Below are 43,980 nucleotides of genomic sequence, written 5' to 3' on the forward strand. Positions count from 1 at the left end.
ACATGATGAGCAGAATAGCTCTTTTTTTGCTGACTTGATGTTTTGCGGCACAAGTGCCGACTTAATTGTGTGCATCCATAAGGATGCCCTGCACGTTTGGTTCGTTCATTCTTTGTTCAGTTTTCAAAGGTCAATCCGTTATCACGTCCAGCGTGTAACACACTCTGTGACAACTTCTTAATAATAACATCTCTGCTCCCTTATGTCAACAACTTTTTAAGAAGTTTTTTAAGAAAGTTTTTTTGAAATGGTGTCTCGTGTTTCGAGAACTTTTATATAATACCATCTGTAGAAACTTCCGTCAATCATTTTCCTTCAAAAAAGTAAAATAATCTGTATTTCTTTCTCTGGTGCATTTCCTATTATCGCACAAATTAGAAAAAATGCAATAGGTAGCGCTTACTTTCATAATATTTATTATATATTATTAAAAAAATCCCTTCCCCTACCATTCACTCTGTAGAAGAAAGGATTCCATTCGTTTATTTTGTTTCGTATTTATCTTCAATACGGCTGAACCAAAAAGAAAAAATGGTTCCCAGGATAAACATTCCTATCGAGAAAGCAATTGCTGTTCCGAAACTTAATCCGGATTCTGCTAATCCTTCTGTGGTTAATGATGGGAATACCGTAGTAGGGAAAATTGCTAGAGAAGATCCTATTACCATTCCAAGAATGAAATGGTACATTTTTGAATAAAAATGGTCAAAGAGCCAGTTCGCAGCTTTCGCAAAGAGAAGCACACAAATAATGAGGCCAATCGCTAAAGGAATAATCACTCCGAAATCAAATGCAGAAATTCCTGCTGCCATTTTGTCGTACAAACCAAAGTAAATCAAAAAGTTACTTGGGCTCATTCCCGGTACGATTAAGCCTAATCCGATTAGCGCTCCAGAGAACACCCATGCTACGAAGCTAGGCGTTACTTGTGTCAGGCTGGCACTTCCCATCAACATGACGAAGAAAATTCCCAATGCTGCCACTGCAAGAATGATCCAGTCTGCGCTGTTACGCCCTTCTTTTCCAGCAGTCTTAAATAAGGAGGGGAAAGTCCCGGCTACAAAACCGATAAATAAGCAGGTAAATTGTGCCGCATACTGTCCAAAGGCTTTTTCTACAAATAAGGAGAAAATAACAATTCCAATCCCCACTCCAATCCCCACAGGAATAAAGTAGCGCACGTTCGCCATAAAGTTTTTACGGATATTACCTAAGAAGCGTAAAAGGGGATCATAGATATTGAAAATAACGGCTAAAACTCCCCCGGACAATCCTGGTAAAATAGCTCCTACTCCTACAGCGATCCCTTTTAACATCCGAATCAACCATTTCGTTGGATTATCTTCTTCTAGTACTTCATTATGTTGTTCCATTCCTCTGTTCACCTTCGTTTCTTCTTTACTATTTTTCATACACTTTTCTATTATAGCGAAACATCCGAGCAATGAAACTAAGATTCCCTAAAATTTTCTTCTTTTCTAAAATGGGAAACCGGTTTTTCTGCGTATCTTATAGAAGAAAGGAAGTGAAAAAATGTATGTTTTGTATGGTGGTTTTATCTTTATGGTAGGAGGGTGTCTGGCTTCGTTCTTCTATCTATTGGCTGACCGTCTCCCTAGGAAGGAAAGAATCGGCTGGTCACGTTCGCATTGTGACACGTGCCATCACGTCTTGTCTCCCCTTACTCTCATTCCGGTTCTTTCATTTCTCTGCTTAGGAGGGAAATGTCGTTATTGTCATACGAAGTTCTCTCCTCTTTATCTATTTTATGAGGCAGTAGGAGGAACTTTAGTGATTTACCTTACTTGGCACTATCCTGATGCATATGGGAATTGGTTTTTGTATCTCCTCCTCTTCCTCATCGCAGTCGTTGATCAGCAGCATTTTATTATTCCAGACCTCTTCCAAATTGGGTTGTTCCTATTAATCTTGGCATCCCATCACTCTAACGGGCAACTAGGCAATCCTGCTTATTTACTAGGTGCCTTTGCCATGTTACTGGTGAGCGGTATTTCTGCCTTATTGGTACGTGATGGGCTTGGCGGAGGAGATATCAAGTTACTGGGTCTATTTGGGTGGGCGTTAGGCTTCCATGGTGCAACGCTTGTCCTATTTCTCGCCTCTTTAATGGGGCTCTCCTCTATTTTTATGAGACATCACTCTAACAAGGAACAGCTCCATGCACCCATTCCCTTCGGACCCTTCTTAGTACTGGCCTTCTTCTTCGTACGGGAAATAGCATAAAAAAAGGCAGAGGCGCTTATCGCAGCCTCTGCCTTTCATTTCATTATCGATTATTCTTCGGTTCCTGCAGCAGGTGTTGATTTGATGCTGTATGCACTTTTGGTACCTACATTGACTGCTTGAGGTTCCATCTTGCGGTAACGAGCCATACCCGTACCAGCAGGGATGGTTTTCCCGATAATAACATTTTCTTTCAGACCAAGTAATTCGTCTGTCTTGCCGCGTAGTGCAGCATCTGTCAATACACGAGTTGTTTCTTGGAAGGAAGCAGCAGATAGGAAGCTGTTTGTTTCCAAAGAAGCTTTTGTGATACCAAGAAGGACGGGACGAGCCGTTGCTGGAATTTCTCCTGCACGGATACTTGCCGCGTTACGGTCAGTAAAGTCCGCGATATCCATCAATGTACCTGGTAGGATATCTGTTGAGCCTGGATCCATGATGCGTACTTTACGCAACATTTGACGAACCATAACCTCAACGTGCTTGTCGCCGATTTCTACCCCTTGCATACGATATACTTTTTGTACTTCGCGTAGTAAGTAGGTTTCAACGGACAATACGTCACGGACACGTAGCAACTCTTTCGGATCGATTGATCCTTCTGTTAGAGGAGCTCCACGGTGAACGTAGTCGCCTTCTGATACTTTCATACGAGATGTAAATGGTACAGAGTATGTACGAGTATCGGTCATTCCTTTTACAGTTACTTCCTTCGAACGTTCTGCTGCATTTTCATCGATGGAGATTACTTCACCGGTTACTTCTGTAATAACAGCTTGTCCTTTTGGATGACGTGCTTCAAAAATTTCTTGAATACGAGGAAGACCTTGTGTGATGTCGTCTCCGGCAACCCCACCTGTATGGAATGTACGCATGGTCAATTGAGTACCTGGTTCACCGATGGATTGTGCAGCAATGGTTCCGACTGCTTCCCCAACTTCAACTTCATTACCTGTTGCCAAGTTCATACCGTAGCAATGCTTACATACGCCGTGACGTGTGTTACATGTAAATACGGAACGAATGGTAACTTGTTCGATACCAGCTTCAATCACTTCTTTTGCTAAATCTTCAGTAATTAATCCGTTATGCGGAACGATTACTTCGCCTGTTGCTGGATGAACAATGGATTTTTGCGCATAGCGCCCAATCAAACGTTCTTCCAAAGCTTCAATAATTTCGTTACCGTCACGAATTGCTTGAATATTCAAACCTTCATCTGTTCCACAATCGTCATCACGAACGATCACATCTTGTGCTACGTCAACCAAACGACGAGTTAGGTAACCCGAGTCAGCGGTCTTCAAGGCGGTATCGGTCATCCCTTTACGCGCACCGTGAGTGGAGGAGAACATTTCTAGAACGGTCAACCCTTCACGGAAGTTGGAGATAACAGGTAATTCCATGATCTTCCCACTTGGAGAAGCCATCAAACCACGCATCCCTGCAAGTTGCGTAAAGTTGGAGATGTTACCACGAGCTCCAGAGTCACTCATCATGAAGATTGGGTTTTCTTGTTTCAAGGATTCCATTAGATCGATTTGGATTGCATCTTTCGCTTGGTTCCAAGTATTAATGATGTTGTTGTAACGCTCATCGTCAGAAATCAAACCACGACGGAATTGTTTGTTTACCGCTTCTACCCGTTTGTGGGCCGTGTCGATAATCGCTTGTTTGCTTTCCAATACTAAGATGTCAGCAATCCCAACGGTAATTCCAGAACGAGTGGAGATATGGTAACCCAAGTCTTTCAAGTTATCCAACATCTTCGAAGTTTCGGTTACTTGGTATTTCTTGAAGACTGCTGCGATGATATTTCCTAGATTTTTCTTCTTGAATGGTCCAATAATTGGTTGGTTTTCGATGAATTCCTTCACGTTTGTTCCCAATTCAACAAAGTACTTATCTGGTGTTGCTTCTTCTAGGTTTTCTTGTGTTGGTTCGTTCAAGTATGGGAATTCATCTGGCATGATCTCGTTGAACATGACTTTCCCTACTGTCGTTACCAATAGTTTGTTCTTTTGGCTATCTTTCCAAGGTTTAGCCGGCAAGGATTTGGTGTAGATCGCAATCCGCGTATGTAAATGAACGTAACCATTTTCGTAGGCCATGACTACTTCATTTGGATTCGCGAAGATCATTCCTTCTCCATTTTTTCCTTTTTCTTCCATGGTTAAGTAGTAGTTCCCTAAAACCATGTCTTGAGAAGGAGTTACAACTGGTTTACCGTCTTTTGGATTCAAGATATTTTGGGCAGCAAGCATCAATAAACGTGCTTCTGCTTGTGCTTCTTCACTCAGTGGAACGTGAACCGCCATTTGGTCTCCATCAAAGTCAGCATTGTATGCTTCACAGACAAGTGGATGCAAACGAATTGCTTTCCCTTCAACCAATACAGGTTCAAAGGCTTGGATTCCTAATCTATGCAAGGTTGGTGCGCGGTTCAACAGAACCGGATGCTCACGGATTACATCTTCTAATACATCCCACACATCTTCGTCCATACGGTCGATTTTGCGTTTTGCATTTTTGATGTTTCCAGCTAGATCACGTGCAACTAATTCTTTCATCAAGAATGGTTTGAATAATTCCAAAGCCATTTCTTTTGGTAGTCCACATTGGTACATTTTTAGGAATGGACCAACAACGATAACGGAACGGCCGGAGTAGTCAACCCGTTTACCCAGCAAGTTTTGACGGAAACGACCTTGTTTCCCTTTCAACATGTGGGAGAGTGATTTCAATGGACGGTTTCCTGGTCCTGTTACAGGACGGCCACGACGACCATTATCAATCAACGCATCAACTGCTTCTTGCAGCATCCGTTTTTCGTTTTGAACAATGATGTTTGGTGCATTCAAATCCAACAAGCGTTTCAAACGGTTGTTACGGTTAATGACACGACGGTATAAGTCATTCAGGTCACTCGTTGCAAAACGGCCACCTTCTAATTGAACCATTGGACGCAAGTCTGGTGGGATGACAGGAATAACATCCATAACCATCCATTCTGGTTTGTTGCCAGAACTACGGAAAGCATCCAAAATATCCAAACGACGAATCGCACGCGTCCGTTTTTGACCGGTCGCTGTTTTAAGGATTTCTTTTAATTCTTCACATTCTGTGTTTAGGTCAACGCGTTGCAGTAATTGTTTTACTGCTTCCGCACCCATAGCAGCATGGAAGCTGTTGCCGTATTGAGACCGTTTGTCACGGTACTCACGTTCAGTCAACAATTGTTTTGATTCAAGTGTTGTGTCACCTGGTTCGATAACTACATAGCTTGCAAAGTAAATGATTTCTTCAAGGGCACGCGGGCTCATATCTAATACAAGACCCATCCGGCTTGGAATTCCTTTGAAATACCAAACATGCGTTACAGGTGCTGCTAATTCAATGTGTGCCATGCGTTCCCGACGTACTTTCGAGCGGGTTACTTCTACGCCACAGCGATCACAAACAATCCCTTTGTAACGGATTCCGTTGTACTTGCCGCAAGAACATTTCCAGTCTTTTTGTGGTCCAAAAATTCGTTCACAAAAGAGTCCATCTTTTTCTGGTTTTAATGTCCGGTAGTTGATGGTCTCTGGTTTTTTAACTTCCCCGTAAGACCATGTGCGGATTTTATCAGGTGAAGCCAGAGAAATTTGCATTGTTTCAAAATTATTAACATCTATCAAGGGGCTTCCCTCCCTTTTCTGTGAGCCGCCCATATGCTCATCCTGCTTATCACATGCAATGAATCTTGGAAAAGGTAGGTCAGGAATAAAAAGGAAAGCCAAAGCGGGTTTCCTTCTTATTTACCTGTCCGAACCATATTTCCTATTCTGTTTCTCTTCTTTCCGTTTGCTTGTTCAAACGTTCGAAGTTTACCACGTCATCTTCTTCATCCATGTCACGCAATTCGATTTCTTCTTGATTTTCGTCAAGAACTTTCATATCTAAACCAAGTGCTTGTAATTCTTTTACTAATACGCGGAAGGATTCTGGTACGCCTGGCTTCGGAATGGTTTCGCCTTTTACGATTGCTTCGTAGGTCTTCACACGTCCAACAACGTCATCTGACTTGTAGGTCAAGATTTCTTGTAACGTATAAGCAGCACCATAAGATTCCAGTGCCCATACTTCCATTTCCCCAAAACGTTGTCCACCAAATTGTGCTTTACCACCCAATGGTTGTTGTGTAACAAGGGAGTAAGGTCCAGTAGAACGAGCATGCAACTTGTCATCAACCATGTGGGAGAGTTTCAAGTAGTACATAACCCCAACAGAGACACGGTGGTCAAATGGCTCACCGGTTCTTCCATCGTAAAGAATCGTTTTTGCATCTCTAGCCATTCCGGCTTCTGCAACAGTTCCCCATACGTCTTCTTCGTTCGCACCGTCAAATACTGGTGTTGCTACATAAATGCCAAGCTGACGTGCAGCCATACCTAAATGTAGTTCCAATACTTGTCCGATGTTCATCCGTGAAGGAACCCCTAGTGGATTCAGCATGATGTCAACTGGTGTACCGTCTGGCAAGTAAGGCATGTCTTCTTCCGGTAAAATACGGGATACAACCCCTTTGTTACCGTGACGTCCAGCCATCTTGTCCCCTTCGTTGATCTTCCGTTTTTGGACAATGTACACACGTACGAGTAAGTTTACGCCTGGAGCCAGCTCATCGCCTGCTTCACGGGTAAATACTTTCACGTCATGCACAATTCCGCCGCCGCCGTGAGGCACACGTAGGGAAGTATCACGCACTTCACGCGCTTTTTCACCAAAGATTGCGTGCAATAGACGTTCTTCAGCAGAAAGTTCAGTTACACCCTTAGGAGTTACCTTCCCTACTAAGATATCGCCATCACGTACTTCAGCTCCGATGCGGATGATTCCACGTTCGTCGAGGTCTTTCAACGTGTCTTCCCCTACGTTCGGGATTTCACGCGTAATTTCTTCTGGTCCAAGTTTCGTGTCACGTGCTTCTGATTCATATTCTTCAATATGGATGGAAGTGTAGACGTCGTCTTTTACCAGACGTTCGTTCATGATAACAGCATCCTCATAGTTGTACCCTTCCCAAGTCATGAAGGCTACTAGGATATTTTGGCCAAGAGCCATTTCTCCCTTATCCATGGATGGACCGTCTGCCAATGTATCGCCAGCTTCTACTTGGTCGCCAACGGATACAATCGGACGTTGGTTGTAACAAGTTCCAGAGTTTGAACGTTGGAACTTAATTACATTGTATTTATCCAATGATCCGTCTGGACGACGTACACGGATTTCTTTTGCGTCTACAAATTCCACGACACCATCGTTCGCACATAGTAATGCAGCTCCGGAGTCATGAGCAGATTTGTATTCCATACCTGTTCCAACAAGCGGTGCTTGTGGGTTAATCAACGGTACAGCTTGACGTTGCATGTTAGCACCCATTAAGGCACGGTTGGAGTCATCGTTTTCCAAGAACGGGATACATGCGGTCGCAACTGCGACTACTTGTTTCGGTGAAACGTCCATGTAGTCTACACGTTCAATCGGCACTTCCAAGTTATCGTGGATGTAACGTGCCATGACGATGTTGTTAACAAAGCTGCCGTCCTCATTCAATAAGGAGTTCGCTTGCGCGACTACAAATTTATCTTCTTCGTCAGCGGTCAAGTAATCAATTTTATCGGTTACTTTGTGTGTATTCCAGTCAACACGACGGTATGGTGTTTCGATAAAACCATATTCGTTAATCTTCGCATAGGAAGACAAACTGTTAATCAAACCGATATTCGGTCCTTCAGGTGTCTCAATCGGACACATCCGGCCATAGTGAGAATAGTGAACGTCACGTACTTCGTATCCAGCACGGTCCCGTGTCAAACCACCGGGTCCTAAGGCAGATAGACGACGTTTGTGTGTCAACTCACTCAATGGATTGGTTTGGTCCATGAATTGTGATAATTGAGAAGAACCAAAGAATTCCTTGATGGATGCTACAACTGGACGAATATTAATCAATTGTTGTGGGGTAATGGTAGAAACGTCTTGAATCGACATTCTTTCACGTACCACACGTTCCATCCGGGACAATCCAATTCTGAATTGGTTTTGCAATAGTTCACCAACTGAACGAATACGACGGTTCCCTAAGTGGTCGATGTCGTCCGTGTTTCCTAGACCTTCGTAAAGGTTTAAGAAGTAGTTGATGGAAGCAAAAATGTCAGCCGTTGTCAGGTTCTTGATGCTTTCTTCTACTTCACCGTTACCGATGATGTTTACTTCTTTTTCTGGATCTACTTTAGAGTAGACTTTTACTATTTGAACACGAACAGGCTCTGTTACAACTCCGTCATCAGTAGGATGAAGGATCACTTCATTCAAGCCGTTGTCAAAGTGGCTGCTCAAACGATCCATTACTTCACGGTTTACTTCTGTTCCTTTTTCAGCCAAAATTTCGCCTGTTTCAGGATCCACAAGGGTTTCCGCTAAGATTTGGTTATATAGTCTCGTCTTGATGTTTAATTTCTTGTTTAATTTATAGCGTCCAACTGGCGCTAAATCGTATCTTCTTGGGTCGAAGAAGCGTGCATATAAGAGGTTACGGGAGCTGTCCGCTGTCTTTGGTTCGCCTGGGCGGAGTCGCTCATAGATGTCTTTCAATCCTTCTTCTGCTCTTGAATCAGAAGAAACTTTATGGACATCTTTTTCCATTGTTAACTTCAAAGTGTCGCTATTTCCGAAAATTTCTAAAATTTGGTCATCGGAACCAAATCCAAGTGCACGAATCAAAACAGTCAAAGGAATCTTACGCGTACGGTCAATCCGTACATAAGAGATGTCTTTTGCATCTGTTTCAAATTCCATCCATGCGCCACGGTTTGGAATCATCGTGTTTCCAAATGTTTCTTTCCCGTTCTTATCGATCTTGTTATGGTAGTAAACCCCTGGTGAACGTACCAATTGAGAAACGATAACCCGTTCTGCACCGTTGATAATAAAGGTACCCATTTCGGTCATTAGTGGGAAATCTCCAAAGAAAACTTCTTGATCTTTGATTTCACCCGTCTCTTTATTGATAAGACGTAGTTTTACATAAATCGGTGCAGAATAGTTTGCATCGTGTTGACGCGCTTCTACTACCGAATACTTAGGCTCTTGTAGCTTGTAATCCAAAAAATCTAAGGCCAAGTTGCCTGTATGATCTTCAATCGGCGAAATATCATCAAACATTTCGCGCAATCCTTTATCCAAGAACCACTTGTAGGAATTCGTTTGAAGTTCAATCAGGTTTGGAAGTTCTAATACTTCATTGATACGTGAGTAACTTCTGCGGGTACGTTGTTTCCCGTACTTAACATTGTGTCCTAACAACTTCTTCACCCCTCATAAATATTGACAAAAAGAAACAAAACAAATTATTACATTTACGTTACAAAGATTACACTTTGCTAACAAACGCCTGTGTCGACCTGATTTTTGACAAAAAAAAACCAAAAGAACGATGCAATTTCAGGGAAAATTACTCTGTCTTTTGTTTTTTGTCGTGTGAAATGCTGGTTGGACAATATTTCAACCGCACCTCTGAACTATTTGTATTGTGTCCACAGTATATAATATTATACTTTTTTCATAGACATTTGTCAATACTTTATTCTTTAATACTTTGAATAATCCAATATCCTTTGTCGCGGGCGATGACTTCTGCATTGCCAAACACTTCTTCCATTTTCTTCTGCGCACTCGGAGCCCCTTGCTTCTTCTGAATAACGGCAGTCAAGGTTCCTTTTTCTGTTAAGTAATCGTACGCTTCAGCTAGGATTTGGTGGACCGTTTGTTTCCCGGCACGAATGGGCGGATTCGTTACAATGGCAGCAAATGTTCCATCAACTGAATCATAAATGGAAGACTCATGAATGGATACGTTTGTGATCTGATTTGCTTTTGCATTTCGTTTCGCTAGCGCCAATGCACGTTCATTCACATCTACCATTTCAACGGTTCGGTCTGGATAGGCATGCGCCAAGGAAAGACCAATCGGACCATATCCGCAGCCTACATCCAAGATATTCCCTGGAGCATCTGGTGCTTCGAAGGATTCAATCAGCAAACGCGACCCAAAGTCGACAGCGTTTTTTGAAAACACACCTGTATCAGTAGTAAAATGGAAATCTTTGTTGCGCAAACGGAAGCTCCATGTTTCCTCTTCGCTTTTTGCTGATGGGTTCGTTGAATAATAGTGGTCTGACATTCCTATTCTCCCCTTCCTTTTACGATAGAAAAAGAGGCTGAAGAATTCTTCAGCCTCTTCGCCTCTAATAGAATTATTTCAATTCTACAGATGCGCCTACTTCTTCTAATTGAGCTTTCAAAGCTTCTGCGTCTTCTTTAGACAAGCCTTCTTTAACAACGCCAGGTGCTCCGTCAACTACTGCTTTAGCTTCTTTCAAGCCTAGGCCAGTTGCTTCACGAACAACTTTGATAACTTTGATCTTGCTGTCTCCAGCAGAAACCAATTCTACGTTAAATTCAGTTTGTTCTTCTGCTACTGCTTCTCCAGCGCCACCAGCTGCTGCTACAGGAGCTGCTGCAGTTACACCAAATTCTTCTTCGATTGCTTTTACTAGGTCGTTTAATTCAAGAACTGTTGCTTCTTTGATATCAGCAATAATTTGTTCTACGTTCAATGCCATGATATGTTTCCTCCATTAATTTATATTTTTTTGGTTTTTGGTTGGTTTCTTAACAGAAACCGAGTCGTACATAACGATGCTTATGCAGCTTCGTTGTCTTTCTCAGAAACAGCTTTAACAGCCAATGCAAAGTTGCGCATAGGTGCTTGTAGTACTGAAAGCAACATAGACAACATTCCTTCGCGGTTTGGCAATTTAGCAAGAGCTTCGATCTCTTCTTTTGTAGCAACTTTTCCTTCGATAACGCCGCCTTTAATTTCTAGCTTGTCAGCGGTTTTTGCAAAGTCAGCCATAATTTTAGCTGGTGCTACAACGTCTTCTGTACTAAATGCAACAGCAGTAGGTCCTTTGAAAATATCTTCCATACCTTCTAGTCCTGCAGCTTGTGCAGCACGAGAAATAACAGAGTTTTTCAATACTTTCATTTCAACGCCTGCGTCACGCAATTGTTTACGTAGGTCTGTCACTTCAGCAACAGTAAGTCCTAGGTAATCAACCACTACAACAGATGCAGATTCTTGCAGTTTAGCAGTAGCTTCGTTTACTAATTCTTGTTTCTTAGCAATAGCAGCTTCACTCATCTTATCGTTCACCTCCTGGGATTTGAATAGAATTTTTTGTAAAAACAAAAAACTCTATGCCACCTAGACATAGAGGATCCGTTGTTTATGAACTGGATTCTTCCTCGGTAGGATGATTAAGGCTGAGCCTCCTACTGTCTTCGGTAAGACATATAATTTAACCTAGATGATTGTACCAAAGACAACCATCTAGGTCAAGCTATATTTTTATTTGATTATAATGAACTTGGGTCTACTTTAACGCCAGGGCCAAAAGTAGAAGCAACGCTCAAGTTTTTGATGTATTGACCTTTTGCTGCTGATGGTTTTGCACGAACAACAACATCATGAATTACTTGGAAGTTTTCCAACAATTTTTGGTCGTCGAAAGAAACTTTTCCGATTGGTACATGGATGTTACCTTGTTTGTCAGCACGGTATGTTACTTTACCAGCTTTGATTTCTTCAACAGCTCTTGTTACGTCCATTGTAACGGTACCTGTTTTAGGGTTTGGCATCAAGCCTTTAGGTCCCAATACGCGACCCAAACGACCTACTTGGCCCATCATGTCAGGAGTTGCTACAACAACGTCAAAGTCAAACCATCCGCCTTGGATTTTTTCAGCCAATTCGTTTTCGCCTACGTAGTCTGCTCCAGCTGCTTCAGCTTCTTTCGCTTTGTCACCTTTTGCAAATACTAATACGCGTTGTGTTTTACCTGTTCCGTGTGGCAATACAACTGCTCCACGGATTTGTTGATCATTTTTACGAGTGTCGATTCCTAAACGGTAAGCAACTTCAATAGATGCGTCGAAGTTTGCATAATCGATTTCTTTTACCAATGCCAATGCTTCTTCAGCAGAATAAGCATTTGTTCTTTCTACTTTTTCAAGCGCAGCACGGAATTTTTTACTTTTGTTAGCCATGATTTTTTCCTCCTTGATTGTGGTTTTAACGGTTTTACCTCCCACTGGCAACCTTTGCTTTCATGAGAGCAAGAGGTTCCATGAGAAGCTGCTTGATTGATTAGTCTTTAATAGTAATACCCATTGAGCGAGCAGTACCTTCGACCATACGCATAGCAGCTTCTACGTCTGCTGCATTCAAGTCTTGCATTTTTGTTTCAGCGATTTCTTTAACTTGGTCACGAGTAACAGAACCAACTTTGTTTTTGTTTGGTTCACCAGAAGCTTTGTCCAATCCAGCAGCTTTCTTCAACAATACTGGAGCTGGAGGAGTTTTTGTGATGAATGTGAATGAACGGTCTTCAAACACGGTGATCACAACTGGGATAATCAAACCAGCTTGGTCTTGTGTACGAGCATTGAATTCTTTACAGAATCCCATGATGTTTACACCTGCTTGACCTAATGCTGGACCTACTGGGGGAGCAGGAGATGCTTTCCCTGCAGGAATTTGTAATTTAACTAATTTCATAACTTTTTTAGCCACGATACATACCTCCTTGATTGTTCGTGATGTGGTTGAATGGGGTTTGAGATTTCCCCTCCCACACAAATCATGCGTCTAAACGCACTGCAATATGATACCAATAATTTTGTTCCCTGTCAACAAATTTATTTCATTTTATCTACTTGTTCATATTCCAGTTCAGCAATGGTTTCCCGACCGAACATTTCGATCAATACTTTCAATCTGCCTTTCTCTGGATCAATCTCATCTACGATACCAGACAGGCCATTGAAGGCTCCTTCGGTAATCGTAACGCTCTCGCCTTTTTCGAATTGAATGTCACGTGTACGTGTGCTCAATCCCATCCGTTTCAAGATCCAATCCACTTCTTCTTTCAATAGAGGTGCAGGCTTGCTTCCTGCGCCGTGTGAGCCGACAAACCCTGTTACACCTGGTGTATTTCGAACGACGAACCAAGACTCATCCGACATAATCATTTCCACCAATACATATCCTGGGAAAGTCTTATGCATTTTGGTTTTCTTTTCGCCATCTTTGTCTTCGATAACTTCTTCTTCTTCCGGTACAATGACGCGGAAGATGTTATCTTCCATATTCATGCTCTGTGCGCGGGATTCAATATTCATTTTGACTTTGTTTTCGTAGCCGGAATAAGTGTGCAGTACGTACCAATTTTTTTCATTTTCGATCGTTTCCATTGTTCCACTTCTTTCTTTAGGGGGAATTTTTGTTAAATAAAAAAACCTTTCACTACTCGAAAGGTTTTTCTTCGCAACTACATTATAGCAAAACACGTGTCATTTTACCATCCATCGCTGGATTGGTCTAGCTTAAAATCAATTCGATTGCTTCTACAATTCCAAAGTCAACGACTGCAAAAAAGGCAGCAAACAATAAAACGGTGCCAACGACTGTAGTTGTATCTTTGGAAAGTGCTTTTCCGGTTGGCCAAGTAACGAGTTTCATTTCTTCCTTAACGCTCTTCAAAAATTTCATGGGACACCTCAGATCTATTTGGTTTCTTTATGATTCGTGTGCTTTCCACAATATTTACAGAATTTCTTCACTTCTAAGCGAGTTGTACGACTTTTCTCAGTAGGTGTAATGGTATAATTTCGCGAACCACATTCAACGCACGCAAGCGCTGCTTTTCTTTGTACCAATGCCACTCACCTCTCTTTTCCTAATTTCCATTCCTATTAATAGTAGAATGACGAATCGTTCTTGTCAATAAAGAATTCCAATCACGAGCAAAATGATTTGACACGTATGGAACAGCACCAAACTCTTAATCGCCAGATTAAACGTGGTTGCTTTGTCAGGATTCGCCACAAAACGGTTGATATTTTTCTGGAAAACCGGGAACAAAAGAAACACGCCTAACATCCACGGAGTAGTTACGCCAACAAGCACTGCCACTAAAATCGCAAGAAACGCGCCGTAGTAGAGAAATGCATATAGTTTCAACGCAGCCGGCTTCCCGATGTAATAGGTCAAGGTATAACGATGGTTACTGATGTCTGTTTCATAATCACAAATGTTATTGGAGAGCATGATATTAGCAATCGTAAAGACGAGCGGCAAGGAATGCAGAAACACCGCTAATAAGGTCAGCGCATTCCCTTCCATAGAAAAAGTCGGCCAGTCGAGGGTCAGCGCTGCGAGCTCATGGCTTGGCACATTGATATAGACGGCAATAAAGAAAATCCCAAACCCCATTGTCAGCCCAGATAATACCTCGCCTAGCGGCATCCGCGAGATGGGAAACGGTCCGAACGTATAGAGAATCCCGACCAAAAAGCAAGCCGCCCCGAGAACCAATAACAGAGGGTTCGTCCGGTAGGTTAACAACAAACCTAGTAACGCTGCCACTCCTACCATCGAGAGAATCATGTAGGTGGCTTGGCGGACCGATAGCCCCGCTCTTCCTAAAATATTTTCCTCATCCCGGTAGGTTAGATTCTTTGCTTTCACATAATCCATCGTGTTGTTGATCGCAGTTGTGGCCATATCAAAAATCAGCATGGCTACAAAAAATAACAAGGTATTCCAGCCATTGAACGACGAGAAATAGTAGATGCTATATAAAGTTCCTAATACAAACGGGAAAAAACTGGCTAATTTTGTTTTAATTTCTACTAATTCTAAAAATACAGCTACATTCATCCTTTATTCCCCTATTCCGCTACAAGTGTATATGTTTCGTTGGTCAGCTCGAAGTTGTCTTCTAACCCATCTGACAAGTAGATTTCATTCTCTTGGGTAATGAAAATCGCTTCTACATCTTCACGTCCGTTGACATATTCTAGTCCCTCTTCGAGCCCTAGTCCGAAAACAAGTGTAGATAAGGCATCCCCGTCTACTGAATTTTCAGAAATGATGGAAACACCGATAATTTCATTATCAAATGGGTATCCCGTTTCCGGGTTCATTAAGTGATGATAGATTTTCCCATCCACTTCTAAGTACCGCTCATAAATTCCTGAAGTTACAATGGAACGGTCGGACTGGATGGTAGAACCAATACTTTCTCCGCGTGATCCTTGTGGGTCTTGAATTCCTACATTCCAAACTTCACCGTCTCTGCTTGGGGAACCGCCCATCACAAACACATTTCCTCCTAGATCGATAATGGCACTCGTAACCCCTTGGCTGGCAAACAAATCACGAATGCGATCCGTCATGTACCCTTTCGCAATAGCCCCCAAATCCAGTTCCATTCCTTCCTCCATTAAGAAGACAGACTGCTCTTCATCATGAAAGACAACCTTCGTGAAGTCGACATGTTGGAGTGCCTCATCAATTTCGGCTTGCCCTGGCTTTCTGGCATCATCAAATCCAATCCGCCAAAGATTGGTGATTGAGCCAAGTACATAGTTGAATTGACCGTTTAAGGTCTTACTATAATCAGCCGCAATCTTCAATACTTCATAAACATCGTCGGACACTTCAACCGGATGGCTACCTGCCGCTGCGTTAATTTTGGAAATCTCTGATTCTTGGGTTTCACCTGTAATCTTGTCGGCTAAATCGCGCACCAATTCGAACCCTTCTGCCAACACCGCTTCTTTTCCTTCATTATATATCCGCAAGGTCACATACGTGCCCATTAAAAATTCTGTATCTTCATACGCTTGATCGCGTAGCTTCTCTTCTTCGTTCTCATTCCCACAGGCTGCTAAAAAGAAAACGGCCAAAAAGAAAAATGCGATGAAACGAGCTATTTTCTTCATCATTCTGATGTACTCCTCTTCCCTGATCATCTAAATAGCGAAAAAGGCAGGAACGACGTACATGTTCCTACCTTTATCTATTCTTTATGAAGATGATTAGTTGTCGATTTCGATTGTTTCAGTGTTGCCTTCTTTAGCAGCATCGATCAATTGTTGTGCATATTCTTTGAAGGAGTCAGAAGAGTGTGTTGCTCCTGTAACAACTTCAACTTCAGCTGCATCTTGTTTTTCAACTAGTTGTTCGTTCAATTCTGGGATGTATTGTTGAGGACCAACGCCATCTGTCTTTTCAGCCATTGCTGTTTGGTATCCTTCATCTTCTAGTTTGCTTTCGCCAGCTTCATTCAAGTTATCATAGTTCGATTCGGTGATAACGCCGTCTTCAACTGTGATGCTGAAATCAACTTTCCAACCGTTGTCGTCTAAGTTCTTTTCTACAAGTTTGTATGTTCCATCTTGTAGTTCGCCAGCAGCCACTTCTGAAGTTGCTGTTGATTCTGTGCTTGATGTTGTTTCTGTATCTGTATCTCCGCCACCACAAGCTGCTAATAGTAGTGTAGAAGCTAGTGTCAAACTGAAAGTTGTCATTTTTTTGTTAAAAGCCATTCGTATAACCACCCTTTTTTTAATTTGATTGTGAATGTCCGTCCACCTGTCAAATCATTCACAAATTGAATACACCGCTATAGTACCACCAAAGAACCACCATTGCAACGAAAAACAAAAAAGTTTATGAAATATTTCATTATCTATGGCTATTTTTTATCAAATTTTAATATTAATCCACCTAAACACCGCTATATCAGTGTTTTCACTTTAAGATTCTCGTTGGAGAATTTGTTCAGTAATGTTCGAAAGAAGGCTTCGTGGCATTTCGTCGGGTAATTGTTGGATCTGTTTAAGCGCTTTTTGTGTGTATTTGGCTGCCAACCGTTGTGCTTCCTCTATCCCTTTCGCCTCTTTTACAAGTGCTAATACTCGTAAGGCTTCTTCGTCTGTAATTTGGTCTTTTTTTAAGAGGTAAGGCAACAGTTCGTCCCGGTTTGTTTGCAGTGCATAGAGCAATGGAGCGGTATAAATTCCGTTACGCAAATCTTGCAAAACAGGCTTGCCGATTTTTTCACTATTCTCATTATAATCCAGGTTGTCATCGATCAACTGGAAGGCAATACCGATGTTTTGTCCGATTCGGTAAGCTTGTTGAGCAAGCTTCTTATTTTCTGTTGCTTGGTAAGCACCAGAATAACAGCTCAGAGCAAACAACTCCGCTGTTTTCCCTTTTACCTGACGGAAATAATCCCGCATCCGCATGTTGGTCTGATATTTGTTGGTCATTTGATTGAGTTCCCCAAGGAGGATGGTTTCCATCCCGTTCGAGTCCAACTGCAGAATCGAAGCATCTGCAACGTATTCTTGCAACAAGTTAAAGCAAACGGTAAACAAGTAATCGCCCGTATAAATGGCAATCCGATTGTCGTAAGCGGCGTTAAAGGTATCTTGTCCGCGTCTGGTTGCTGCTTCATCCACGACGTCATCATGAACTAATGTTGCAAGATGAAGAACTTCAATGGCTGCCGCAACAGCTTGAGCTTTTTTGGGATCTCGTTCTTTGGCGAACTGAGAAAAAAGGATACTATAAGCCGGTCGCAATAGTTTACCGCCACCAGTCAGTAATTCTTTAATTTTTTGTTGCACATCCGGGTGCCGGATTGTAATTTGTTTCTCAATGAGTTGGATTGTTTCCGCCAATTCGTTCCGCAAGGCGGGATATTCATCCCACATTGGATGTACGTTCATACCTTTCACTCTCCTGTAATCTTCCTTACATTTAGGAAATAACATCCAAGCCGTCTGCTGGCTCTACAGGCTCATCCGATTTCACTTCCACTAATACGCGATGCGGCAAGCAAAGAATCGTTTCCCCCGCTGCATCAACTGCGTTCATGCGCACACACACTTGGTCGCTGCAGTTCGCTTCTTGCATGGTGACTGACAAGCCATTCCGGACAATCACATTTTCATGTCCATCCTCATCATGATAAACAAACGTCTCTGTTTCTCCATCATCCACCAAGTCAAACAGCTTGACGACTTCGCCATCTGCTTCTACCACTACTTGTAAGCGATTCTCATCTGCCTGTGCTTGTCGGTAGGTAAAGACACCGAGCGGAATAAAAGAACCGATCATCAGGAGAAGCACGATGATCACATCTCCACGGCGAACCTTTTTTAGATATTTCATTATATTCATTAGGGACATCCTTTCAAAAAGAATGTTATTTTTTATTAGCATAAAGGAAAAAAGGAGGCTAAGGCAAGTTTCCCCACCTTAACCCCTTTTGGTTTTTTAGTTATTATTTTTCAATTCCTGGCTCGTAGATCGACTTAATGTCTCCATACCACCACTTGCCGAGCTTCTTCTGAAGCCATGGCATCACGTAGTAATCCAACCCTACTGCACGGCCTGAACCGTTCATCAAGGCGATGGCTACTGGAACGAACCACATGTTTACCCAGTAGAACATACCGGACAAGCTGAAGGATACAACTAACGCAACCGTTGCTGCGTTTGCTAACCAAGTGAACAAGCCAAAGATGATTGCTAAACCAATCGCAACTTCAACTAAGGTCATGAACTTTTGGAAGAACAAAGCAACATCTTGGTTTGGAAGCATGAATTTCATAATGCTCTCAAACCAACCTGGCATTTCTTTGAATACCATCATTGGCTCTTCACCATATACATAGTTCAGACCAAAGACTGGTTTTGCCACTTCTTCTACCGCTTCGGTAGCACCCGATGTTGGATCTTGTAACCAGCTGAACGGTAAGGTAACTTCATTGCCGAACCAAGAAGTTGTGCCGAACAAACCAAACAGTTTCTTCAACCCTTCAATCAGCCACATCGAACCATAGTAGAGACGCAGCGGCAAGGCCCATAGCACGTTGCCGTAACGAGACAAGTGTTTGCGGAAGATATTGCGTCCGTCACGAATATGGAAGAATTCATGATGGATATATTGTACGAAGTAATAAACGGAACCGATTGATAGGAAGTAGAATAGATTGATTAGGTGTTTTACTGCCATTGCAATAAAACCGCTCAAGTGAATCTTATCCATCAAGTACGCTACACCGTAACGGGAACCAATGGAAATCATAAATCCTTGGTAATTACTCTTATGTGGGACTTTTTCTTTCCCTTCATATGCTGCAATAATGTTTGCTGCTGCAGTATGACCGGTTTGTTCAGCGTTTTGCACGATTTGTGGCGTTGGACGGTTATCTTTGTCAGGCTCTTCGTAGTACACGATATCCCCTGCCAAATAGACGTCTTTTGCACCTTGTGCTTCCATGTATTGGTTGGCTACCAAACGGCCAGCGCGTCCTTTTTCGATTCCATAATCTTCTGTATCTGTGTTGGCTTTTACACCAGCAGTCCAGATCAAAGTATGTGTTGGAATTATGGTTCCGTCGCTTAGCTCAATGGAGTCTTCCTCAACCTTGGCAACACCATTGCCTTTGATGATTTTCACGCCGTTTTTGTTCAAGTAGCGTTCTGCTTTAGAAGACTCTTTCTCTGTTACAACACCTAGAATAATTGGTGCAGCTTCTACTAGATAGAATGAGAACTCATTTGGATCCAGTTTGTTGTCTTTTGCCAAACGGTCTTTCCATTCCATCAGGTCACCGATCATCTCCACACCAGTGAACCCAGCTCCGGAAACAACCATTGTCAGCATTGCTTTGCGTTTTTCTACATCATGTTCGATTGCGGCTGCTTCAACGGTATCTTTGATGTGACGACGAAGTGTATTTGCATCTTCCCAGCTCCACAAGGTGAAGCCATTTTCGTCTACGCCAGGTACGTTAAAGGTATTTGGTTCGCCACCCATCGCTACGATGAGATAGTCATAATGGAAAACGGTATTAACCGTTGTAACTTCTTTTGATTCATGGTTCACATGTTTTACTTCATCGGTTACGATATCTACGTTTTTGTTCCGGTTGAACAGGCGTTGTAGATCGTATTGAATTGCATCAGGCTCTACACGTCCTGCTGCAACTTCGTGAAGTTCCGTCATATAGGTTTGATAAGAATGACGGTCAATCAGAGTAATCAAGACATCATTATTTTTTTTGAAATGTTTTGCTAATTTCTTCGTTGCTGCAACACCAGCAAAACCAGCACCAATCACGACAATATTAGTCTTTGCCATTTTTCTGCTCCTTTTTAATTCTTATTAGAATCGAATAATTTCTGTATGTAAAATCCTTAACAAAGAATAGGTCACTTACTATTAATCAACTTACCTAATAATTATAGGACATTTGTGAAAAATTGTCCATGGCAAATTCAATGAAAGAGCCATTATTAGCTATTTCTCATATCGGAAAGGGTTACATGAAAAATAAAGGAGGAGGGAAAAGCAAAAAGAGGCAGGAACCTGTTACTCATGGTCCAACCTCTTATTCCAAATCTTGATATTCCGTCGTATAGTTTGCTTCGTACCATGCCTTGGTTAATGAATCTGTTTTTGCCTCATCGCGTTGGAAGTTGCGGATCGTCACAACGTGTTCCATCAGGTAGTTTGCCGCAATCCCGACCGCAATTCCGGAGAAGATACCGGTAAATGCCAATACAGGTAGATAGAGCATCACTCCAAATGATTGTGCAATCGTGCTGGCAACGATTAGCTGCCCCACATTGTGTAAAATCCCACCAGTTGCGCTGACTCCGATTAAACTAACTCGCTTCGGACCGAGCTTGCGCACAGCCACCATCCCAAAGAAGCTTAAGAAAGCACCCGCAAAACTATAGAGAAACGTAGATAATGTTCCGCCTAAGAAGGTAGAAATAATGAGCCGCATCCAGACCACCTTGAAACTGTCCTTAAACGGCAACGTGAAGAGCGCCAGTATGGTGACCATATTGGCCAGCCCCAGCTTCGCACCGGGAGCAAAGGCAAATGGAAACGGAATGGAGCGCTCCAGCAAGGTGATGACGACTCCTTGTGCTGCTAATAATGATATATATAGTAATTTTGTATTTTTTTTCATCGCAGATACCTTTACTGCTTGCTGCTTCGAGCAAGACCATTTTCTGTTTCTTAGTGTAGCATATTTCTGCTTCTTACAGTATTGTTCCAGCATTAAAAATAAAAGATTTGGGTAGTTCAGAGGCAGCGCCACCTCTGAGCTACCCAATTTTTGATTAGAATGGGTAGCTCAGAAACTTTTTTGCGCTGGTCTACCCACTTTCTCAAAAAAATGGGTAGTTCAGCAGAATTTTTTTGGTGATCTACCCATTTGATGCTTGTCCAACCAAAAAACGCAAGAATGGTCTCTATCCCATCCTTGCGTTCCTAAAATTTAGAGTAAACTTCTTTTTAGTTTTTGTCGACACCGATCATAGGCATTTTGGACTTGATCCAATGTACTATTGATACGAACGGCAATTTCTTTTTTATCCAACCCTTCGAGGTAGAAACGAAAAACTTCCTGTTCAAAGTCAGAAAGTTGATCAAAGTAATCCATCGTTGCTTCTTTTACCTCAAGAATACTTTCTGGTGAGGATGCATCGACTTTTTTATAGAAATGTAAATTGTTTTCCGTATTGTTCTTGTCGTGAAGAAAATCATAAGAAATGGCTTCGTAATCGATTCTTCGCTTCATTGCTGTATCTTTGCGAAGCAAATTATAAATGTGGTGCTGTAGTAACAGTTTGTAATAGGCTGCAAACTTTAGTCCCTTGTCACGATCATATAACTGGACCGCTTCTAATAAAACAATACGTGATTCTTGATATAAATCTTCTCGTTCCATCGTGCGAACCCGGTACATCGTGCAAAACTTGTTAACCAATGGATGAAAACGAAGAAATAAAGGATCGAAGTAGCTCATATCTCCTTTTTTTAAGAAAGCTACCATCTCCTCCATTGTGTAAACGTTTTCATTATCAGGACAATTGGACACATAAATCTCCCCCAGCTTTTGTGATGTTATTATCATACCTTAACTTAAATGATCACGCAAGCGCTTTAGTGTATTTAATTGTTCCTCCGACCACGTTCCACGTTTTCTTTTCGAAATGTTTTGGAATTGATTGGTCTCTTGCTGCAAAGCCCGCAAGGAACGTTTGATTTCCTTATACAATTCATTGGCAGACATCCGGCTCGCACCTTTAGCGAAAACGAGTTGTTGTTCAGCAAGGTCACTAGTCGCAACTGTTACATCCGTCAGAACATTCTTCAGGTTGTCGACAACGCCCTCAATATACGTATCGGCCGTCTCCCCCTGTGCAGTGAAGACGACCTTTACTTTATATTTGGTATATTCTTTGGTAATACCAGGAACAAATTGGGCGTCAAAAACAACAATGACGTCCTTGTTCTCAAACGTGCAGTAGTTCGAAAGGGTTTGTAAGAGGCGATCGCGCGCTTCTTCGATGAAATCATTGTCCTTCAATTTTACTAGTTCTGGCCACGCACCGATCATGTTGTAGCCATCCACTACTAAGACTTCTTTTTTCATTGATTTCATCGTTTTCATCCCCTTTCGTTTTTAGAATCCGCGTTTGCGGTACACTTCGTACATAATAAGACCTGCCGCCACACTTGCATTCAAGCTTTGGACATGGCCTCTCATTGGAATATGAATGGTTCCGTCGGCTGATTCTTTCACCAAACGGGACACACCTTTTCCTTCATTTCCGATTACAACCGCAAGTGGCAAGGAAGCATCCCATTGGTGGTAGCCTTGCCCCTCCATATCGGTCGCAAAAATCCAGACGCCTTTTTCCTTCAATTCGGCAATCGTACGGCTGATATTCGTTACGCGAACAACCGGTACATGCTCGATCGCGCCGGTTGAAGTCTTCGCAACTGTTCCGGTCAGGCCGACTGCACGGCGCTTGGGAATGATGACCCCATGCACGCCGCTCGCATCCGCTGTACGCAAGATGGATCCTAGGTTATGCGGGTCTTCAATTCCATCCAGAATAAGGAAGAAAGGATCTTCTCCCTTGGCAGCTGCCACTTCAAACAAGTCATCAATCGTTGCGTACTGAAACGCAGCGGTCGCAAGCATTACCCCTTGGTGATTACCGTTATCCGACAACAAATCCAATTTGCTCTTCGGTACAATCTGAATCTGAATTTGACGTTCTTTGGCTAGTTCCAAAATTTCGCCAATCTTGCCGCCACCGATTCCTTCTTGCAAGAACAACTTATTAATGTCACGGTCTGACTGCAATGTTTCAAACACCGCATGCTTTCCGATTACAAAGTCATCGTTCTCTTCTACTTTTACCTTTTGTTCTCGTTCTTGCCGAGGTTTGTTTGGTCGTTCTTTCCGTTGTCCCCGGTCTTTCTTTTTTGATTGATCACGCATTCGTTTCATCCTCCACTTGCTCGATACACCAATGCACCAGTTCAGCCAATCGTTCTTCCTGTTTGGTTAAATGCAAGTATCCCATCATCGCCTCAAAACCGGTAGAAATCCGGTACGTAGTGACATCCGCATTCTTCGCGGTCGTATGACTCTTCGCGTTCCGCCCTCTCTTATAAAAGGAAAGTTCCTCTTCCGTCAAAAAGCTCTCATCTAGTAACATTTTCTGCATCAAATCGGCTTGGGCAGTCGCCGACACAAACTTAGTCGCTCGGCGATGCAAGTCATTCGGCTTCGTCCATCCTTTTACCAAGAGATGCTCCCGAATAAATACTTCATAAGCAGCATCCCCAATGTAAGCAAGAGCCAATCCATTCAATAAATTCCAATCTTTTTCCATTATCCGCGTCTCCATCTCGTTCCTTGAGGCGTATCATCCAAGATGATGCCCTGTTCTTTTAAGTAGTCGCGGATTTCATCACTGCGGCTAAAGTTCTTGTCTTTTCGTGCCTGGGTACGTTCTTCAATCAACGCTTGCACTTCTTCATCTAACATCATCTCTTCATCTAGCTGGATACCAAATACCATCAGCATTTGTGCTAACAAACCGGTTACTTCTTCCAGGACAAAACGGGATACCGTTTCTCGTTCGTTATAGAGATTGACCTCTTTAACAAATTGGTAAATGACGGACATGGCGTTATCCGCTTGGAAGTCATCATCCATTTCCCGTTTGAATTGATCTTCCAACTCTTGGAAAACAATCAAGTCGGTACTATCGATTTCAAGAGCTGCTTCCGCATCCGTTTCTCGGTAAACTGCATTTTGATAGGCATTTTTTACCTTTTCCAAATTGATTGCTGCTTCTTGAATGGCCTTCTCCCCGAACTTGATGGGACGGCGATAGTGGGCAGAAGAAAGTAAGAAGCGCAGAACTTGTGGGTCTACTTCTTTAATTAAATCATGGACCATCACAAAATTTCCCAGCGACTTGCTCATCTTCTCCCCATCGTCTCCCATTGTGACAAAGCCGTTGTGCATCCAATAATTGGCAAAGGTTTGACCTGTTTTCGCTTCGGATTGGGCAATTTCATTCTCATGGTGCGGGAAGGTTAGGTCATGACCGCCCCCATGAATATCAATTGTGTCTCCTAGATACTTCGTTGCCATGACCGAGCACTCAATGTGCCAACCGGGACGTCCAGAACCAAATGGGGACTCCCAAGCAATTTCATCTGCCTTCGCTTCTTTCCAGAGAGCGAAATCAAGCGGATTTTCTTTCTTTTTGCTTTCTTCCGCATCTAAACGTTCGCTCGCTCCGACACGCAAGTCCTTGATCGATTGGTCACTTAATTGACCATACTTCTCAAATTTTTCTGTTCGGTAGTAAACATCTCCGCCAGATTGATACGCATAGCCTTTTTCGATTAATGCTTCAATAAAGGAAATGATATCCGGAATATTTTCCATGACGCGTGGATGCAAGGTGGCTGGCTTCACGCCGAGCGCTTCCGTATCTGCTGCAAAAGCCGCAATGAACTTATCCGCCACTTCTAACGGACTCAATGTCATTTCTTTAGCGGTTCGGATGATTTTATCATCGACATCGGTAAAGTTGGAAACATAGTGCACATCATAACCACGATATTCAAAATAACGCCGGATGGTATCGAATGCCACGGTGCTGCGGGAGTTGCCGACATGGATATAGTTGTATACAGTCGGTCCGCAGACATACATCTTCACCTTTCCTGGTTCTAATGGTTCAAATGTTTCTTTTTGACGTGTCAATGTATTATAGATTTTAATCATCCGTTCTCGCTCCTTTCCTGATAGGAAGAAGAATGCGGACCCTTTCAGCTAGAAAACCTCACTGAAACGAGTTCGCATACCTTCCATCGCTTTTTAGTTAGTTAGTTGTGCCAACACTTGATCCAAGTGGCTCAAGCATTTTTCTTTTCCAAGCAAGGCGATTGTTTTGCCGATTTCTGGACCGTGCATTTCACCACTGATCGCTACACGAATTGGCATAAACAAGTTTTTCCCTTTAATCTTTGTTTCCTTTTGTACTTCTTTGATTGCTGCCATGATGTTAGTTTCTTCAAACGGTTCGATCGTTGGCAATTTTTCTTTGAATGCTTCTAAGACAACTGGTACGGTTTCCCCAGCCAACACTTCTTTTTCAGCTTCATCAAACTTCAATTCTTCCGTAAAGAATAATTCTGATAACGAAACAATTTCTGCTGCATAACTCATTTGTTCATGATACAAGGAAACGAGTTTCTCAATCCATTCCATTGTTTCAGGAGTTGGGTCTGCTGGAACGCGTCCTGCTGCTACTAAGTGTTGCGTAGCAGTCGGCAAGATATCCGCTACCGTTGTTTCCTTCATGTAATGGTTGTTGATCCATTCTAGTTTCTTCGCATCGAATGCGGCAGGAGATTTGCTCAGTCTTGAAGGATCGAACATTTCAATCAATTCTTTTTGACTGAAAATTTCTTCTTCCCCTACTGGAGACCAACCTAGCAACGTAATGAAGTTAAACATTGCTTCTGGGATGTATCCTAGTTCACGGTATTGACCGATAAATTGCAGAATCGTCTCATCACGCTTGCTTAATTTTTTGCCTGTTTCTGAATTAATAATCAAGGTCATGTGACCAAATTCTGGTGCTTTCCATTCAAATGCTTCATAAATCATCATTTGTTTTGGAGTGTTGGCAATGTGGTCGTCCCCACGCAACACATGCGTAATCTTCATCAAGTGGTCATCTACCACTACAGCAAAGTTGTACGTTGGGAATCCATCACGCTTACGGATAATGAAGTCTCCACCTACACTACTTGCTTCAAAGGAGATTGCTCCTTTTACAATGTCTTCAAACGCATACGTGTTATCTTTCGGTACACGGAAGCGAATGGTTGGAACAATGCCTTGTGCTTCTTTTTCTGCCCGTTCACGGGTTGTTAAGTGTGCACAATGCCCGCTGTAATGTGGCATTTCACCACGAGCACGTTGTTGTTCTCTTTCTGCTTCTAACTCTTCTTCTGTACAGTAACATGGGTATGCACGGTTCGCCATCAACAATTGGTCGATGCAGCTGTCATAAATGTCTTTCCGTTCTGATTGACGGTACGGACCATATTCGCCTGGCTTGTCTGGACCTTCATCCCACTCGATGCCTAACCATTCTAAATTCTCTAATTGGCTTTCTTCTCCACGTTCTATGTTCCGTTTTTGGTCGGTGTCCTCAATCCGAATGATGAAGTCTCCTCCATGGTGACGTGCGAACAAGTAGTTAAACAACGCGGTTCGCGCATTCCCAATATGTAAATGCCCCGTTGGACTTGGAGCATACCGAACTCGAACTTTTTTAGCCATTTTTTAAACTCTCCTTTAAATTACGAACTAAATTTATTTTGCTTTTAATCCTTTTTGTGAATGGACCGGTTTTGCAAAAATCATCCGTCCAGCTGCCGTTTGCAAGGCACTGGTCACGACGACTTCAATTGCTTTATTGATATAGTATTGACCGTCTTCTACAACAATCATCGTGCCATCATCCAAGTACCCGACGCCTTGATTGCGTTCTGTACCGGCTTTAATGATGGTAACATTCATCGTCTCCCCTGGGATCACGACTGGTTTCACTGCATTTGCCAATTCATTGATATTCAGTACGGGCACATTTTGGAACTCGCTGACCTTATTCAAGTTAAAGTCATTCGTAACCAAGACGCCGTCAATCAACTTCGCTAAACGAATCAGTTTGCTGTCTACTTCAGGAATATCTTCGAATTCCCCTTCATAGCTCTCCACTGTCATTACTTCTTCTTTCTGCAAGCTGTTCAAGATATCCAGCCCTCTGCGACCTCGCACACGCTTAATGCTGTCCGATGAATCAGCGATATATTGCAACTCACGAAGGACAAAGTTTGGAATCACCAAAACGCCTTCTAAGAAGCCTGTTTTAGCAATCTCATAAATTCGTCCATCAATAATCACACTTGTATCCAAAATTTTGTATTTGCGGAAGGTAGAATCTGCCTTGCGCTCGAGCAACTGCCCTTCATCAGGACGCTTGGCGCGAGTCGTAAACAACTTGCGGAATTCTTCCATACGAGTCGTTCCGATTGAGTAACCTAAGTACGCAAACATTAATGCCAACAGTGATGGGACGATATTACTTAGAACCGGAATGTTCCAAGCTGCTAATGGAATTCCGATCAGCCACGCAAGCACTAAACCAATGATAATCCCCAAAGCACCAAATAACAAGAAACTCGTAGATTGTTTACTGAAGTAGGTTTCTACTTTCTTGAAAATTTCAAGAATAAAATTCACTAATACTAAGGATAATAAAAAGAAAATAAGTGCGCCGATACCAAAATTGACAAACACATTATTGAAAGAAGAACGGGTTAGATTTGCTAGATCCCATAAATAAGGCATCACTGAAATTCCGACACTTCCTCCAACAATCAAAAAAATCATTGAAATAATCTTTTTTCTCATCATTTTCCCTCCTTTCGATTAATTCCGTTCCGGAAACACCTTTTTCAATGTCTCGAAAACAGTGGAAACACCCACTAATTCTATCCCATCCGGGGAAGTCAAACCAGCCAAATTGTTCTTCGGCAAGAAAATACGCTTGAATCCAAGTTTCTCTGCTTCATAAACCCGCTGTTCAACGCGGCTCACTCTTCTTACTTCACCGGTCAAACCAATTTCACCGATAAAACAATCGGTTGCTGCGGTTTCTTTATCCCAGTAACTAGAAGCCACACTGACTGCTACTGCCAGATCAATCGCAGGTTCATCCAAACGTACGCCACCCGTTGACTTGAAGTAAGCATCTTGGTTTTGGAGCAATAGTCCTGCCCGTTTCTCCAATACCGCCATAATCAAGGTAACACGGTTATAATCCAATCCACTTGCCGTCCGTCTCGCGTTTCCAAATGCAGTAGGGGTAATCAGGCACTGAATTTCAGCTAAGATGGGGCGTGTTCCTTCCATGGAAGCTACTACTGCAGAACCGGAAGCACCTGGCATCCGTTCTTCTAAGAACATTTCTGATGGATTGGCAACTTCACGCAATCCGCCAGCCGCCATTTCGAAGACACCAATTTCGTTGGTCGAACCAAACCGATTTTTCACTGCCCGCAAAATCCGGAACGTATGATGACGGTCTCCTTCGAAGTACAACACGGTATCTACCATATGCTCCAACATCCGTGGTCCGGCGATATTCCCTTCCTTCGTCACATGACCGACGATAAAGATTGAAATGTTGTTACTCTTGGCAATACGCATTAGTTCTTGAGTCGTTTCACGCACTTGGGAAACACTGCCGGCACTACTCTCGTTATCCGGTTTGATCATGGTTTGGATGGAGTCGATGATGACAAGCTTCGGTTTTACTCGTTCGATGGTTTGAGCAATGGCATCCAGATTCGTTTCAGGATAGATGTAAAAATCTGCCCCTTTTACGCCTAAACGCTCTGCACGGAGTTTAATCTGTGTTGCACTTTCCTCCCCGGAAACATATAGAACGGAAATATTCTTGTTATTAATCTGCGCTGATACTTGGAGTAGCAAGGTCGATTTCCCAATTCCTGGGTCTCCTCCAATCAACATCAATGATCCTGGCACGATCCCGCCACCTAGAACATGATTGACTTCTTCCATATCTGTTGGAATACGAGGCACATCTTCAATCTTGATATCTTGAATGGATACTGCTTCAGGAACTTGACCTGTGAAATTCGCACGTGGTTGGTGGGCTTTTGAAACAGCCACTTCTGTTTCTTCTTCCAGCTGATTCCATCCGCCACAATTAGGGCATCGTCCAAGCCATTTAGGCGATTCATACCCACAGGCCTGGCAAACGTATTTAATTGATTTCTTTTTCGCCATTCTGTGATCTCCTTCTTTTATGCCAAATAAGGCTTATGGTTATTTTAGCATATAACCCGCCAAACTACTTGTATGGACCTATAATAATTTCAGGAATTTTCATGGTTTTCGTCTGAAGAACCAAATCCGCCGACACGGCTTTTTAATCCGCCTCGGTCCCCGTCCGCTTTCAGAAAAGAAAGAAAAATACCTTGTCCAATTCGTTCTCCCTTTTTGATTACCTTATCTTGTAAACCAAAGTTAAGTAATTGGAAGAAGATTTCTCCTTCGTTTGCTTCATTGTTGTAATAATCTGCATCCACAATCCCTACTCCATTCGGCAAAACAAGAAAATGTTTTAACGGGTTACTGGAACGATTTGTCAGCTGCAAGTACTCATCCTCTTGCATATAGGCCTTGATTCCCGTTGGTACTAATACAGGTGTAATTCCTTTGGGGGATGCGGTTCGGTCGTGCTTAAAGAGGGTCCGCCAAATAGAAGGCAATACGGTGTCCTCAGCCGCCTGGAAATCATATCCAGCTGCATGGATAGTGGCACGTTCGGGAAGAGAAATCCCTTGTCCTTCATAATGCGACACAATCTCAAAACCTCTTTTTTTCATCGAATCTTCCTTTCCTACTCAATTGAAATAATTATAACAAGAATCAGGTTAAAAAGGTTTGAAGATTTTGCGAAGAAAGATTGTATCCGCTTTTATGCAATGTGCACAAGAATCTGTGTTGTTTTTTATTCAGAATGACTTAGCAATGTTATCCGCTTTCATTTATGATAAGGATGTTAAATAAATCCACGAAAAAAAGGACGGTAAATAAAATGGTAGAAATTCAATTGAACCATATACATAAAATGTACGACAATGCGGAAAGCTATTCCGTTACAGACTTTAACTTACACATCCAAGACCGTGAATTCATCGTCTTCGTAGGACCATCTGGTTGTGGAAAATCCACTACCCTACGTATGATTGCTGGTTTGGAAGATATTAGTGAAGGCGAACTAAAAATCGGCGACACAGTAATGAACGACGTAGCTCCTAAAGACCGCGACATCGCAATGGTGTTCCAAAACTATGCATTGTATCCACATATGACTGTATACGATAACATGGCATTCGGTTTGAAACTACGTAAATACAAAAAAGAAGAAATCAAAGAGCGCGTAGAAAACGCAGCTGACATCTTAGGCTTGCGTGAATATTTAGACCGTAAACCAGCTGCACTTTCTGGTGGACAACGTCAACGGGTTGCTCTTGGACGTGCGATCGTTCGTGATGCAAAAGTATTCTTGATGGATGAACCTCTTTCAAACTTAGATGCAAAACTACGGGTAGCAATGCGTGCAGAAATCGCAAAATTACACCGTCGTTTGAACACAACTACAATCTACGTAACGCATGACCAAACAGAAGCAATGACCATGGCTGACCGGATCGTTATCATGAAAGACGGTTTCATCCAACAAATTGGTTCTCCAAAAGATGTATATGACAACCCTGTTAACTTATTCGTTGCTGGATTCATCGGTTCTCCTGCAATGAACTTCTTCAATGTAACATTGAACGATGGCGTTATTTCTGACGGTAAAGGCCTAGAGCTACGTATCCCAGAAGGAAAACGCAAAGTATTGGAAGAAAAAGGCTACAACAACAAAGAATTGATCTTCGGAATTCGTCCAGAAGACATTCAAAGTGAGCAAGTAGTAATCGAAGCAAACCCAGAATCAACCGTACGCGCAGAAGTGCAAGTATCTGAGTTGTTGGGTGCAGAAACAATGCTTTACAGCCGTGTTGGTAACACTGAATTTATCTCCCGTGTCGATGCTCGTGACTACCATGAACCAGGTAGCACAGTAGAATTAGCGTTCAACATGAACAAAATTCATTTCTTCGACAAACAATCGGAAGTAGTTATTACCATCCCTTAATCTGTTATCTCTATTTTCTTACTCTATACCATCCTCCACCTGAAAAAAGTGCAGAGACTCTTGTCTCTGCACTTTTTTCTTATGCTTCTTCCAAAGGATGAAACGCTTCTTCCGGCGTCACTCCATCTTTGACCCATACTGATACGGTTCCACCCTTAACTAAGAACTCCCCGCATCCTTCTTCATCAATCACAATTTTTTCTTCACGGTTGCCGCTGTAATCCGCAAATGTTTCACCAGCATACTGCTCCCCAACATACATTTTTTTCTTGTTGTCATCACCGTTTGACATAATAACGGCTAAGCCATACGGATGTTCCTCGTTCCCCATCCGGGTCCAGCCAATGCAATTCGGATCATCGAAGTAATCATGTTGGTCACCATACGCATGGTTCGCACGTAAGTAGAGAATTTTATCCAACCGGCTCGCCATTCCCTCAATCGGATTTTCACCGCTGATTCCATAATAATCACCGTAGAATAAACAAGGGAATCCTTCTAGCCTTAGTAAAATAAAGGAGTACGCAAGTGGCTTGAACCAGCGCTCCACATACGATTCAAGCGATTGACCTGGCTGCGAATCATGATTATCAACAAAAGTAACCGCATGGGTTGGGATTTTTGCAATGAGGGTATCCTCGCAAATTTTGCGTAAGTCATAATCGCTGCCTGCTACAGAAGCTTCATGGAAATGATAATGGAGCGACACATCGAATAAATCGAACGTATAGTCAGTCGCTTCTAGATATTGCTGCAGCGAATCATAATCATGGCGCCAATATTCCCCTACTGCAAAGAATTCAGGTCGGCCTTTCTCACGAATGTCGGTTACTAATTCTTTGATGAAATGATAGTTGATGTGCTTCACAGCATCCAACCGGAACCCGTCCAGCTTCGCTTCATCTACATACCAATTCGCCCAACGTTTTATTTCTTCCACAACTTCCGGATTCTCATAATCGATATCCGCAAACATCAAATAATCAAAGTTCCCAAACTCATTGTCAACCGTCTCGTCATCGCTCCAGCCCTTGTTGACTCCTTTAATCATATAAATAGCTTTTTTCTCATCCTCTACGTTAAAGTCTGTCCCGGTAAAATGAGTCCAATTCCATTGAAAGTCCGAGTGTTTCCCTTTTCTTCCCGGAAAAGTAAATTTAGTCCATGCTTCAATCTCATACGGCTCACTTAACTTTTCTTGTCGGTTTTCTGGATTCACTTCATATGCCATAAAACGTTCCGTTTCGTCTGCGCCTGCCTTATGGTTAAGGACCACATCCGCGTATGCGCCAATGCCGTGTTCATGAAGGGCATCAATGGCCGCAATGTATTCTTCTTTCGTTCCGTACTTTGTCCGCACGGTACCTTTTTGATCAAATTCACCTAAATCATATAAGTCATAAATTGCGTAACCCACATCATCTTGCGAGATCGCTTTGTAAGCAGGTGGTAACCAAACAGAGGTAACTCCAATTTGCTTTAGATGAGGGGCATCGGCTTTTATTTTATTCCATAATTGCCCATCATTCGGTAGTTCCCATTCGAAGTACTGCATGATTAGTCCATTTTCACTCATTGATTCCACTCTCCTTCAATCAAAAATATCCAATATAAAATACATAGCTCACGCTTCTTATTATAGCTTACTTTTTTATTTTCACCTTGTATGAAGCTCTTCGGTTTGCTTCACTTGACATTAGTTCGAATTCGAGATATTATAATTGTGTCCATAACCGCAAGAGTTTGAAAGGAGATTTATGATGAATCAATTAACCGGAATTCACCACATAACAGCTATTACTAGTAGCGCTGAGAAAATTTATGACTTTTTTACCACTGTATTAGGGATGAGGCTTGTTAAGAAAACTGTCAACCAAGATGATATCCAAACATACCACCTCTTTTTCGCTGATGACCGCGGAACTGCCGGAACTGACATCACCTTTTTTGACTTCCCTGGCATTCAAAAAGGCAGACATGGTACGAATGAGATTTTCCGCTCCGGCCTTCGTGTGCCAAATGATCGTGCCCTTGCCTACTGGCTGAAACGTTTTGACCATTACGGTGTAACGCATACGGATATTCAAGAACAATTCGGGCGAAAAGTGATTAACTTCCAAGACTTTGATGAGCAATTGTACCAGTTAGTCTCCGACGAAAACGACCAAGGAGTGGCCACAGGAACCCCTTGGCAAAATGGTCCCGTGCCGACGGAGTTTGGTATTACGGGATTAGGCCCAGTCCATGTGCGGATTGCTGATTTTACTTTTTACAAACAAATGTTAGAAATGGTTCTTGGCTTCAGGGAAAGTGCGAGCGAAGGAAATGTACATTTGTTTGAAACGGGAGCAGGCGGAAATGGCGGTTCGATGATTGTCGATCATAATACTGTTCTACCTCCTGCTGTTCAAGGCTACGGAACGGTACATCACATGGCCTTTCGAGTAGGACCATGCCGTAAAGAGTTAGACGAATGGATTGAGCACATGAATCATTTCAATCTTCCTACTTCTGGGTACGTCGACCGCTTCTACTTTGAATCCTTGTACGCGCGGATTGCGAATGGTATCTTGTTTGAATTCGCAACCGATGAACCAGGATTTATCGATGACGAGGAGCCATACGAAATTCTTGGCGAGAAGCTAGCTCTTCCACCACGTTTCCGTGACCACCGCGAAGAGATTGAGAAGCTGGTTCGCCACTTTGACACGGTGCGCAGTACCAAACATTTTGAGAAAGAATACTTTGGCTTCGACCAATAAACTTAAACGTGCAAGTGACCCTTTTAAAAAGTGGTCACTTGCACGTTTTCGGCTATTTTGGTATAAGTGAGGTGTTTTTTTAGGGCTCACTTGCACGCTTTTGGGAGTTTTGGTATGAGTGAGCAATTTTTTTGAGCCCACTTGCACGTTTATCATTTTTTTAGTTAGGATTCCTCCTTTCTTTTTGAAAAACCCCTTTCAAAACATCCGTTTATCCGGTAGAATAAATGCAATGATGTGGAAAAGTGAGGAATAGATATTGAAGTGCAAACGTTTATTGACACTGGTTCTTCCCACGGCCGTTATCCTTTCAGCTTGTCAACGCGTACTTGCAACTGATTTTCAACCTTCAAGTACGGTAGCCCTATCCAACGACGTGGAAAATTACCACCAAATTGTCACAGTGAAAGCAGAAACTACCTTAGACCAAAATGAAACAGCCGTTTCGTACACAGCGACAGAAGCAACACTCTTCCTAGACGAAACCATTGGATACGGTTCGCGCATTACGAAAGGAACCGATATCTCCTCCCATAAAGTAAATATGTACAGCAGCCCATCGCGTGCGTACCAACAAACCAATCAAGAAGACTGGCAACCAGTCGCAACAACGAGTCCACTTTTCTCTAGTCTAGAAGTGTACCCTTATGAAACATTTTTAGAAATGGCTGAAATCTTCATCCAAAATGGAACCGTGGCAGAGTCAGAAGAGGAATTCCTCATTACTTATTCGGGGAAAGACGAGGCGTTGAACCGCGAAATTGCGGCTGCGCTAGAAAAGATGCCTGCAGCCAATACATCTTATGAAGTATCTTTGTCGGTTGATAAAGAAAGCCAACATCTTACTTCGTTTTCTTTAATAACCGAAACCGAACAAGCAGACGGAAATCGCATCGTGACTCAGGAATTAACCAGTTCTTTCTCAAAGTATAACCAAAATACACCAAAACCATTTTAACTAAGAAAAAGAGTGCTCCCAAAAATTTGGGGGCACTCTCTTTTTACTGACAAGTCAAACGGTAAATCGCTTCTGCATAAATATCCATCGCAATGTAAATATCTTCCAGGGCCATGCGTTCGTTTGGTCCATGCAAAGTTGCTTCTGCTTCTGGTAGTTGAGCTCCAAAGGCTACGCAGTTATCCATGGTTCGTGCGTAGGTTGCACCACCAGATACAATCGCTTCACTTGCATCACCTGTTTTTTCTTGATACGTAGCCATCAACGTTTTCACCAATTCAGTGTCTAACGGTACGTATAGTGGTGCGATGAAATCATATTCTTCAAATTCTAAATTATATTTTGCAGCTGCTGCTTGTAACTTTTCAACAATCAAAGATTTTTCAAAAGTAACCGGGTAGCGAACGTCGATGCCCAGAATAGAACCGTCTTCGTTGATGCTCAAAGTCGCTGCATTACAAGTCAATTTGCCCGATGCCTCGTCTTCTACTTCGCCAAAGATTGCTAAACCGCGGCCATCTTCCTGAACCATTTCCGTTAAGAAACGTAAGATGTCAGCAGACTCTAAGCGGTCTAAGCGGTCTAATCCTTTTGCCAGACGAACAATCGCATTAATTCCTTCTGGTGCACTCTTACTGTGAACGGATTTCCCTTTAACCGTAACTTGATCACCGTCTTGAACAAAGTGAAGATCCATACTTTCTAACTCAGCCGCGAGACGATTTGCCAGCTCCCCTTGGTACATCGCATCTTCTGGCACCACATTCATCGCTTCACCAGCTTTTAGCTGATAAGAGGTGGATTCTTTGCTGTGTAATTTCACTTGCAACAGGCCTTTTTCGGCATATGTTACTGGGAAAGTCGAGTCTGGCGCAAAGCCCATGGTTGCCTTCTCTTCTTTTTCGTTGTATTTTGCTAGGCATCTCCATAAGTTTTCTTCATCCACACCGAAAATGAAACGAATGCGTTGGTTGAATACCTCTCCAGCATCCATCAGTGCTTTCACTGCATACAAAGCCGCAATCGTTGGCCCCTTGTCATCTTGAGCGCCACGAGCAACGATGAAGCCGTCTTTAATGACTGGTTCAAAAGGTTTGCTCTCCCATAGATCGAGATTTCCCGGTGGCACAACGTCTAAGTGGCACAGTACCGCGAATAATTCTTTCCCTTCGCCCACTTCCGCGTATCCATAGTATCCTTCTGGATCTAGATACGTTCTAAACCCTAACCCCTCTGTCAATTCCAAAGTTTTTTTCTAATACTGCTTGGATATCACTTCCAAAAGGTGTCTTTCCCGTCGGATCTTCTTGTAGGTAAGAAGGATAAGACAGAATCGTTTTCAAAGCTTCAATCGCTTCGGTTTGATGTTTCTCCTGAATAAAATTTTGCATGCAACTTCCTCCATTCTCATTTCATCTATCTTCTATTCTACCACTCTATGAAATAGTAAAAAAGCAGAGGCTTCTTTTTGAGCACGCAAAAAAGATCGGAATAGATCCGATCTCCTATACCCTATCCGATGTAGGTGTCTGTCATTCATTTTTTTCCAAAAATTCTATGTAGCTATCGATGTTTTCCAATGCTACAAACATGCGGGCACACTCGCGATAAACTTGAGCCAGTACTAAAAAGCGCTCCTGAGAGTAGTCTTCGGGATAGGAATCGGTTTTCCAAGTAAAACGCAGCGACGTGTTCAAATTACTCGCCGTTTTCGCCATGTTCCGTAAAAGTTCCACTTGATCTTCCTTGATATATTCCTGATTGTCGAAGCCCTCTAAGTCTTTTATCGTAGCCTGAAAGAATAAAATTGCCTCATAGATACGACACCGGAAGGTAATGCTGACTCGATTGTAGTAGCCACACTTAATCAGTTCTCGAAGATGTGCATTCACTTCTTCTATTGTATGATCTAGATCCAATTTTATTGCTTCGATGTTTTCGATTACCTGACTAAAAGATGTAATTTCTTCCATGCTGATATCAGTATATTCGGCACTCATCATAACCCCTCCTTCTATCCTTGATTTAGAGACCAACGAATGATCAGTCATAAACCGATGTATGGTGCCTTTTATTTCTCCTTTGAATCAGTTAAAATAGAAGGCACCAACCATCTAGGTGCTTAAGACTTGCAAAATGTTTTTTGACTTTTTACCAACCACCGATTAACCAGATATCTCCTCCGCCAAGTGCTCGTGCAGCTGGACCATTGCTAGTGAAAGCAGGCAGTGCCACAAACGTCAGAACCGTAGCCAATACAACAAACTTTTTACCCTTACGCAAGAATTTTTTCATGAAATTCCCTCCTAAATGGTTAGTTGTGTTTCTATGTCTTATTATAATACAGAAGTTCCGATTTCTTACCAAATATTCATAAATGAATATTTTACAAAAAGGGAGCTAAAAGCCTTGGAAAATCAACCTTTTAAGCATGTCTCTACTGGAGAGACCATAAAAAAAATCCGAAAAAATAAAAATTATACACAAAAGTTTGTTACGAAAGGAATTTTAAGCCAGTCTACCTATTCAAAAATTGAAGCTGGACGGGTTGACCCTTCCTATATGAAGTTCAGCCAAATTCTGCGCAGACTGGATATGTCTGAAGATGAGTTTCGTTTCTTGATTGATGAAGAGGGGGATGAGCGGGGAGAAGTGATTCAATCTTTCTTTCGGTTGAACTATAACGATAGTAACGCACTGAAGCAAATTAAGCAGCGAATCGGTGGGTACTTAGAGAATAAAGACGACTTCTTGTTACAAGACATTGGCTATATTTGCGATGCCTTAATCCTCATTATTGAGGAACGTAATTACTCAAAGGCAAGTCATTTCGCTACGAAAGTATGGAGCCGCTTAGAGAAGTTCGACCAATGGTACTTAACAGAATTTCGATTGATTAATTCAATCATGTTCATTTTTCCTGTCGAAACGATTTTAGAAATTGCGGAACGGATGAATCAGTATCTCAAAGACTATGTTACTCGTGAAAGTCGCTTGCTGCTCAATAATATGCAGACCAATATTTGTTTAGTGTTGATTCGTAACCACGAATATGAGGTTGCGTTGGAACACTTGAACGAATTGATTGTCCGTCTGCGTGAAGAACATAATTACTACTTACTATCCATCGTCTATATGCGAAAAGGGATCGTACTAACCCGTCTGGAAAATCCAGACGCTGAAACGTACCTTACGAAAGCAATGCGTCTTGTACAGGCCTTCGACCAGCCTGAATTAGAAGAAGCCTTTAAGAATGAAATTGAACACTATACCACCCCTGAAGAAGAAGGAGATTAAGATGAAGAACATAATCAAAGGAGCAATTGTAGGCATCTTCTTGATGATGTTGGCAGGTTGCCGCAATCAAGTAAATCGCGATTTTCTCAATCGGCTCGTTGATTTGCAAGAAAACTCTACAGTCACGGCAGATTTTTCCATTACCGACCTAGGCCTTTTGGACAACTCCGGCGCTGGAATGTTCGGGCCTTATTTGGAAGCTATTTTGGCGGAATTAAGTTATGAAGTGGTCATGGAAAAAGACCAAGAAAATCCCACTACTCTTTCCTTACAAATGGGCGTAGATGCCTTGGGAAGTTTACAACCCATCCTATCTGGAATAATCGACAGCGGCCATTTTCTCCTTGGCGTACCACCCTACTTGCAACTGCAAGCCCTAACGGGAAATGTTTCTCAGCCAGGGATTGCGATTGAACAATTGCGTGCCGATCATGTGGGGAAATGGGTGATGATGGAGAGTGAAACGATTGAAGTAGATGAGAAAGAATTGCTTCAACAGATGGGTGACTTGCGCAAGGAATTTTTAGCCTTGGATCCTGCTCTTTTTACGGAAGATGATTCTACCATGACCGTTACTCTGGGAACAGAAGAGTTGGAAGCTCTGTTTACTCCTTTTCTTCAAGAAGGCTCCCTTATAGAAGAAGATGCGACAGCTGAGGCGAAACTGACACTTAGCAAAGAAACCGATACGCTGTCTATTGCGATCACCATTGACCAGCTCGAATTAGAGGCCCTGACAGCGTTTGGTTTTGAGATAGAGGCAGACTTTACAAATCCTGACGTAACTGTGTCTGTACCTACTGAAGAAGACCGTGTTTCTCAAGGCCAATTGGATGCGCTCTTAGATCCAATCAATCCCTCTTCAACGCCGATTGGGTACACAGAACCTATTTTTGAAGACGTACGCAAGCGGATAGCCGCAACAAGAGAGACCTTAAACCGTGAAACCGGCCAGGAATTGTTAGAGGCTTATGCGTTGTTATTGAACGAAGAGCAGTATAAACAAATACAATCCGTAATTGATATTCCTACCCTTCCTACACGTTATAAACAACCAGAAACAGAGCCTTCTACTACACAACCGCATTCTGATATCGGAATTAGCGAAGAACGTTTCAACTCCCTAATTGACAGCGTCATTACGTACCGGGACAACCATACCAAACAAAGTGGCCAAAACACCTTGGACCAGTATTATGGCTTGTTGACAGAAGAACAATACCAAGAGCTGGAAGCAGCACTTGATATAGAGAGTTTGCCGCAATAATGGCTAGCGTTACGAGATATTAAAAAAGAGGCTGGACACATCGTCCGCCTCTTCTCTAACGCTCCCCTTAACCAAATGACAAGAACAGAATGGCCGCAATAATCAACGCGTACGACAAACGTTCCAAGTTTTTCTTTTTATTCGGCTCAATTTCTTTTCCAGCTCGTTGTTGTTTAATAATCCATAGATTAATCGCTAAACTTACTAAAGAAATAAGAATAGCAGCTACATATTTATTCATGGTTCACACCTTCCTGTTCGCTCAAAATCATATCAATATGTGGGATGTCATCCTCCAAATATATTTCGGAAACGGCTTGAAAGCCAAACGCTCCGTAAAAACGTTCCAAATGAGCTTGTGCAGCTAGATGGATCGGTACGTTGGGGAAATGGGTCTTCCCATAACGCAACGCTTCTCGCAAGAGTTCCTGCCCCTGTTGTTGTTTACGATAATCTGGATGTACAATCACTCGACCCAAACGGATGCCATCTTCTGCAGGAATAATCCGGGCATAGGAAATCAACTTTCCATCTTCTTGCTTGAAGAAATGAATGCTCTCTAAGTCCAGCTCATCTACTTCCTGATACGGACAGTTTTGTTCGACTACAAAAATTGCAATACGAAGCGCATAAATTTGATGCAGTTCATATACGGTTAACTCATTAAAACGCTTGGCTTCCCACATCTACCACACATCCTTTCTAGGTTCAAAATGATTATAACAAAAAATCTCCCACTAAGCCGCAAGACTTAAGGGGAGATTCATTATTTAGATATTTATGATCCAATCTAATTCTGCTACAGGAATCAATGGTATGTGTACCCCTAATTCATTTTTTACTGCTTCATACTCTACCCAATGATACGGGCCTTTTACCGATTCCACATGTCGATCAATAATATAATATTCATTATTTTCTTTGCGTTCTTTCTCTAATACGATAAAATGATCATTCCAATTTAAACTGATAAAGTAACCCGGAATGTTTCCCGTCGGATAGTGATACGAAGCAGGCAGATGGAACAGGTTTGTGCCTGACGCACATTGACGTAAGAATAAGTCCCCTTCTACCGATATCTTATACTTTACTGCTCGTGCCAACTCAGGAAATAAACGTGTACTCCTCTCCATACTTTCACCACCTACAATTAGTTTTTACAACCGCTTACATGTTATATAATAGATAGTATACCCACTTTTAAAAAGAAAGTATAGCCTTTCTTATTAATTTAATATTTTTGTAATATTTATATTCAATGTTCGGTTTTTAGCGAAATATTTCACTCTCTCCTTTCTGATTTTTCTCATTTTTATAGAAAAGAAGAATTATTTTACTTCACTCCCCATTTTCTTTACAATGAATGTATAGAAGAGAACGCTTACGGGCGTTCAAAGAATAAACTTGCAACAGAAAGCCAATTGAAGGAGGAATTAGTATGAAGCAACTGAGTAAATTCCCGAACGAGGAACTTTTGAATGCACAAGGACCTTTTGTAACGATTTATCAAAAGGTGGAAATGAATCCACCCAATACCGAATCTGTACAATTAAAGTTTAAAAATCATGTAAAAAATGCGAAAGAGCAAGTAAAACATGAATGTACAGGTCCGATGTGTGAGAATTTAATTGCTCAATTGGATAGCGTTCCAAATGATAAAGGCTTTTGGACGGTAAGTCGAGGCAGTGTCGCGTTCTTCTTCACTCCTCAAGAAACTTATTATTACCGGGTAAATACCAACCTCAATGATGGAATTTCATTTGGCGACAAACCAAATGTCTTGCCTTTGATCGAGGAATTCCAATACATTGAAAACTATTACCTACTTTGCTTGAACAATCATGAATTTAGCCTATACAGAGGGATTTTAGACCGAATCGAACCAGTGGAGTTACCAGAAGATGCGCCTAATACGATTGAAAAAGCATTAGGAGAAGAATTGGTAGGAAACCAAGAATTGAACTCTGGCGGCGGTGGCGGTTCATCCGTTCATGGTACACAAGAGAAGAGCTTGGAATGGGAAAAAGATCAAGAAAACTACTTCCGTATCATTGATAAGTATGTGTTTGAGAACTATTCTCGTAAAGAAGGCCTACCACTTGTGGTCTTTGCGCTCACAGAAAACCAAGCAGCATTCCGTGCCTTGTCGAAGAACAACTTCTTGCGTGACAACCGGATTGAAGCTTCTCCAGCACAACTAAATGAACAAGAAATTCAAAAAGAAGTAGAAAAATTAATTTCTCGCGTACTAAGAGAGCGTCATAGTGAAATTATTAACCGTTACGAAGAAGTAACGCCACAATATAAACTGGGCGACCAATACCAAGACTTGGCAATGGCAAGTCTTGAAGGCCGAATCGAAAGTTTGTTTATTGAAAAAAATGCAGAAATAAAAGGTTCCATCGACGATACGGGTCAAATGAAGCAGGGTGGCGATGATAATTTCTTGAACCAACTTGCCCTTAATGTCCTAGCGACAAAAGGGAAAGTATATGTTCTAGACCGTGCTCAAATGCCTGGTTTGAAAGACGTCGCAGCAATCCTGCGTTATTAAGAATTTTAGAAAGAGAAGGATTTATTCCTTCTCTTTTTTGTATAAATCTCTAATTCGAGACGTTTTGTTTGAAAAAATTTTTTTGTTGCGTTAAGCTACGAATGTAGTGGAAGACAATTGAAATAGGAGGAATTTAAATGTTAAAAATTGGAATTATTACTGGTAGTACGCGCCCTGGTCGTAACAGTCTACAAGTAGCCCAAAAGCTAAAAGAATGGGCTGACAAACGCGGCGATGCAGAGTATGAAGTAGTGGATATTGCCGATTACAATTTACCGATGTACAATGAACCTATTTCTGCTGCATACAGTCAAGACTACCAAACACCAGAGGCCAAACCTTGGTCCGAAAAGATTGCGTCTCTAGACGGCTATATCTTTGTTACTCCGGAATACAATCACGGCATCACTTCCGCATTGAAGAATGCGATTGACTATTTATATGTGGAATACAACAACAAACCTGCCGGTATCGTAAGCTACGGTTCATCAGGCGGCGTACGAGCAGCAGAAGCGATGCGGATTGTCCTAGCCGAACTACAAGTTGCGACCGTTCGTACTCACGTTGCCATGTCCCTCTTTACCGACTTCAAGAACATGAGCGAATTCGCTCCAGCACCTCTTCATGAAGAAACATTCAATACAGAGCTGGACCAATTGCTTGCTTGGGGAGAAGCTTTGAAGACCTTACGTGAAAAATAAAGATTATTATTAAATACAGAGACCTAATGTGAATTATTTTGTCAGTTAGATACAGGACAATTCACATTAGGCTTATTTTTATTTGGTGAAACGCTAAATATTATAATTAAAATATAACAAAAAAACTATTTTTTTCATGATATTTTAATGTTAATAATTATAATAGCGTTATAATAAAAAACAAGATATAGGAAGCGCTACCAAAAACCTCATAATCTAATCTACAAAGAGATTAATATCCCTCATTAGGAGAGAAACAGATGTTAGATTTGCTCAGTGATATCAGTGTTCTCATTGTCTTATTAGTGGGTGTTAAAAATGAACGGATTAAAATAAAAAACGGTAAAAATATGAAATGGGGACTAGTATTACTTTACTTTGTCATTATCATTTTTATATACCGAATGTTTACTTGATTTTCATTTTTTTCTCACAAAAATTTGTTACAGTTTTATTAGCTATGAATAGAAGGTATTGACCTCCAAAAGTTAGAGTAAAATCTAAATTCTTTGGAGGTCTTTATCTAGTAATGTATTGTAACATTCAGTTTTCAAGTTGTGCAAGAATATCTGGACGTGGCTCATCAGGTTACAAAGCCTTAATAAAGAAATATATCGCGGAAAGTGTTAAGAGATTACTGTGTTCTCGAATCATGATTTCCCTAATATATTAATTAGTATAACCAAGTTCGATTAAAAAAATGGTTAGCCTAAGCCCATTAGATACTGAACTTAAACCAACCTATTCCTTGCATAAAGAAAACTCTAACATTTAAGATTCACAATCTTTTTAATTTATTCATCGTACTTTTTCTATTTGGAGCTCGATATTTTCTAGCTTCATCCCCGTTTGATAGCGAGAAAAATAAGATCAAAAATTGTCTACCTGAATTATTCATACTCCTGAAATCTTCTTGAAAAATGTCTTTTTTAACGTTTAAGCATTCCGATTTTTTTGTATCACATTGATTTTACTAAATCGACCAGATATTTTGGGTTCACATCAGGCAACTTCGGGTTTGAGCCCTATTTTTGGGCGCAGGAACCCCTTGGGTTCCATCTGATTTTTTAAA

General features: G+C 41.9%; 42 protein-coding genes, 1 pseudogene and 1 other annotated feature. Of the genes and pseudogenes, 9 read left to right on the forward strand and 34 right to left on the reverse strand.

The window, feature by feature from the left end:
• Positions 1–181 (forward strand): hypothetical protein (locus PVE40_RS04940; protein WP_274730778.1); only part of this gene is annotated, 181 nt, incomplete at its 5' end.
• Positions 182–482: 301 nt separating this feature from the next.
• Here the strand turns inward: PVE40_RS04940 and PVE40_RS04945 are convergent.
• Positions 483–1,373 carry a DUF368 domain-containing protein gene (locus PVE40_RS04945; RefSeq protein WP_274730779.1) on the reverse strand — a complete coding sequence of 297 codons (891 nt, stop codon included), beginning with the start codon at positions 1,371–1,373 and terminating at the stop codon, positions 483–485.
• 160 nt (positions 1,374–1,533) lie between these two features.
• On the opposite strand from PVE40_RS04945, the gene PVE40_RS04950 reads away from it, so the two are divergent.
• Entirely contained in the window at positions 1,534–2,244 is a 711-nt protein-coding gene (locus PVE40_RS04950; RefSeq protein ID WP_274730780.1) for a prepilin peptidase, read from the forward strand.
• Between the two features lie 50 nt (positions 2,245–2,294).
• Here PVE40_RS04950 and rpoC read toward each other — a convergent pair whose 3' ends face one another.
• The 26 genes from rpoC to PVE40_RS05080 all read right to left on the reverse strand — a co-directional run bounded on the left by rpoC (position 2,295) and on the right by PVE40_RS05080 (position 30,047).
• On the reverse strand, positions 2,295–5,924 hold the full coding sequence (gene rpoC, locus PVE40_RS04955; RefSeq protein WP_274730781.1) for a DNA-directed RNA polymerase subunit beta': 3,630 nt from the start codon (positions 5,922–5,924) through the stop codon (positions 2,295–2,297).
• 142 nt (positions 5,925–6,066) lie between these two features.
• Positions 6,067–9,594, reverse strand: a complete 3,528-nt coding sequence (rpoB, locus tag PVE40_RS04960; protein ID WP_274730782.1) for a DNA-directed RNA polymerase subunit beta — start codon at positions 9,592–9,594, stop codon at positions 6,067–6,069.
• A gap of 277 nt (positions 9,595–9,871) precedes the next feature.
• A complete protein-coding gene (locus PVE40_RS04965; protein ID WP_274730783.1) occupies positions 9,872–10,471 on the reverse strand; it encodes a class I SAM-dependent methyltransferase in 600 nt (199 codons plus the stop codon).
• Positions 10,472–10,544: 73 nt separating this feature from the next.
• Positions 10,545–10,913 (reverse strand): 50S ribosomal protein L7/L12, encoded by a 369-nt coding sequence (rplL, locus tag PVE40_RS04970; protein WP_274730784.1) that lies wholly within the window; start codon positions 10,911–10,913, stop codon positions 10,545–10,547.
• An 80-nt stretch (positions 10,914–10,993) separates the two neighbouring features.
• On the reverse strand, positions 10,994–11,494 hold the full coding sequence (gene rplJ, locus PVE40_RS04975; protein ID WP_274730785.1) for a 50S ribosomal protein L10: 501 nt from the start codon (positions 11,492–11,494) through the stop codon (positions 10,994–10,996).
• Positions 11,495–11,530: 36 nt separating this feature from the next.
• Positions 11,531–11,656: a sequence feature (ribosomal protein L10 leader region), on the reverse strand.
• 53 nt (positions 11,657–11,709) lie between these two features.
• Positions 11,710–12,399 (reverse strand): 50S ribosomal protein L1, encoded by a 690-nt coding sequence (rplA, locus tag PVE40_RS04980; RefSeq protein WP_274730786.1) that lies wholly within the window; start codon positions 12,397–12,399, stop codon positions 11,710–11,712.
• 100 nt (positions 12,400–12,499) lie between these two features.
• The gene (gene rplK / locus PVE40_RS04985) at positions 12,500–12,925 is read right to left on the reverse strand and encodes a 50S ribosomal protein L11 (protein ID WP_274730787.1); all 426 of its coding nucleotides are present in this window, start codon (positions 12,923–12,925) and stop codon (positions 12,500–12,502) included.
• A 125-nt stretch (positions 12,926–13,050) separates the two neighbouring features.
• Positions 13,051–13,605, reverse strand: a complete 555-nt coding sequence (nusG, locus tag PVE40_RS04990) for a transcription termination/antitermination protein NusG (protein WP_274730788.1) — start codon at positions 13,603–13,605, stop codon at positions 13,051–13,053.
• Positions 13,606–13,732: 127 nt separating this feature from the next.
• A complete protein-coding gene (gene secE / locus PVE40_RS04995; protein ID WP_274730789.1) occupies positions 13,733–13,903 on the reverse strand; it encodes a preprotein translocase subunit SecE in 171 nt (56 codons plus the stop codon).
• A 14-nt stretch (positions 13,904–13,917) separates the two neighbouring features.
• The gene (gene rpmG, locus PVE40_RS05000; RefSeq protein ID WP_274730790.1) at positions 13,918–14,070 is read right to left on the reverse strand and encodes a 50S ribosomal protein L33; all 153 of its coding nucleotides are present in this window, start codon (positions 14,068–14,070) and stop codon (positions 13,918–13,920) included.
• 64 nt (positions 14,071–14,134) lie between these two features.
• On the reverse strand, positions 14,135–15,073 hold the full coding sequence (gene menA, locus PVE40_RS05005) for a 1,4-dihydroxy-2-naphthoate polyprenyltransferase (protein ID WP_274730791.1): 939 nt from the start codon (positions 15,071–15,073) through the stop codon (positions 14,135–14,137).
• An 11-nt stretch (positions 15,074–15,084) separates the two neighbouring features.
• Positions 15,085–16,143, reverse strand: a complete 1,059-nt coding sequence (locus tag PVE40_RS05010) for an FAD:protein FMN transferase (RefSeq protein WP_274730792.1) — start codon at positions 16,141–16,143, stop codon at positions 15,085–15,087.
• A gap of 93 nt (positions 16,144–16,236) precedes the next feature.
• The gene (locus tag PVE40_RS05015) at positions 16,237–16,746 is read right to left on the reverse strand and encodes an FMN-binding protein (protein ID WP_274730793.1); all 510 of its coding nucleotides are present in this window, start codon (positions 16,744–16,746) and stop codon (positions 16,237–16,239) included.
• 210 nt (positions 16,747–16,956) lie between these two features.
• Positions 16,957–17,937 carry a polyprenyl synthetase family protein gene (locus PVE40_RS05020; protein ID WP_274730794.1) on the reverse strand — a complete coding sequence of 327 codons (981 nt, stop codon included), beginning with the start codon at positions 17,935–17,937 and terminating at the stop codon, positions 16,957–16,959.
• A gap of 31 nt (positions 17,938–17,968) precedes the next feature.
• Positions 17,969–18,391 (reverse strand): NusG domain II-containing protein, encoded by a 423-nt coding sequence (locus PVE40_RS05025; RefSeq protein WP_274730795.1) that lies wholly within the window; start codon positions 18,389–18,391, stop codon positions 17,969–17,971.
• Between the two features lie 103 nt (positions 18,392–18,494).
• A complete protein-coding gene (locus PVE40_RS05030; protein ID WP_274730796.1) occupies positions 18,495–20,360 on the reverse strand; it encodes an FAD-dependent oxidoreductase in 1,866 nt (621 codons plus the stop codon).
• A gap of 250 nt (positions 20,361–20,610) precedes the next feature.
• Positions 20,611–21,201, reverse strand: coding sequence for a Gx transporter family protein (locus PVE40_RS05035; RefSeq protein ID WP_274730797.1), 591 nt, complete (start codon positions 21,199–21,201; stop codon positions 20,611–20,613).
• A gap of 312 nt (positions 21,202–21,513) precedes the next feature.
• On the reverse strand, positions 21,514–22,044 hold the full coding sequence (locus PVE40_RS05040) for a sigma-70 family RNA polymerase sigma factor (protein WP_274730798.1): 531 nt from the start codon (positions 22,042–22,044) through the stop codon (positions 21,514–21,516).
• Positions 22,045–22,155: 111 nt separating this feature from the next.
• A complete protein-coding gene (locus PVE40_RS05045; protein ID WP_274730819.1) occupies positions 22,156–22,674 on the reverse strand; it encodes an NYN domain-containing protein in 519 nt (172 codons plus the stop codon).
• A gap of 30 nt (positions 22,675–22,704) precedes the next feature.
• Positions 22,705–23,541 carry a 23S rRNA (guanosine(2251)-2'-O)-methyltransferase RlmB gene (gene rlmB / locus PVE40_RS05050; RefSeq protein ID WP_420828512.1) on the reverse strand — a complete coding sequence of 279 codons (837 nt, stop codon included), beginning with the start codon at positions 23,539–23,541 and terminating at the stop codon, positions 22,705–22,707.
• Positions 23,525–23,929 (reverse strand): Mini-ribonuclease 3, encoded by a 405-nt coding sequence (locus tag PVE40_RS05055; protein WP_274730800.1) that lies wholly within the window; start codon positions 23,927–23,929, stop codon positions 23,525–23,527. The genes rlmB and PVE40_RS05055 overlap by 17 nt, the downstream gene beginning before the upstream one ends.
• On the reverse strand, positions 23,929–25,341 hold the full coding sequence (gene cysS / locus PVE40_RS05060) for a cysteine--tRNA ligase (protein WP_274730801.1): 1,413 nt from the start codon (positions 25,339–25,341) through the stop codon (positions 23,929–23,931). Before cysS ends, PVE40_RS05055 begins: the two co-directional genes overlap by 1 nt.
• Before the next feature lie 93 nt (positions 25,342–25,434).
• The gene (gltX, locus tag PVE40_RS05065; RefSeq protein WP_274730802.1) at positions 25,435–26,910 is read right to left on the reverse strand and encodes a glutamate--tRNA ligase; all 1,476 of its coding nucleotides are present in this window, start codon (positions 26,908–26,910) and stop codon (positions 25,435–25,437) included.
• Between the two features lie 33 nt (positions 26,911–26,943).
• The gene (locus PVE40_RS05070) at positions 26,944–28,044 is read right to left on the reverse strand and encodes a PIN/TRAM domain-containing protein (RefSeq protein ID WP_274730803.1); all 1,101 of its coding nucleotides are present in this window, start codon (positions 28,042–28,044) and stop codon (positions 26,944–26,946) included.
• An 18-nt stretch (positions 28,045–28,062) separates the two neighbouring features.
• Positions 28,063–29,445: a DNA repair protein RadA gene (gene radA / locus PVE40_RS05075; protein ID WP_274730804.1), complete on the reverse strand. Its 1,383-nt coding sequence runs from the start codon at positions 29,443–29,445 to the stop codon at positions 28,063–28,065.
• An 89-nt stretch (positions 29,446–29,534) separates the two neighbouring features.
• Entirely contained in the window at positions 29,535–30,047 is a 513-nt protein-coding gene (locus PVE40_RS05080; protein ID WP_274730805.1) for a dCTP deaminase/dUTPase family protein, read from the reverse strand.
• A gap of 212 nt (positions 30,048–30,259) precedes the next feature.
• On the opposite strand from PVE40_RS05080, the gene PVE40_RS05085 reads away from it, so the two are divergent.
• Complete coding sequence (locus PVE40_RS05085) at positions 30,260–31,369, forward strand: ABC transporter ATP-binding protein (protein ID WP_274730806.1); 1,110 nt, start codon at positions 30,260–30,262, stop codon at positions 31,367–31,369.
• Positions 31,370–31,448: 79 nt separating this feature from the next.
• Here the strand turns inward: PVE40_RS05085 and PVE40_RS05090 are convergent, their stop codons facing one another.
• Positions 31,449–32,945: an alpha-amylase gene (locus PVE40_RS05090; RefSeq protein WP_274730807.1), complete on the reverse strand. Its 1,497-nt coding sequence runs from the start codon at positions 32,943–32,945 to the stop codon at positions 31,449–31,451.
• Positions 32,946–33,126: 181 nt separating this feature from the next.
• Between PVE40_RS05090 and PVE40_RS05095 the strand changes: the two genes are divergently transcribed.
• Both PVE40_RS05095 and PVE40_RS05100 read left to right on the forward strand, forming a co-directional pair.
• Positions 33,127–34,131 carry a VOC family protein gene (locus tag PVE40_RS05095; RefSeq protein ID WP_338033468.1) on the forward strand — a complete coding sequence of 335 codons (1,005 nt, stop codon included), beginning with the start codon at positions 33,127–33,129 and terminating at the stop codon, positions 34,129–34,131.
• A 259-nt stretch (positions 34,132–34,390) separates the two neighbouring features.
• The gene (locus tag PVE40_RS05100) at positions 34,391–35,089 is read left to right on the forward strand and encodes a DUF6612 family protein (protein WP_274730809.1); all 699 of its coding nucleotides are present in this window, start codon (positions 34,391–34,393) and stop codon (positions 35,087–35,089) included.
• Between the two features lie 43 nt (positions 35,090–35,132).
• Here the strand turns inward: PVE40_RS05100 and PVE40_RS05105 are convergent.
• The 3 genes and pseudogenes from PVE40_RS05105 to PVE40_RS05115 form a co-directional block, all read right to left on the reverse strand.
• Positions 35,133–36,480: pseudogene (locus tag PVE40_RS05105) on the reverse strand (M20 family metallopeptidase).
• A gap of 141 nt (positions 36,481–36,621) precedes the next feature.
• Complete coding sequence (locus PVE40_RS05110; RefSeq protein ID WP_274730810.1) at positions 36,622–37,089, reverse strand: hypothetical protein; 468 nt, start codon at positions 37,087–37,089, stop codon at positions 36,622–36,624.
• Positions 37,090–37,240: 151 nt separating this feature from the next.
• Entirely contained in the window at positions 37,241–37,384 is a 144-nt protein-coding gene (locus PVE40_RS05115) for a hypothetical protein (protein WP_274730811.1), read from the reverse strand.
• A gap of 114 nt (positions 37,385–37,498) precedes the next feature.
• Between PVE40_RS05115 and PVE40_RS05120 the strand changes: the two genes are divergently transcribed.
• Entirely contained in the window at positions 37,499–38,386 is an 888-nt protein-coding gene (locus PVE40_RS05120) for a helix-turn-helix domain-containing protein (RefSeq protein ID WP_274730812.1), read from the forward strand.
• Position 38,387: 1 nt separating this feature from the next.
• Positions 38,388–39,653, forward strand: a complete 1,266-nt coding sequence (locus tag PVE40_RS05125) for a hypothetical protein (protein ID WP_274730813.1) — start codon at positions 38,388–38,390, stop codon at positions 39,651–39,653.
• Positions 39,654–39,720: 67 nt separating this feature from the next.
• Here PVE40_RS05125 and PVE40_RS05130 read toward each other — a convergent pair whose 3' ends face one another.
• The 3 genes from PVE40_RS05130 to PVE40_RS05140 all read right to left on the reverse strand — a co-directional run bounded on the left by PVE40_RS05130 (position 39,721) and on the right by PVE40_RS05140 (position 40,786).
• Complete coding sequence (locus tag PVE40_RS05130) at positions 39,721–39,894, reverse strand: hypothetical protein (RefSeq protein WP_274730814.1); 174 nt, start codon at positions 39,892–39,894, stop codon at positions 39,721–39,723.
• A complete protein-coding gene (locus PVE40_RS05135) occupies positions 39,887–40,339 on the reverse strand; it encodes a GNAT family N-acetyltransferase (protein ID WP_274730815.1) in 453 nt (150 codons plus the stop codon). Before PVE40_RS05135 ends, PVE40_RS05130 begins: the two co-directional genes overlap by 8 nt.
• A gap of 84 nt (positions 40,340–40,423) precedes the next feature.
• A complete protein-coding gene (locus PVE40_RS05140; protein WP_274730816.1) occupies positions 40,424–40,786 on the reverse strand; it encodes a hypothetical protein in 363 nt (120 codons plus the stop codon).
• Positions 40,787–41,091: 305 nt separating this feature from the next.
• On the opposite strand from PVE40_RS05140, the gene PVE40_RS05145 reads away from it, so the two are divergent.
• Both PVE40_RS05145 and PVE40_RS05150 read left to right on the forward strand, forming a co-directional pair.
• Positions 41,092–42,207 carry a baeRF6 domain-containing protein gene (locus PVE40_RS05145; RefSeq protein ID WP_274730817.1) on the forward strand — a complete coding sequence of 372 codons (1,116 nt, stop codon included), beginning with the start codon at positions 41,092–41,094 and terminating at the stop codon, positions 42,205–42,207.
• A 137-nt stretch (positions 42,208–42,344) separates the two neighbouring features.
• On the forward strand, positions 42,345–42,908 hold the full coding sequence (locus PVE40_RS05150) for an NADPH-dependent FMN reductase (protein ID WP_274730818.1): 564 nt from the start codon (positions 42,345–42,347) through the stop codon (positions 42,906–42,908).
• Positions 42,909–43,980 lie beyond the last annotated feature (1,072 nt).

Origin of the sequence: Jeotgalibaca caeni (genome assembly GCF_028863945.1) — a bacterium.
GTDB classification, from domain to species: domain Bacteria; phylum Bacillota; class Bacilli; order Lactobacillales; family Aerococcaceae; genus Jeotgalibaca; species Jeotgalibaca caeni.

Excerpts from the sequence above, each read along its gene's own strand:
- PVE40_RS05080 (WP_274730805.1), bottom strand. The coding sequence starts at position 30,047 with ATGAAAAAAAGAGGTTTTGAGATTGTGTCGCATTATGAAGGACAAGGG.
- PVE40_RS05030 (WP_274730796.1), bottom strand. The coding sequence starts at position 20,360 with ATGGCAAAGACTAATATTGTCGTGATTGGTGCTGGTTTTGCTGGTGTT.
- PVE40_RS05150 (WP_274730818.1), top strand. The coding sequence starts at position 42,345 with ATGTTAAAAATTGGAATTATTACTGGTAGTACGCGCCCTGGTCGTAAC.
- PVE40_RS05130 (WP_274730814.1), bottom strand. The coding sequence starts at position 39,894 with ATGAATAAATATGTAGCTGCTATTCTTATTTCTTTAGTAAGTTTAGCG.
- PVE40_RS05115 (WP_274730811.1), bottom strand. The coding sequence starts at position 37,384 with ATGAAAAAATTCTTGCGTAAGGGTAAAAAGTTTGTTGTATTGGCTACG.
- PVE40_RS04945 (WP_274730779.1), bottom strand. The coding sequence starts at position 1,373 with ATGGAACAACATAATGAAGTACTAGAAGAAGATAATCCAACGAAATGG.
- PVE40_RS05090 (WP_274730807.1), bottom strand. The coding sequence starts at position 32,945 with ATGAGTGAAAATGGACTAATCATGCAGTACTTCGAATGGGAACTACCG.
- PVE40_RS05045 (WP_274730819.1), bottom strand. The coding sequence starts at position 22,674 with ATGAAAAAAGAAGTCTTAGTAGTGGATGGCTACAACATGATCGGTGCG.
- gltX (WP_274730802.1), bottom strand. The coding sequence starts at position 26,910 with ATGGCTAAAAAAGTTCGAGTTCGGTATGCTCCAAGTCCAACGGGGCAT.
- PVE40_RS05095 (WP_338033468.1), top strand. The coding sequence starts at position 33,127 with ATGATGAATCAATTAACCGGAATTCACCACATAACAGCTATTACTAGT.
- PVE40_RS05040 (WP_274730798.1), bottom strand. The coding sequence starts at position 22,044 with ATGAGCTACTTCGATCCTTTATTTCTTCGTTTTCATCCATTGGTTAAC.
- rlmB (WP_420828512.1), bottom strand. The coding sequence starts at position 23,541 with ATGAAACGAATGCGTGATCAATCAAAAAAGAAAGACCGGGGACAACGG.
- PVE40_RS04950 (WP_274730780.1), top strand. The coding sequence starts at position 1,534 with ATGTATGTTTTGTATGGTGGTTTTATCTTTATGGTAGGAGGGTGTCTG.
- PVE40_RS05140 (WP_274730816.1), bottom strand. The coding sequence starts at position 40,786 with ATGGAGAGGAGTACACGTTTATTTCCTGAGTTGGCACGAGCAGTAAAG.
- PVE40_RS05010 (WP_274730792.1), bottom strand. The coding sequence starts at position 16,143 with ATGATGAAGAAAATAGCTCGTTTCATCGCATTTTTCTTTTTGGCCGTT.
- PVE40_RS05015 (WP_274730793.1), bottom strand. The coding sequence starts at position 16,746 with ATGGCTTTTAACAAAAAAATGACAACTTTCAGTTTGACACTAGCTTCT.
- radA (WP_274730804.1), bottom strand. The coding sequence starts at position 29,445 with ATGGCGAAAAAGAAATCAATTAAATACGTTTGCCAGGCCTGTGGGTAT.
- PVE40_RS05025 (WP_274730795.1), bottom strand. The coding sequence starts at position 18,391 with ATGAATATAATGAAATATCTAAAAAAGGTTCGCCGTGGAGATGTGATC.
- PVE40_RS05055 (WP_274730800.1), bottom strand. The coding sequence starts at position 23,929 with ATGGAAAAAGATTGGAATTTATTGAATGGATTGGCTCTTGCTTACATT.
- rplL (WP_274730784.1), bottom strand. The coding sequence starts at position 10,913 with ATGGCATTGAACGTAGAACAAATTATTGCTGATATCAAAGAAGCAACA.
- PVE40_RS05125 (WP_274730813.1), top strand. The coding sequence starts at position 38,388 with ATGAAGAACATAATCAAAGGAGCAATTGTAGGCATCTTCTTGATGATG.
- PVE40_RS05110 (WP_274730810.1), bottom strand. The coding sequence starts at position 37,089 with ATGAGTGCCGAATATACTGATATCAGCATGGAAGAAATTACATCTTTT.
- PVE40_RS05085 (WP_274730806.1), top strand. The coding sequence starts at position 30,260 with ATGGTAGAAATTCAATTGAACCATATACATAAAATGTACGACAATGCG.
- PVE40_RS04965 (WP_274730783.1), bottom strand. The coding sequence starts at position 10,471 with ATGTCAGACCACTATTATTCAACGAACCCATCAGCAAAAAGCGAAGAG.
- PVE40_RS05135 (WP_274730815.1), bottom strand. The coding sequence starts at position 40,339 with ATGTGGGAAGCCAAGCGTTTTAATGAGTTAACCGTATATGAACTGCAT.
- PVE40_RS05070 (WP_274730803.1), bottom strand. The coding sequence starts at position 28,044 with ATGAGAAAAAAGATTATTTCAATGATTTTTTTGATTGTTGGAGGAAGT.
- PVE40_RS05035 (WP_274730797.1), bottom strand. The coding sequence starts at position 21,201 with ATGAAAAAAAATACAAAATTACTATATATATCATTATTAGCAGCACAA.
- PVE40_RS05145 (WP_274730817.1), top strand. The coding sequence starts at position 41,092 with ATGAAGCAACTGAGTAAATTCCCGAACGAGGAACTTTTGAATGCACAA.
- secE (WP_274730789.1), bottom strand. The coding sequence starts at position 13,903 with ATGAAATTTTTGAAGAGCGTTAAGGAAGAAATGAAACTCGTTACTTGG.
- rplA (WP_274730786.1), bottom strand. The coding sequence starts at position 12,399 with ATGGCTAACAAAAGTAAAAAATTCCGTGCTGCGCTTGAAAAAGTAGAA.
- nusG (WP_274730788.1), bottom strand. The coding sequence starts at position 13,605 with ATGGAAACGATCGAAAATGAAAAAAATTGGTACGTACTGCACACTTAT.
- menA (WP_274730791.1), bottom strand. The coding sequence starts at position 15,073 with ATGAATGTAGCTGTATTTTTAGAATTAGTAGAAATTAAAACAAAATTA.
- cysS (WP_274730801.1), bottom strand. The coding sequence starts at position 25,341 with ATGATTAAAATCTATAATACATTGACACGTCAAAAAGAAACATTTGAA.
- rplJ (WP_274730785.1), bottom strand. The coding sequence starts at position 11,494 with ATGAGTGAAGCTGCTATTGCTAAGAAACAAGAATTAGTAAACGAAGCT.
- PVE40_RS05020 (WP_274730794.1), bottom strand. The coding sequence starts at position 17,937 with ATGAACGTACATCCAATGTGGGATGAATATCCCGCCTTGCGGAACGAA.